Origin of the sequence: Flavobacterium flevense (assembly GCF_900142775.1) — a bacterium.
GTDB lineage: Bacteria > Bacteroidota > Bacteroidia > Flavobacteriales > Flavobacteriaceae > Flavobacterium > Flavobacterium flevense.
On sequence record NZ_FRCC01000009.1, the window covers coordinates 115,343 to 173,013 of the forward strand.

A 57,671-nucleotide genomic window follows, 5' to 3' on the forward strand; every position below is an offset into this window, starting at 1 on the left:
ATTCTGTAACCACTCATTAAAAAAGCTTTTTCTGAATAAGAAGAAGCTTTTTGTTTTTTTGGACATTAATAATGCATTCTGGGTGTCTTTTTTAAAACAATAAAATCAATTATTTTTGCTTATACCCCTATTTTTTTAACTCAAAAACGAATTTAGTGATTAAAAATTGCGTTTTAATCCTTTAAAATGTGTTTAAAATGTAAATAACCCTTCTTTTTTATGGGTATTGGTTTAAAATGAATTATGAATAAATCAAAATTTGCAAGTTCAAATTAAATATTATCTATTATTTTGATTTGATTTTCGGTAATTGATAATTCTTTCGGATTTTGAGCAAAAAATATCAATTCTTTGACTTTTTTAAGCCAAAAGTTAATAAATTCGCCATTATCAACAACAAAACAACAAAATATTAACAATTTTCGAAAAAGAGCCAAAGCAGAAAATTGAAAAACACTTAAGCTTTTTATTAACCAAAACCCAATTAGAAATGAGACAACGAGCTAAACCCGCAAACAAGTAAAAAATCAAAAGGTCTTTTCTAAACCAAATTTCTAATTGAAAAGCCTTTCTAAAAAAAAATAACAACAAATAACTTTTACCATAAATCAATTTAAAATCCACTTATTATGAAAAAAATCGAAGCAGTGATACGAAAATCAAAATTTGATGAAGTTAAAAAAGCTTTACACCAAATTGAGGTTAACTTTTTTACCTACTGGGATGTTACCGGTGTGGGTAATGAAAAAGAAGGACACGTATACAGAGGGATTACTTACAGTACTTCCGATATCCAAAGAAGATACATTTCTATTGTTGTTTCTGATCCTTTTTTAGAAAGAACGGTTGATGCTATTTTAAATGCTGCCGGAACAGGAATGGTAGGAGACGGAAAAATATTCGTTTCTGATGTTATTGAGACCTACCGAATCAGAACAAAAGAAAAAGGAACAGACGCTGTTAACTAAATCATTTTTTAAAATTAACTAATAAAATATATATTATGGATACGAATGCTGTATTAGACTTAATGTGGGTATTGATCTGCGGAATTTTAGTGTTTTTCATGCAAGCTGGTTTTACTCTGGTAGAAGCTGGTTTTACAAGATCAAAAAACACAGGAAACATTATAATGAAAAACTTAATGGATTTCTGTATCGGGAGTGTTGCTTTCTGGGCAATAGGTTACTCTTTGATGTATGGAGAATCCATTAGCGGTTTTATAGGAACACCAAGTTTGTTTTTTGATACTGCTGCTGATATGCACAGTTTGTTCTTCCAAACTGTATTTGCTGCAACTGCTGCAACTATCGTTTCTGGAGCAATTGCTGAAAGAACAAAATTTACAACTTATTTATTCTTCTCTCTATTGATGACTTTAGTTATCTATCCAATTTCAGGAAGCTGGGTTTGGAACGGAGGCGGATGGTTAGCCGGAATGGGCTTTACTGATTTTGCCGGATCAACTGTAGTGCACTCTGTTGGTGGATGGGCTTCATTAGTAGCTGCTGCGATGGTAGGACCAAGAATTGGTAAATACAATGCTGACGGAACTTCAAATGCAATTCCAGGACACAACATTATGTTAGGTGCTTTAGGGGTGTTTATTTTATGGATGGGCTGGTTCGGATTTAACCCTGGTTCTCAATTAGCTATCTCTGGAGATAATGCAATTGCTGTAGCAGGTATCTTTATTACAACAAACTTAGCCGGAGCTGCCGGAGCATTAGCGGCAATGTTTTTAACATGGGTTATCTACAAAAAGCCGGATATCTCAATGACATTAAATGGTGTTTTAGCAGGTCTTGTAGGTGTAACTGCCGGTTGTGCTGCTGTAAGCCCGATGGGAGCTTTCTGGATAGGATTAATTTGTGGTATCGCTGTAGTATTCTCTATTGAGTTCATCGACAAAAAACTTAAAATTGACGATCCGGTTGGAGCTGTTTCTGTACACGGTGTATGTGGTGCTTTAGGTACTATATTAGTAGGTGTATTTGCTACTGACGGAGGTTTACTTTACGGAGGTGGATTTGCAAAATTAGGAGTACAGTTAACGGGAGTAGTTGCAATAGGTGCATGGGCTATGATTACTACTTTTATTGTTCTTTTTATTCTTAAAAAGACATTGGGACTTAGAGTTACTAAAGAAGAAGAAATTGACGGATTAGATATTCATGAGCATGGTTCAAATGTTTACAATGACTAATAAGTAATTTATTTTAAACTATCAAAAGCCACAACATTCCTTATGTTGTGGCTTTTGTAATTTATATAAAGAGGCAATAAAATCGGAAGGAAATGTTAATAGGGCTCAAAAAATTCACAAAAATTTGAGACTTCATTTAAAAGTTAATAGCTGATAAATGATTAAATTTAACAATACAAACTATATCAGTATGATAGTAGTATTAATTTAAATATACAAAATCATGAGTTTATTGACAGATAATGTTATTCCGGGTGACCACGGTAAAATTTTTGGTACTAATGCTAAAGAAGATAGTGAATTGACAGCAATTAAGGAAAGCCTTTTAAAAATGGATGGGGTTACTGAAGTGCACATCAATAATGCTGTTTTTCCAAGAGAGTTTACGGTTTTAACTAACAAAGTTATAAGTGTGGAAGAAATAGAAAGACAAGTAAAATCCATAGGTTTTCATGCCATTCCTAAACAAGTAATCTAGAATATAAACTCCTTTAAAAGCATATTTATTTTAAAGGAGTTTTTTTTATCCAATAATTTAACATTGTTATTTAATTTATTATCGTAATATTGCAATATAAAAATATAACGATGGGAATTACTAAAACCGAAAGTTTTACAGAAGAGCAAAATCAGTTGGCTACGTTAGCTAAAGCCATTGGGCATCCTGCACGGATAGCCATCATACAACATTTAATAAAAGTAAATAGTTGTATTTGCGGAGATATTGTAAACGAACTTCCGCTGGCACAGCCTACTGTTTCCCAACACCTGAAAGAATTAAAAAATGCAGGCCTGATCAAGGGGAGTCTTGAGGGTAATGCGGTTTGTTATTGTCTGGACGAAAAAGGTTTTGGTAAAATAAAATCATTTTTTGAAAACATAGACAGCTATTTTAATAGAACTAATCAATGTTGTTAATTTTAAAAAGAATACAATCATGAAATTATCAGAAATCAAAACAATTTTAGAAAGTGCAGACCATGTCACTTTTCAATTATCGGATGGAACATTAGTGCCGGAACATTTTCATGTAACCGAAGTGGGATTAATCACTAAAAAGTTTATTGACTGTGGCGGTACAGTCAGAAATGAGAAAATTGTCAATTTCCAGTTGTGGGATGCCAATGATTTTGAACATCGTTTAAAACCTGAGAAGCTCCTGAATATTATTTCTTTATCTGAAAAAGTATTGGGAATTGAAGATTCAGAAATAGAAGTGGAATACCAATCAACCACAATCGGTAAGTACGATTTAGATTTTGATGGGAAAAACTTTATTCTGTTAAACAAGAAAACAGCTTGTCTGGCCGAAGATCAATGTGGAATTCCGCAAGAAAAGCAAAAAATAAAATTAAGCGAAATTAAAAATCAAACTCAGAGTTGTACTCCCGGAGGCAGCTGCTGCTAAGAAATTCAATTTATAAACTCAAAATACTAAAAATGACTGCAACTCAAACGGAGCTCTTTTCGAAAATTGAAAAAGTAATTCAGGATTTTAATTTCGAAAATATAACTGAAGATCGAAAATTGGTATTACAGCCTTTGGTAGATTTTATCCAGAATAAAGTAAATAACAATCAGGAAATAAGACTTAATTTAATATGTACCCATAATTCCAGAAGAAGTCATTTGTCGCAAGTCTGGGCACAAACAGCAGCGGCTTATTATGCTGTTCCAAATGTATTTTGCTATTCCGGCGGAACCGAAGCTACTGCTTTGTTCCCAATGGCGGCTCAAACCTTGACTAACCAAGGATTCCAAATTACAACGCTTGCCGAAGGAACGAATCCTGTTTACAGTATTAAATTTTCAGAAAATGCGCATCCGGTTATAGGATTTTCTAAAACCTATGATGATAGCTTTAATCCGCAATCTCAATTTGCTGCAATTATGACTTGTTCGCAGGCTGATGGAGGCTGTCCTTTTATTGCCGGTGCCGAAAAACGCATTCCGATAACTTTTGAAGATCCCAAAGCTTTTGATAATACGCCGCAACAGGCTGAGAAGTACGAAGAAAGAAGCATTCAGATTGGAACTGAACTCTTTTATGTTTTTTCACAAATAAAAAAATAATATGTCAGTTACAAATTGTGCTCCGGCATTTAAAAGAAAAAAACTAAGCTTTTTAGACCGTTACCTGACTCTTTGGATTTTCCTGGCGATGGCTTTGGGAATTGCTATTGGTAATTTTGTTCCTTCCAGCGGATCATTTATCAACTCTTTTTCCAGCGGAACAACTAATATTCCATTGGCTATCGGATTGATTCTTATGATGTATCCTCCGTTAGCCAAAGTAAAATATGAAGAAATGGGAGCTGTCTTTAAAAATATCAAAATATTGACTGCATCGCTGTTTCTTAATTGGATTATAGGTCCTGTTTTAATGTTTGTACTGGCGCTTGTTTTTCTAAACGCTTATCCGGAATACATGATTGGCGTAATCTTAATTGGTTTGGCAAGATGCATCGCCATGGTGGTGGTTTGGAACGACCTTGCTGATGGAAACCGGGAATATGCAGCAGGTCTTATTGCTTTAAACAGTATTTTTCAGGTAGTGCTGTATAGCGTTTATGCGTATATTTTTATCACTGTTTTGCCTCCTTATTTTGGTTTTACCGGATTTGAAGTTGCTATTAGTATCGCTCAGATTGCCGAAAGTGTTGCTATTTATTTAGGGATTCCGTTTGCCTTAGGAATCATTAGTCGTTATAGTCTGATTTACTTAAAGGGTATCGAATGGTTTCAGAATAAATTTATACCGGTAATTTCTCCAATCACATTAATTGCTTTGTTGTTTACTATTGTGATTATGTTTAGTTTAAAAGGAGCATTAATTGTTCAGATTCCGATGGATGTAGTTCGAATTGCAATTCCGTTACTGATTTATTTTACGGTTATGTTTCTAATCAGTTTTTTTGTTGGGAAATATTTTGGAGCCGATTATTCTAAAAGTACCGCCATTGCTTTCACGGCTACGGGAAATAATTTTGAATTAGCTATAGCAGTGGCTATTGGTGTCTTTGGGATCAATAGCGGACAGGCTTTTGCAGGTGTTATAGGACCTTTGGTAGAAGTTCCAGCATTAATTGCTTTAGTAAATGTGGCATTTTGGTTCCAAAAGAAATATTTTGCTGCCGCTTAAGTAATCTTACTTAATCAGTTTTTGTTTGTTATAATAAAGCATTCGTTAATAAGTAGTCGTAAGTAAGCTTATTTTCGAATGCTTTTTTTTGTGAAAGTGTTTTTTAAAAGCATTTTTAGATTTTTTTCTTTTGTAAATTCATGAAAACACTGATGTGTACAGAATAAAACAGCTTTAAAACATTAGAAAATTAAAAAAACAACCGCTCTTTTTTACACATTTTATATTTTAATACCTTCCTTTTCATAATATCTTAATTCAGAATAAAAAATAAAAATTAAGTATTTGTATTAAGTATTTATACGTATATTTGCTTCGTAATACTTAATAATGATATTATGATAAAAATAATTGTAGTCGGAAACGGCATGGTGGGTTTCAAATTTTGCGAAAAATTCGTTTCAAAATCTGGACAGGAAAAATATCAAATTACCGTATTTGGTGAAGAGCCTAGACGTGCTTATGACCGTGTTCACCTTAGTGAATACTTTGCAGGAAAGTCAGCTGATGATTTATCAATGTCAACTGCAACTTGGTACGAAGAAAATAATATCATATTAAACACCTCTGAATTAGTTACTGATATTCATAAAGAAAATAAAACAATTACCACACATCTGGAAAAAACACATTCTTATGATTATCTGGTTTTAGCTACTGGTTCAGGTGCTTTTGTTCCGCCTATTGAAGGTGTTGAAAAAGAAGGTGTTTTTGTTTACCGAACAATAGAAGATCTGGACGCTATTATGGCTTACGCCAAAAAAATAAAGCAAAACGGTGCAACAGAAGCTGCGGTATTAGGCGGTGGATTGCTTGGACTAGAAGCGGCAAAAGCAGTACGTGATTTAGGATTGAATCCTCATGTAGTTGAATTTGCTCCGCGACTAATGCCAAGACAATTAGATAAAGGAGCCAGTAACATGCTTCGTTCTAAAATTGAAGAACTTAATATTAAAATACATCTAAGTAAATCTACTCAGTTTATTGATGGTGATGACTGCATCACAGGAATGATGTTTGAAGAAGAGGAACTTTTAAAAGTAGATATGCTTGTAATCTCTGCAGGTATCAAACCTCGTGATGAACTGGGAAGAGGAGCAGGTCTTGAAGTAGGTGTACGCGGTGGTGTTGTGGTTAACAACCAAATGCAGACTTCAGATCCTAATATCTACGCTATTGGTGAGGTGGCATTATACAATCACATGATTTATGGGCTTGTGGCTCCGGGTTATGAAATGGCCGATGTTGCTGCTGAGCAAATTTTGCAAGGAGACAAAACCATGAGAGAAAGTATTGATATGTCAACTCAGTTAAAATTAATTGGGGTTGAGGTAGCAAGCTTTGGTGATCCATTTATAGAACATCAGGAAGGAACTCCTATTGTTTATGAAAATAAACTAAGCGGAATCTACAAAAGAATCAATATTTCTAAAGACGGAACGAAACTTTTAGGAGGTATTCTGGTAGGAGATTCAAGTGATTACAATACTTTATTCCAAATTTACAGCAACGGAATGGCGATTCCTAAAAACCCGGAAGATTTAATTCTAGGTGCCAGAGGAGGAGAATCTTCTTCTATGGGAAGTGCTATGGATTTGCCGGATACAGCCGTAATCTGTTCTTGCGAAAATGTGACTAAAGGAAGCATTTGCTGTTCTATTACTGATGGAAGTTGTGAAACTTTTGGTGATGTGGTAAAAGCAACTAAAGCAACTTCGGGTTGTGGTGGTTGTAAACCAATGGTAGCCGACTTAGTAAAAGAAGCTCAGAAATCTTTAGGAAAAGAAGTGAAAGATGTTGTTTGTGAGCATTTTGCTTACAGCCGTCAGGAATTATTTGATATTGTGAAAATCAATAAATTCACAAATCATAATGAAGTATTGGGAACCATTGGAAAAGGAGACGGTTGCGAAATTTGCCGACCTGTTTTATCTTCTATCTTCTCCAGTATTTACAATGACACTGCTAACAAACACGTAACATCTCAGGATTCAAACGATAGATTCTTAGCTAATATTCAAAGAAACGGAACCTATTCAGTAGTTCCAAGAATGGCTGGTGGTGAAGTTACTGCCGAGAAATTAATCGCAATTGGTGAAGTAGCTAAAGAATACAATTTATATACTAAAATAACCGGAGCACAACGTGTGGATTTATTTGGTGCTGAACTAAATGATTTACCTGCTATCTGGAAAAAATTAATTGACAAAGGTTTTGAAAGTGGTCATGCTTATGGTAAATCCTTAAGAGCCGTAAAAAGCTGTGTAGGTAATGCCTGGTGCCGTTACGGAATGGACGACAGTACCACATTAGCCATCGAACTGGAAAATCGTTACAGAGGAATTCGTTCTCCGCATAAATTAAAAGGAGGAGTTTCGGCTTGTATCAGAGAATGTGCTGAAGCAAGAGGGAAAGATTTTGGAGTGATTGCTGTTGAAGGTGGCTGGAATCTTTACATCTGTGGTAACGGTGGTGCAAACCCTAAACACGCCGTTCTTTTAGCAGAACAAATAGACAAAGAAACCGTATTCAAATACATGGATCGTTTCCTTATGTACTATATCCGTACTGCGGGACCATTGGTTAGAACCTCTACCTGGTTAGAAAAACTGGAAGGCGGACTTGATTATTTAAAAAATGTAATCATCAACGATAGTCTTGGAATCAACGAAACACTGGAAGCAGAAATGCAACAATTAGTAGACACTTTCGAATGTGAGTGGAAACAAGCCATTGAAGATCCGGAAATGATGAAACGTTTCAGACATTTTACAAACACTGATGATCGTGATGAAACGATTGAGTATATCCCGCTTAGAGAACAAAAAATGCCTGTAGCCTGGTAATATTTTTTAATAAAGTAGTTTATAATTTATGAATTTTTTGTTTTCCTGATTGCTGTTAAATCAGGAAAACAAACCCAAAAACAAAACAACATGGAAAACATACTAAAAAAATATGAATCAGTAACTCCAAGTGATGTAAAAGTATGGTTTAATGCCGGTAAAACTGCCGATTTTCCAGCTGATGGTGGAGGATGTGTGAAATACAAAGACAAACAAATTGCTGTTATTAATTTCGAAAGAAGAAACGAATGGTATGCCTGTCAGAATTTATGTCCGCACAAAATGGAAATGGTACTTTCCAGAGGGATGATAGGATCCGCTGATGAACTGCCTAAAATTGCCTGTCCTATCCACAAAAAAACATTTTCTTTAAAGGACGGAAGCAACTTAAGCGGTGATGATTTAAAAATTGCAACGTATCCGGTGAAGATTGTGGAAGACGAAGTATTGATTGGGTTTATGGATTAAATATGTATCTTTGATGTATCAAAAATGCACCAAATGACAACTACACCATTCCAACAGGCAAGCCAATGGATTGATGCCGAAAACGCACAAGATCCTAACATAGAAATACACGAATCCATAAGTTTTTCTAAAGAACTGTTGTATTCTAACAGGATGTATGAAAGGCTTATGGATTTTTATCCTGATGCTTCTGAAGAAGTTCAAATCGCTGCCAAAGCGCAACATATTTGCCGTTGGAAAATAGCCAGAGAATCTTACCCGATGGATCGCGTGGGCTATTTAAAATGGCGTGAGGATTTAAAAAAATTCCATGCTAAAACTACGGCAGGAATTCTGGAAAAAGCAGGATATAATGCTGAATTTATTGCCAGAGTTGCTTTCTTAATCGAAAAAAAATTACTTAAAAAAGACGAAGAAACACAGCTGCTGGAAGATGTGATCTGTTTGGTTTTCTTAGAATATTATCTGGAACCTTTTGTAGAGAAACACGATACTGAAAAACTCAAAAACATTATTCTGAAAACATGGAATAAAATGTCTGAAAAAGGACATCAGGCTGCTTTGCAAATTAATTACAGCCCAGCCAATCTACAGTTAATTAAAGATGCTCTGGGATTGTAACCGGATTCCATTATGACAAAAGAAGTTAAAGCCTTATCTGATAAACTTAATTTTAAAAAATTAAAGCAAATGTATCTGTTTGCTTTAGTCACGATTGCTGTTACCGTACTTTTAAGTCAGCTGCTTATTCAGCATAATATTAACAGCCAGATCAATGATTCCCGCCTGATTAATATTTCCGGAAAACAACGAATGCTAAGTCAGAAACTGGCAAAAGAAGTGTTGATATTAAATTCTTTTTCGAAAGATTCAGATATCAATGAACAAATTTCGAATATAAAGAATACACTGGAACTTTGGAAATTCACTCATTTAGCCTTAGAAAAAGGAAACGACACTCTTAATTTTCCAAAAGAAAAAAGCCCGGCGCTTTTAGGTTTATACAAAAATATAAAGTCTAATGTGGATCTTATAGACAGTGCCACAACCAAGTATCTCAACAATAAGAATAATCCGGATGCTCAGTTAGAGAATACTCAGGAAGTACAAACTATCCTTGACAATGTAGCTGTTTTTATTACTAAAATGCATCGCATTGTGGGGCAATATGAGCAGGAAGCTTTAGACAAAGTAACCCGCCAGCGGAACATAGAATACGGCATTTTAAGTTTTACGCTCTTCGTTTTATTTTTAGAATTTTTGTTCATTTTTAAACCTACGAATAAGAAAATTGAATTACTGATTTCTAAATTACTGATCTCTGAAAGGAGAGCCATTAAGCTGGCACGCGATACTGAAGCGATTAGTATCATCAAAGAAAACTCGGTAAAAGAATTGAAGTCGCTCAATTTTGCAATGGAGAATACCTTGCTTTATTGCCGCATAAGTCCTCAGGGAAAAATTATTCACATGGGAGAAAAATTTGCAAAACTATTGCAATACAACCCTTCTTTTGATGTCGATAAAAGTTTTTCTAAAGCCATTACCACAGTAGAAAAAGAGCAGTTGGCGATCGATCAGATTATCGCTGATAAGCAAAGAGGAGGCTGGCAGGGCGAGTTGAATACAACCGATAGAAATGGGGACACCTTATGGCTGGATATGTCGATGATTCCGGTTAGAATTAGAAAAGACGAATCGGAATTACTGGTTATTTGTTTTAATATTACCATTCGAAAAAATGCCGAATTAGAAGTAGAGCGACTCAATCGGGAAAATATTGTAGAGCGAATCAATCAGCAAAAAATCATTTCGAGCAAGATTGTTGAAAATCAGGAAAACGAGCAAAACCGTATTGCCAGAGAGATTCATGACGGAATAGGGCAGATGCTTACCGGATTAAAATTCAGTTTAGAAAGTATTAATTTAGAGGATAAAGAAAAATCAGCTCAAAAAATAGAATACCTTAAAAAACTATCTCTGGATATTATCAAAGGAGTCCGTACGGCTACTTTTAACCTGATGCCGCCGGAACTGAGTGATCACGGAATTGTGCCATCGATTACTAAACTTACATTAGAACTCACCAAACTCACCGGAAAAAACATTCAGTTTTACAATAAAAGCGAGTTTGATCAGCGTTTAGATTCTTTAATCGAAATCAACATTTACCGTTTAACACAGGAAGCCATCAATAATGCTATCAAGTATGCCGATTCTTCTCATATTATTGTTCAGCTTTCGCACAGTAATAAAATACTAAGTATTACGGTTGATGATAACGGCAAAGGATTTGATTTAGCAACAGTAGAAAAAAAGCGAAACAGTGAGTCGGGAATGGGCTTATTGTTTATGAAAGAACGCGTAAGATACATCAACGGAAGGGTGTTTATCAATTCCATTCCGGGAGAAGGAACCCGAATCACCTTTAACATTCCCATATAATTTTAAAATAAAATACGTAAAAAACACGTATATTGCACTACTTTAAACTAAGTAGCTAATTTATTTATTAAACGCAATAAGTTATGAACGATACAATTCGAGTGGTACTGGCAGATGATCATTTTTTTGTGAGAGATGGTATTAAATCACTTTTAGAAAGCGAAAAAAATATTGTAGTTGTAGGAGAAGCGACCGATGGATTAGAAGCTTTAGAGGTAGTAACCACTACTAAACCTGACTTATTAATTGTGGATATCCGAATGCCGCATCATACCGGTATTGAGGTAGTTGAAAAACTGCGCAATCAGAATAACACCGTAAAAATCATCGTGCTTTCGATGCACGAATCAGAAGAATATGTATTAAAATCCATCAAGGCAGGTGCCGATGGTTATTTGCTTAAAGGTTCGAGCAAAGAGGAGTTTTTAAAGGCTTTGCACGCTGTAGCTAATGGAGGAAAGTATTTCACAGGGGATATTTCGTCTATATTAATCAATCAGTTAACCAGTGCCACCAGCACATTAGAACCAAAACCTGCTCTTGCCGAGGATTTAACGATTACCAAAAGAGAAAAAGAAATCCTGACGCTTTTATTATCCGGAAAAGGAAATAAAGAAATAGCCGAAGCCCTGGAAATCAGTAAACGTACTGCCGAAGTACATCGTTTTAACCTTATGAAAAAACTAAAAGTCAAAAACCTAATGGAATTGTCTAACAAAGCCACCGAATATTCATTGATATAAAAATCTAAATAATAAGGATAATTTATCCTTCTGTTTTGAATCCTGTTTTTAGTTACGGCTAAGAACAGGATTTTTTATTACGGTCTTTATTTAACCGCAAAGGGCACAAAGTTTAACGCAAAGTTCACAAAGAGAAATCCTTTTAAATCTGTGAAAATCTGTGGCTAAAATTTTTCACCACAAAAGACACAAAGCTTCCGCAAAGGATTAAAAACTTATATGAACTTAATTCTTTACTTGTTCATAAAGCATTTCAAAAAAAACTTATATGACTTATATGTTTTTTAAAAAATGTCATACCAATAGCAATGTCAAAAATCAATTTTAATGAAATGTTTGCAAAGAACAAACCTAATCCGCGGTCAATCAAAACCATAAGTACTAAATACGTATTTAAATAAGTATTTTTACTTAATTATTTTGCAAAACCTGCGTTTTCGCAACTTTTTAAACGTTTCAAGTACTTAAATTTGTCAAAAAATATAAGTAGTTATGGAAAACGCAAAATCATTATCCAAATCGCACCGAATGTTATTTCTCAATACATTAGCCTTTACAGTATGTTTTGCCTGCTGGACGCTAAACGGTGTATTAGTAACCTATCTGGTAGACAAAGGTATTTTTAACTGGGATGTAATTCAGGTAGGATGGCTTTTAGGAATTCCTATTTTAACAGGAGCCGTAATGCGTTTACCACTCGGAATATTAACCGACAAATACGGCGGAAAATACGTGTTTTCATTATTATTGCTATTGTGTTCCATTCCGTTGTTTTTACTTCCGTTAGCTAATAGTTTTACCATGTTTGCCCTTTTAAGCTTTTTATTTGGGATGGTAGGAACCAGTTTTGCAGTAGGAGTAGGTTACACCTCCATTCTGTACCCCAAGGAATGGCAGGGCAGGGCACTTGGGATTTTCGGAATGGGAAATGCCGGTGCAGCAATTACAACATTTATAGCACCGTCATTACTCAATCAGTTCTCTGCTAATGATCCTGAAAACGGTTGGAAATTATTACCCGTGATTTACGGAGCAGCGTTATTAATTATCGGAGTATTGTTTTTGATTTTTGCAGAAAATAAAAAGATGGAAAAAAGCACTAAAACCATTCCGCAAATGCTGAGCACCCTGACAAATGTTCGTGTGTGGCGTTTTGGAGCATACTATTTCTTAGTATTTGGTTGTTTTGTAGCTTATTCCCAATGGTTGTTGCCTAATTTCATGAATGTGTACCAAACCAGCTTAGTCATGGGCGGAATGTTTGCTACGTTGTTCAGTTTACCATCAGGAGTTATTCGTGCCTTTGGCGGTTATTTATCAGATAAATACGGAGCCCGAAAAGTAATGTACTGGGTATTGGGATCCTCTGTAATCCTTAGTGCTTTATTGATGGTGCCTAAAATGGAAGTTACCACAGCAGGTTCAGGAATTATGGCTAAAAATGCCGGAATCGTTACTAATGTTTCGCCTACCCATATTAAAGTGGGAGAGACCGATATAGCTGTAATGGCCAAAAAAGAAAATGTTACCGATGGCGCTACGATTTTACCAACCAAAACCTCCTGGCAGGAAGTAATAGTGTCCGAAAATCAAAGCGTGGCTAAAAAAGAATTGCTGGCTAAAGGAATAACCAAAATCAAGTTTGACGCTAACATGTGGGTGTATCTTGTCTTAGTTATTTTGATAGGGATTTCCTGGGGAATAGGGAAAGCGGCAGTTTACAAACACATCCCCGAATATTTCCCTACCGAAGTAGGCGTTGTAGGCGGAATGGTAGGATTACTGGGCGGTCTGGGCGGATTCTTTTGTCCTATCATCTTTAGTTACCTGCTTAATTTCACCGGACTCTGGTCCAGCTCATGGATGTTTGTATTGTTGTTCTCCATCATTTGTCTGGTATGGATGCACATCACCATCACTAAAATGATGAATAAAAACGAACCCAATTTATCCAAACAAATAGAAACTAAAAACTAAATTCTAATTACTATACACAACTGGAAACCATCCTTTTCAATAAAGGGTGGTTTTTTTATGGAGCTGATCCCGCTGTCCGCTATATCTTTTTATTTTTTTCCCCTTTTATAGTTTTTAAACTCTAAAAGGGGAAAAAAATAAAAAGGATGCCGCTACCATCAGGGCTAAGGCATCGGTTACCAAAAGAAAAATAAACTCCAAATCCAGCGCAAATCCTTAATGAAATAATTGACAAATAAAAAGGGTTGCGGAAATTTTTGTAAGATTTATTTATATATTAGCTAAAAAAGTAAATTCTGATGATGTCAGATAAAGCAACCCGATTTAAGGATGATAGGTCTGGTTTTATCAGACCTATATACTAGTTGGGCACAATACGCAAAAAAACGAAATAAAATGGAAAAATTCTTACTGTCAACCTATTTAATTAAAATTCAGAACAAGTCAAAAAATGACCAAATATTAAGTAGATTTAATGAAACTGAAGATTTTTTTAATTATTTTCAAACTTATCTAAACGATATTTTTCAAAATATTGTAAAGACAAGTGATTCTAAAAATAGCGTACCATTACATTTAACGTTAGATACTTTACCAACTATTGACGATGAAAATCGTTCTATTTACGGTTACTTTTCGGCAGGTATTAGCGGTGAAGAATATAATGTATTGGATCCAGAAACTAGAGAAAGAGTTGCCGAAATTAAAAGAAATCATGCAGCTTTTAGAGAATTATTTTTCTATGTCAAAATATCAAAAAACAAGGATTATGCATCATTGATTTTACAAAGAAAATCAAAGTTTGGTATTAAAATGGTTTTGTTAAAAACTTTAAATAATCATTTTAAGCAAAAAGGATATTTAGATAATTACATCTTCATCAATAATATTATTCACGGAAGAGTATATAGAAAAATGATGGATAATGGAAAATTAAAAAAAGTTGATTTAATAAAAAGAAGATTACCAAACTCGATAGAAGAATATTTTGAAAATGGAAATATTGATCAACAAATACCTGGAGTTCTGAAAACCTCAATGGTTTCTAGTACTGGTTTACCGCAGAATTACAAAAATTTTGTAGATTATCTTTTTACACATCAAGACAAAGAACGAATTGAAATAGTTGATAATGAGTTTGATGAAGTTGAGTTTGAATTAGAATTGAATGGAAAGAAAAAAACTTTCTATGTAATGAATAAAAGCAGAATACAACCAGATATTGACGTAAGTTCAGAATTAGAATATAATGAAAATGGAAGTGTGAAAATTGAATCACTAATCTCACAATCAGAGGAATTAATAAGAGATTTAATAGAATTGAGAATTAGCAATGATACAACGAATTAATATATACAGAATCGTAAAAGATCATTTAAAAACTTTACGAAGTTTAAACCAATCTTATAATTTTATAAATATTGGTGATTTTTTATTGTTTTTTATAATTCCAAGCGTAATCTCATTAACTCTAACTTTACTAAATTACAATTTCATTAATCAACTTGACAATTTAATTGCTTCAATCTCAATTTTGGGAGGATTCTTATTTAATTTATTAGCTATTATTTATAGTCAAATTGAAAACATAAAAATTGACGTTCAGAAACTAGGAGATAGTGATAAAAATAAAATTGAGAAACAAATTAAAAATAAATTCATAAATGAAATACATTCAAATATTTCATTTGCAATAATTTTATCAATCTTTTTAATATTATCACTTTTATCAATTACAATTGATATTCCTGAATATAAATATAAAACAATCATAGAACACATATTTATATTCATAAATTATTTTCTTATGCAATTATTTACTCTAACACTATTAATGATAATAAATAGAATATATATATTGTTTAAAAAGACAGCTGAATAAGTACTATGCATAACACACGCTACAAGCAATTTGGGCATTAGGCTTAATGGAAAAATTAGTTTGTATTTGAAAGATTTAGCAAACCGGAAAAATAACGCTGATTTAATCCCAAACCCGCTGTAGTACAAGAACATTATGCGTCATTTAACCGGAAAACGAAATGAAAAAAGGACTTTACATAATAATTTCAATTTTGTTTTTGAATTGTGATGGAATTTCAAAATCAGATAAACAGGATTTTGGAAAAGTAAAGATCAGTAATGAAATGTTTACTCAAAATTCTCCATTTGAAAACTTATTTATTTGTAAAGATAGTATCGAAGATTTTGATAATGGATATTCAAAAATTGAAATAAATCAAGAGAATCTAAAAATATTAAACTCTAAAAATGATGGTTACGAATCCACGCAAATTGCAATTGAAATTGACAAAAACTTAAAAATTAATAATGTTGAATATTCGTATGGCGATGATGTGGAAGATGGATTAAAAACAGAATATGAAGTAATTGACGCTAAAATCAACATGGACAAAAATCCATTTGAACAAAATTCAAAACAAATTACTGCGTGTTATTTATTAAGAATTAGAGAAACAAATATTCCAAGCGAATTTTGGAAACCCAAAAAAGTAACGGAATATTATTTCAAAGGCAAAATTGAATGTAAATAACAGCCAGTAACATAAATGTTATAATGGATGATTTGCAAATTTGAAGAAGTACCAAACCCGCTGTAGTTCCAAGACATCCGTTTTACTCAGAACACTAGAAATGAAAACCTTTAAAAGAAATGAAAAAACTCATTTTATTACCATTATTACTGATTTGTGTAAATACATTTTCACAAACTAAAAGTAAAAAAGATACTTTCACTTTATTGGTTACTAAAGTACTCGGAGATTTAAACAAAGACAATTTAGAAGATAAGGTTGTAGTTACTCAGGATACTATTAATGAAAATGCTCCTTATAAACTTCAGATATTTTTTGCTCAACCCAACGGTCAATTTAAATTAATTGCAACTTCTACTAAAATAATTGCACCACAATACCCCAATGGAAGAGATGGTTATCGCACGGGTGATGGATTTCTGGATGTTACAATTATTAAAGGAATAGTTAGTGTGAATTTTGGTTTACTAAGAGGGCATTTTGAACATAAATTCAGATTCCAAAACGGAAACTTTGAATTAATTGGGTTTTCATCTGTATCATCTGATGGACAAGGGAAAATGTACACTACTGATTTTAATCTTTCTACCGGAATAAGAATTGAAAAAATAGAAAATTATGGTGAAGATGACGATGGAGTTTCAAGTAATATAAAAAAGAAAATACTCCTAAGACCTTTACCGAAAATTCAAGACGTTGAACCTTATGAAAACGAACTATACTAAAAAGAGCGAATTGCCAAACACATTCGAGCAAGAAGAAACTAAAAAGAAGTCTCTAATTAATGAACTTAAAGATGGTGAAAAAAGTGGTAAAATAAGCAACTTTGACCTTAATAAAAATCTTGAAATGGTAAAAGCTAATTTTGAAAAATAATACGTAATTGTATCGCAAAACGGACAAGTTTACTTCCATTCAATCTATTAAAAATACATTTAAAGTTAAATCGGTATTACATATTATGTTATTATTGTATATTCGGTTAATTAACGTAATTTTGTAAAAAATAATCATGGCTACACTACAAAATATATTAGCACCTGCGAATTGGGAACTTACTTCTCCCACTGAACGCTTATATACATCAGACCATGTTATTGACGCCTACTTAACAGGTAAAAACGAGGCATTAGAACAAACAGAAAAATTAATTATTGATAAATTAAAAACCAATATAAATAACTCTGGTTCTCATACCAATGAAATATTAAAATATTTAAAAAAACAAAAGTTTAATCCAATTGGAGCTTATTTAAAAATAAACTCATGGGATGATTTTTCTATTTTATTAATTTTACCTGAAAATGAATTTCTAAGTGATAAAATTTTTTCTGTTTACGATTATCTTACAAATTTGGAGGACAGTGTAAGTTCCGAATTTTATAAACTAAATATTAGTATCTACGATACTAATGGAGAGATTGATGATAATTGTATTAAAGCAGACGGTTTTAATTTGAAACACAAATCTTCAAAGTAAAACATGAGTAAGGAACATGCGAAACATAATGAAGATGTTTGTGATTTTCTTATTTCCAATGGGAAATTTACTGATTGGATTGTTACTACTTCTTTTTATTCTGCGTTGCATTATGTACAACATGAAATTTTTCCTTTAACAGAAAACGGAACTACTTATCCACATTTTAATACTTATTATAATTCAGTATTAAAAAGTAGAAGAATCTCTAAACATGAAGGCACAAAGCAACTTGTTAGAGTTCATATTCCAACTTGTTTTTCCTATTATAGATGGCTTTTGGATGCTTGTATGAATGCAAGATATTCAAATTACATAGTGTCTCCCGCTAAAGCAAATCTTGCAAAAACAAATTTAGAAGAAATAAAAAAACATCTTAAAAAATAGATTTAAAAAACATCTTTGTTCATAATTGCGTATACTGCTAACTGCCACTACAACGGATTTAGGTATTTGACTTGATGGAAAGATTTTTTTGAATTTTAAAAATTAGTTTCTAGCCAAAATATACACTACAATCCTACTCTTCATGCTGAAAACTTTTTAATTACCTTTGCCGCATGAATAAGAAACAACATTCCAACAATATACTTTTAAATTTAGGCATCGAAAGCCTGAATGAAATGCAGCAGGCAGCACAGGAAACCATCTTAAATGATAGTAATGTTTTGCTTTTATCGCCTACAGGTTCGGGGAAAACGCTCGCTTTTTTACTACCCGTTTTAGAAATGCTACAGCCGGAATTTCTTTCGGTGCAATGTTTAATCTTAGTTCCTTCGCGTGAATTAGGATTGCAAATTGAACAGGTTTGGAAAAAAATGGGAACTGATTACAAAGTAAATGTATGCTACGGTGGACATTCCCTTGAGACCGAAATTAAGAACTTAAGCAATCCGCCTGCCGTTTTAATAGGAACACCGGGAAGAATCGCAGATCATATCGAAAGAGGAACTTTCAGAGTAGATAAAATCCAGACATTGGTTTTAGATGAATTTGATAAATCGTTGCAACTGGGTTTCCACGAGCAAATGTCTTTTATTATTGGGAAATTATCTAAAGTAAACAAGCGTGTGCTGGTTTCAGCAACTTCAGATATTGATATTCCAAAATACACCCGTGTGGTGAACCCAACGATATTAGATTTTATTCCGGAGAATGAAGAAGCATCGAATCTTTCGACCCAATTAGTTATTTCTAAAGAAAAAGATAAACTCAATACGTTGTTTCAGTTGCTTTGTTCGTTGCAATCGGAATCGGCAATTGTTTTTTGCAACCACCGTGACGCTGCCGAACGCATTAGCGATACTTTGAACGAAAAAGGAATTTATTCTACGTATTACCACGGCGGAATGGATCAGGAGGAACGTGAACGCGCCCTGATTCAGTTTCGAAACGGAAGTGTCAGCTATTTAATCACGACTGATTTAGCCGCCCGCGGACTCGATATTCCTGAAATGAATCACGTAATTCATTACCATTTACCGTTAAAAGAAGACGAATTCACCCATAGAAACGGACGTACAGCACGTATGACGGCTACGGGAACGGCTTATTTGATAGTACATGAATCGGAGAAAAAAATGGATTATGTAGATTATGAAAATACTCCGGTTCTTTCGGTAGAAAACGCTAAATCGTTGCCAAAAGCGCCTCAATTCCAAACGATTTATATCAGTGGCGGAAAGAAAAATAAACTCAATAAAATTGACATTGTAGGTTTCTTTTCCCAAAAAGGAAAACTGGAAAAAGGCGATTTAGGTTTGATAGAAGTAAAAGATTTTATTTCGTTTGCCGCAGTGAAATTCAGCAAAGTAAAAGATTTATTGCACAACATTCAGGACGAAAAAATGAAAGGCAAGAAATATAAAATCCAGGTCGCCCGAAATGTGATTAAAAAAGTAGAGGAGTAGTTTTTTAGTACTTAGTCAATAGTCCTAAGTCCTTAGTTTTCTTTAGTACGGGAAACTCTTAATACAGTAATAAAAAAACGTTAGCAGAAATAATGATGCTAACGTTTTTTTTAAAATACTTTTTAATTAAGTACTAATGACTAAGTACTAAACTAGATTTTCTTCACATATTGTGTAATGATAACAATCTGCTGACCATCTACTTTTCCTTCAATATATTCGGCATTTTCGTGGTCTAAACGAATGTTTCTAACAGCAGTTCCCTGTTTAGCCACCATGCTGGAACCTTTTACTTTTAAGTCTTTGATTAAAACGACAGAATCTCCGTGTTCTAAAATTACGCCATTACTGTCGCGGTGAACAATTTTGTTTTCGTCATCTTCACCTTCGCCAGTTGCTTTTGCCCATTCCAGAACATCTTCGTCCAGATACATCATATCCAGTAATTCCTGAGGCCAGCCAGCACTACGCAAACGGCTCAACATTCTCCACGCTACCACTTGCACCGGAGTGTGTTCGCTCCACATGCTGTCATTCAAACATCGCCAGTGGTTTAAATCTTCGTTACCCGGATTTTCTATTTGGTCCACGCAAACAGAACAAGACATAATAGCTTCGTCAATTCCGCCTTTTTTAACAGGAAGCACTTCGTACACTTTTAGGTTTTCCGTTGCTCCGCAAAGTTCACATTTTGCACCACTGCGTTTGTTTAATTCTCTGTCTATGCTCATTTTATAATTGTTGTTTTTTTTTGGCGAAAGTACGGTTTTTAGTTATTAGTACCTAGTTTTTAGTATCTAGTCCTTAGTTCTTAGTCCTTAGTTCTTAGTGCCTAGTCCATAGTGCCTAGTCCATAGTGCCTGGTCAGTAGTTTTAAAGTAGTTTAGCAACTTCCCACTTCCCACTTCCCACTTCTGCCTTCTAACCTCTAACCTCACTTCACTCTTACCGCTTTCGGAACCAGCATTTCATATTCGCCACCATTTCTAAGCACATCCCTTACAATACTCGAACTAATGTACGAAGTGCTGGCTGCAGTTAATAAAAATACGGTTTCTATTTTAGATAAATGTCGGTTAGTGTGTGCAATGGCTTTTTCGAATTCAAAATCGGCAGGATTACGCAAACCACGCAGAATGAAATTAGCACCAATTTTTTTACAAAGGTCAATCGTTAAGCCTTCGTAAGTAATCACCGAAATTTTAGGTTCATTTTTGAAGGTTTCTTCGATAAATCGTTTTCTTTCTTCCAGAGGAAACATGTATTTTTTCTCGGCATTCACCCCAATGGCAATTACGATTTCGTCAAATAAAGGAATTCCTCTTTTGATAATATCTTCGTGACCTAAGGTTATCGGGTCAAAAGATCCCGGAAATATGGCTTTTTTCATTTTTTTTGATATTCAGTTTTTAAAATAAAAGGAATTTACCGCTATAAAGCTAAGCTCTTCGGATAGTTTTTATGGCAGTAACCCATTCTTTTTTATGACAGTTTTCACAACAGGCATTTTTATTACTTAATTCTTGTATGTTGCCACAAAAAGCACACGCATAAATTCCTGGTTTAGATATAGTATCCGATTTTTCATGATATAAGTCGGGTAAAATAGGCAGGCCATATTTCACTTCATTATCTTCATAATAAAAAACACTTATTTCTCCGCTGGGTTCTATAAAAGCCTTTTTAATCTGTCCTAAATGTTCCACAGATTTAACGCGAAGTTCAGAGAAAAACTCATCCTGAGCCAGACTTTCTTTTTTAAAACGATGAATCGAGAATTTTCCTTCGCTAATCAGACATACCGTTTTTCCTTCAATAAATTCTTCAAATTTTTTGCTTTTTGCAGTAAAAAAGGTAACCAAACGGTAGAGAGCAATTATTACCACAAAAACCAGAGCGGCAGGCACAATACCTACATCCTCATAAAACATGGGGTCGCCGGCTGCTGAACCCAAAGCGATGATAATCACGGTTTCAAAAATAGATAATTGTTTTACCCCTCGTTTTCCTGCTAATTTTAAAGTGATTAATAAAATTATAAACATTACAGTGGAGCGAAACAGTACTTCCCAAAGAAAACTTAGCGGTAAATCGTTAAATAATACTCTGTTCCATTCAAAAATTTCTTTCATGATTTTAAAGTTTTTTCGAAGATGCTAAGTTACAAAGTTTTTTAACAGCGAAAGGATGTTTTACAGGAGCCTTTTCCTGTTCCCGAAAGTTTCGGGCTAAACAGCTTGAATACTTTGTTGAGTTACTGGATGAGATTCCTCCTTCGTCGGAAAGACAAAAATGAGGGTAAATAGTATCGAATAAAAAAAGTCTTAAGAAGCAAAAACACGAAAATCTTCGTGGTTTTTGCGTCATTTATTTCTTTTTATAGATGAAATGATATCTTTCTCATATAAATCCAGTATTTCCTTTTTTGAATAAATAGCTTTACTTTCGGTGTAATTTTCAGGAATATCTATTTCGTCAACATCAAAAGGTAGGTTGGTCTGGTAGTCGTTTTGAGTGGTATAAATACTATCATTCGATATTTTGTCAATCCTAATTGTTGAATAATAACCGGTATCCAATTTTAAATTATAAACGTCACCACTTATCGGGGTTTTAATTCGTTCTTCTATTAGGTGGTTGTTCTCAATGTAATAATTAATTCCATACATTAAAAAACCAATTGCTAATGCAATTCCTGAATAAGTCCAAAAAGGAGTTTCAGTATTTTTTATTTCTTTTTGGTTGATTATTTTATGTTTGTCATTTTCTGAAAAGTCCTCATAATCCAAATCTACATTGCAATTGCTGCATTCCGATTCGAAAATTTTCCCAACTGGAAATAAAGGAATCATAGTTAAATGAACATATTTTGAATAAATTCTATAGGTTAATGAGTTGTTACCGGAGCATTTTGGGCAATCAACATCTTTAATTTGTCCTTCTTGGATTAGATGAGTTTTAGTTCCAATAAGTATAATCATATCGGTTTTGATTGGTGAAACAAATTTTAATAGTTCGGTTGTCAATAATAAGTCTTTTTTCTGACTAAAGTCAAAGATTTTTTAAAAGAATATTATGCTCTAATCTTTTAAATCTGAGGCAAGTAAATTTTGGATGTTTTATTAGCTAAACTGGTTACCGCAGACTTGTAAGCTGCCTACAAAGAAGAGTAAACAGCTTGAATACTTTGTCGAGCTACTGTATGAGATTCCTCCTTCGTCGGAAAGACAAGATTGAGGGTAAATAGTATCGAATAAAAAAAAGTCTTAAAACACAAAAACCACGAAAATCTTCGTGGTTTTTACTTCTTAAGTATGATTCTAAGAAATATTTTGATCGAATAATAATTTCACGATGCAATTTGGATTTTGTGTTCTCTATCGGCAGCATAGGAAAGACAAGCTCTGATTTGGGTTTCATTAAGTTCAGGGAAATCTTCTAAAATCTCATCAAAAGACATTCCGTTTGCTAACCAATTTAAAACATCAAAAACAGTAATTCGTGTTCCAATGATTGTTGGTTTTCCAAATCGGGTTTCAGAATCGATTGTGATATAGTGTTTGTAATCAATCATATTGTTTCGCTTTTTACAAAGTTAATGAAATAATTAGTTAGTTAGCCACATTTGATGATTCCTTACCGAAACTCAAAATAAAACCACAGCTTTAAAAGAATAAGCTGTGTTACTCTTTTAAAGCTGTAGCAAAAATAATTATGTATGTTTTAATTAGCTAAAGCCAATTCAATCGCATTGGTAAATAAATCGGTTAATGAAATTCCTGCTGCAGCGGCTTGTTGTGGTATCAAACTTTCGGTGGTTAATCCCGGAATGGTGTTCATTTCCAGCATGTGTGGTTCGCCGTTTACAATGATAAATTCTGAACGGGAGAAACCTTTCATTTTCAATACTTCATAAGCGCGTTTAGCAATGGCTCCCACTTTTTGAGTCATTTCGTCTGAAAGTCGGGCAGGGGTGATTTCCTGAGATTTCCCCTGATATTTAGCTTCGTAATCAAAGAAATCATTTTCAGAAACGATTTCGGTAATAGGCAAGACAATAATTTCACCTTTGTAATTGATGACACCTACAGAAACTTCAGTTCCGTCAAGGAAACTTTCTATGATAATTTCGTTATCTTCTTTGTATGCTGTTTCGATAGCTACAGGCAATTCGGCTTCGGTTTTTACTTTTGAAATTCCAAAACTGGAACCTGCTTTATTGGGTTTTACAAAACAAGGCAATCCTACTTTATTGATAATTTCGGTAGTGTTGATAGCATCTCCTTTGTTTAAATAATAAGAAATAGCGGTTTTGATTCCGTATGGTTTTAAAACGGATAATAAATCTCTTTTATTGAAAGTTAAAGCGGCCTGGTAATAATCGCAGGAAGTTTGCGGAATACCTAATAATTCAAAATAAGCCTGCATTAAACCATCTTCTCCCGGAGTTCCGTGAATGGCATTGAACACGCCGTCAAAGGTGATTTTGCTTCCATTGGCCGTTACTGAAAAATCGTTTTTATCGATAGGGAATTCATTATCAGCATCATCTACATACACCCATTTTTCTTTGAAAATATGGATGCGAAATCCGTTGTATTTATTTTGGTCTAAGAATTTGTAAACTACGTTACCGCTAATAAGTGAAATTTTGTACTCACTGGAATAGCCGCCCATGATGATGGCAATGTTTTTCATTTAGTTTCGTTTGTATGATAAAAAATCGATTTTTTTAGCCCCGATAGTAGTGGAAATCCTTTTTATTTTTTCTTTAAAAATAAAAAGATTGCAACGGATAGCGGGAAAAGCTCCTTAATCTTAGCAATGCCTGAAGCCTAAGTAGCATTAAACAAAATTATCATTTTTTTTGAAACGAAATAGCTTTATCTTTGTCACCTTTGAAAATATTATATATATGAGTTTACGTAAATACCTTACTAGTCGTACGTTTTTCGCACAGCTTTTTATTGCTGCTTTGATTATTGCTGTTTTGGGTTATCTTTTTATGCACTGGCTTACTTTTACCACAGATCATGGAAAAGTAATTACGGTTCCTGATTTGAGTAAACTAACCGAAGAGCAGGTAGAAGAAAAGTTAGATGAACTGGATTTAGCTTACGTTTTGCTGGACAGTGTAGATTATAGAAAAGGCTATCCAAAATACAGTGTAGTGCAACAGGATCCATTGCCGGGAGCTAAGGTTAAAGAAGGCAGAAAGGTATATATTAAGATTAACAGTTCCGGTTTTTCATCGGTTAGAGTACCGGATCTGATTGAGAAAACCTATCGTGAAGCCGCGCCAACATTAAGAGCACTGGGATTGCAAGAAGGAACAATTACTTATATTCCTAATCTGGGAAAAGATATGGTTCTGGAAATGCGTTACAAAGGAAGAAATATAAAACCGGGTGATAAAGTGTTGAAATCCTCTAAAATTGATTTGGTTTTAGGAGATGGAAAAGCGAGTTATGAAGAAGGTATTATAACAGATACAATAGCAACACCAACAGAAGAAGAATTGCCAAATGAACAATAATATTGAGCAGATTGAATTAGACGAAGAGGAATTATTTGAACATTTTAAATTTGAAGTTCCTAAAGGGCAGGCCTTCTTGCGAATAGACAAATATTTGATGGGTTTGATTCCCAATGCCACCCGAAATAAAATACAAAATGCCGCTACCGAAGGCAACATTTTTGTCAATAATGCTACGGTAAAATCCAATTATAAGGTAAAACCTTTTGATATTGTAACGGTGATGTTGTCGCATCCTCCGTTTGAAAATCATGTGCTTCCGGAGAATATTCCGTTGAATATTGTCTATGAAGACGAGGCTTTATTGTTAGTAAACAAAGAGCCGGGATTAGTGGTGCATCCGGGACATGGAAACTATACCGGGACTTTAGTGAATGCCCTGGCTTTTCATTTTGAGAATTTACCCATGAACAGCAGCGAGCGTCCGGGATTAGTACATCGTATTGATAAGGATACTTCAGGTTTGTTAGTTATTGCTAAAACCGAAGCTGCTATGACACATTTAGCCAAACAATTTGAAGCTAAAACTACTGAAAGGGAATATGTGGCTTTAGTGTGGGGAAATGTAGCTGAAGAAAGCGGAACGATTAATGGAAATCTTGCCCGTCACCTGAAAGACCGCATGCAAATGGCTGTTTTTGCTGATCCGGAAATTGGTAAGCCTGCTATTACGCATTATAAGGTTTTGGAGCGTTTTGGGTATGTAACTTTGGTTTCCTGCGTATTAGAAACCGGAAGAACGCACCAGATTAGAGCGCACATGAAACACATAGGCCATCCTTTGTTTAATGATGAGCGTTATGGAGGTCATTTGATTTTAAAAGGTACTACGTTTACTAAATACAAGCAGTTTATCGAAAACTGTTTTAAAGTATTGCCACGACAGGCTTTGCACGCAAAAACACTGGGTTTTATACATCCTAATACCGGAGAGTACATGCGTTTTGATACGGAATTGCCACAGGATTTTAAGGATTGTATTGAAAAATGGCGTAATTATTCGAAATCGCACGCTACGGACGAAGAAGAATGATCATTTTTACAGATATAAAAAAATCGGAATAGTATTGAATGCTGTTCCGATTTTTTGTTTTAATTAGTTATTTGAAGATTACTTTATCTAAAGCAACAAAATTTCCGGTACTTCCAAATCCGGTTCCGTCTTTTTTGTACCAGTTTCCGTGTTCTCCCACTACAGTAACCGTAAGAGTATAGTTTGCTTTTGGTAAAACCGGACTTAAGAATTTTAAGGAGTTTTCAGTGTATTTGCAATACATATCAATCGTTGATGATAGGACTGTTTTTCCTTTTTTGTTTTTGATAATAATGGTTGCATAACCGCCATCCACTTTTGAAGTCCCATAAAAACCAACTTGGCTTCCCTTAAAATCAACAGAAAAAGAAGCTCCTTTAGCATCAGATTGACTTATTATTGACGAATTATCATTCGACCAAATTCCGGAATATTGAATCGCTTTAGTATCGGTATTTTCAATTTCCGTATAGTTCATTTTGTGCGAAGTCCAGCTTCCTGTAGCCAAATCAATTTGCCAGCTTTGCTTATAATTCGGAAGTGAAATAGTGGTTCCTGAAATTAAAAGCGGTTGCCAGACATAAGTTGCCGCCGAATTTTGTCGGGGAAAAGCCCAACGATCTCCCATGAATAGATAGGTTGTGTCTTTTGAACCTGTTATGGGAAGTACAAATGTTGCTTGTGAGTTCCAGGTTAAGGAATCCTTTGGCGCAAAAATACCCTGTTCTTTCCAAGGTCCTTTTAACGAAGGAGCACTAAAATAGTAATTATCATTTCGTTCCCAGGATGTCAAACCGGAACCCAGCCAAAAATAAGTATTGTCTTTTTTAATAATTACCGGTGCTTCGCAGTGCGGGGTCATGTCTTTTACAATTTGTTCTGTCACACTTTTGTAATCATCGCTCAGTTTATAAAGGTTTCCTGAATGCGTAATAATATAACCACTGCCATCTGTATCCTGATAAGTGCCCATATCCCATTTTTTTATGGGTTTGTCGTCAAAAAGTATTGGTCCCCGGAAAACATATTCACCATTGATGGTTTTTGAGGTAGCATAGCCTATATATTGATCTTTGTACTTAAGGTCATCAACGTGCATGTACATGATGTATTCCCCGGTTTTTGGGCATTTCATTACTTTAGGTCTTTCGCCAATGCGATTGGAACTCAAATCCCCTGATTTTTGTACAGGCAATACCATTTTTTCAAATGTCCAGTTGTATAAATCTTTCGAAGAATAACAGCTAAAACCATTAAAAGCGTTGCTGATATCTGATTTAAATTCTCCAAAAAGATAATATTTTCCATTGTCTTTTACCATATTAGCTCCATGAGCACTAACTGTTTTTCCGTTATTATCAAACCATGGAATTCCGGAATAAATAGCATCTATTTTTCCTTTTTGGGCTGTAGCCAAGGAATAAATGGCAAAAAAAGCTAAGGTTAAAAAGGTTTTTTTATTGTTTTTTTGAAGCATGAAATTGATGTTTGATCAAGCTATTCACTTTAAAAAAGTTGGACACGAATTACACGAATTATCACTAATTCTAATCAAATTAAAATCGAATGACACAAATTTCTATCTGCCTTTGGCAGATTTGTGTAATTTATGGTGAAAATTTTTAAATGCGAATGCCTTTTGATTATTTAACTTTAAAGTTTACTACGTTTTCACTAATGTGTTTTTCTTCACCCTGAATAGTTTCGGCAGTAACGTTTTTGAGAGAAATATTTTTTATAGGTAATTCTTTTTCTCCTTTAATTCTGGAAATAAATTTCACGTTTTTAGCAGTAACATTTTCCAGAAATACATTAGAAATAGGAGTCAATCTGCGTTCGACTGTTGGAACTAAATTCTTCCATTGGTATAACACATCGGTTTCTATGCCAAGTACACCAAAATCCATTTTGCTTCCTTTAATGTTTTGAACATAAATATTCTTTACATAGCCGCCCATGCGTTCATTGGTTTTAATGAATACCAAATTGAACATTTTTGCTCCGTCTAAAACTTCGCAATTGTCAATGAAAACATTTTCTATTCCGCCAGAAAGTTCACTTCCCACGGCTAATAATTGGTGTCCGTTTTTAATGATGCAATTTCGAATAATTAAGTTTTTTGTTGGTGTTTTTGAGCGCCATCCTTCCGGATTTCTTCCGGATTTCGCTGCAATAGCATCGTCACCCTGATCGAAAGTTACGTTTTCTACTAAGATATTCTGACTCATTTCAGGATCAAAACCATCGTTGTTATGACCATGTGCATAGATGTTTAGATTTCGAACAATAATATCTTTAGAAAGATACATGTGAACAGTCCAAAACGGACTATTAGTTATCGAAATTCCATCTAATACTATATTTTCACTTCTGTTAAACTGAATAAATTGCGGACGAAGATTTGCGGTGTCATTTACCATTATTCGTTGTTCAACAGGAACATTTTGACCCGATAAATTGTAAAGTCTTTTTAAGCTGTTCATGTGACCTGAGGGACGGCCAGCCCATTTTTTCCAAAAATCCATTTTTGCTTTAATTCCACCTTCGCCAGTAATAGCAATGTTTTTACACTCGTAAGCATAGATTAATGGCGAATAATTGTAGCATTCTAAGCCTTCCCAGCTAGAATGTACTGCTGGCAGATAATCATTTGGATTATCTGAGAAAAGAAGTAAAGCACCTTTGTTTAAATGTAAATTGACATTGCTTTTAAAGTGGATTTTCCCAGTAAGCCATTCTCCTTCAGGAACAACAACAATTCCGCCTCCCGCTTTGTTAGCTTCGTCAATGGCTTTTGCAATGGCCTGAGTAGTTTTGTCTTTGTCTCCTTTGATAGCACCAAAATCAGTAATTAAGAATGTGGCACATTTATTAAAATCAGGGGTTTTAATCTTAGTGGTTCCAAAGGGAGCTTTAACTTTTGTTGTTTTTTGAGTCACCTTTGGCGGATCAATTTGAAAAGCATGAATAGAAAGTGAAAGAATTAAAGCCGCACAGAGAATAAATTTTTTCATTAAAAAACAATTTTTGGTTAATTATATAAAACGGAAATAATCCATTTTGATTTTTATTATTATTCCATTTTTTAATGGAATAAGCAAATATATAAATGCCTTTAAAAAAAACTATCCTGATTTTAATGCAGACAGCTCGCTTAAATTACTTCAAGCAAGCTGTTTTTGTTTTTTTTAATCGAATTTAAGAAGCAGGTTCTAATTGTGTACTTACTGCAATTCTGTTCCAGGCATTGATGGTAACTACCGCCATAATAATTTGAGCAATTTGGTTTCTGTCGAAAAATTGTTCTGCTTTTGCGTATGTTTCATCCGATAATCCTTTGTTAGCGATTAGTGTGATTTCTTCGGTAATGGCTAAAATTGCTTTTTCTTCTTCAGTAAATAATTGGGTTTCGTGCCAGGCATTTAATAAAAAAATACGTTGTGTGGTTTCGCCATATTTTAATGCATCTTTAGTGTGCATGTCTATACAAAAAGCGCATCCGTTAATTTGTGAAGCACGAATTTTAATAAGTTCTTTTTGGATTTTAGACAATTGAACAGTGGCTAAATAACCTTCTAAGGCATACATGGCTTTAAAAGCCTGTGGTTCTGTTTCGTTGATGTTTACTCTCATTTTTTATAGTTTTATATATTAACAGAGCAAAGTTCAGCAATAAGAAACAGTAAAAACTTAAACTGGTTTAAGAACGCTTTTTTTTCCTGATTTCGCTTAAATATTCGGGTGAGAAACCCAGGAAAGAAGCGATGAGGTATTGTGGGATGCGTTGCACAAATTCAGGTTGTTTTTTGCAAAGCTGTTCATAAAATTCTTCTTTTGTAAAATCATATAAATATTTGATTCTCATTTGCGAAGCGGCATAAGCCCGCTGATAGATAAATCTAAAATAACGCTCCATTTTAGGGAATTGCTCCAGTAGTTTTTCCTGATTTTCGCGGTCTATAATCAGAATTTTTGATTTCTCAACTGCCTGAATGTAAAAGGAAGTGGGTAAGCCGTGTTCATAGGCAATGTTATCCGTAATCCACCAGTTTTCTATAGCAAATTCAGTGGTGTTTTCGACTCCTTTATCATTAATGAAAAATTTCCTCAAACAACCTTCCAAAACAAAAAAATGTTGTCGGCAAATACTGCCTTCTAAGAGTAGGTTTTCTTTTTTAGAAACTGTTTTCATTTTAAAAAAAGTACTTATTTCCAGAAACTCTTCTTCACTTATTTGGATAAACTTCTCTAAATGCTTTTTAAGTATTTCAGACATGCGATGGGAGTGACGTTTTAAAAAAATGAATATTTCTTCAAAATTAAAATAGCTGATACAATAAACAAGCCCGTTAATTAATAATTTACGAGCTTGTTTGTGATTTTAATGGCTGAGTCTCTTTTTATTGGTGCTAATTCCCCAAGGCGTATACATGGGGCAAAAATTGATAGCAACAGTAATTAATAATACTACCGCAACAGCTAATAAAAAGATACCTAAATTTCCGGTAACAGCATTTGTAAAATACAATGTTGCCAGGGTGAAAGCAATGATTACACGGATTGTTTTGTCTGTTTTTCCCATATTGTGTTTCATGATTTCTAAAATTTTAGGGTTATAAACGAATTACTTAATCCCTATAAATTTACGAATTAATACGCTTTTAATCAACTAATTACGTATTTAATGTTTTGCTTTGACATACAAAATTGGTTTTTGGAACCGTTGTTTTTGCAATAGCATTAAAACCTCCTTCAATTTCGGCAAAATTCCTGAATCCTCTGGCTTGCAAAATGGAAGCTGCAATCATACTGCGATAACCGCCTGCACAATGCAAATAGAATTTTTCTTTAGGGTTGATGTCCTTTATCCAATCATTTATATACGCCAGCGGTTTAGAAAAAGCCTCTTCCACATGTTCGGCTGCATACTCTGTTTCTTTTCGAACATCGATTATTTTGCTTTCGCCAATTTTTACTTCGTTGGTAAATGTTTCAGCAGAAATTCGATTAATGGTATCGATTTCTTTTCCAGCCTTTTTCCAGGCTTCAAAACCGCCGTCTAAATGTCCCAGAATATTGTCAAAGCCCACACGGCTTAAACGCGTTACCGATTCTTCTTCCTGATCGGTTTCAGTAACTAAAAGGATCGGTTGTTTGACATCAGCAATCAAAGCACCAACCCAAGGGGCAAAATCGCCTTCAATCCCAATATTTATGGATTGCGGAATAAAACCTTTGGCGAACTCCGAATTTTTGCGGGTATCTAAGATTAAAGCTCCCGAATCTTCGGCAACATCTTCAAAATCAATTGCTTTGATCGCTTTCATACCATGATTTAAAACACTTTCAAAACTTTCGGAACCTTGCTTGTTCATGGCTACATTCATCCCAAAATAAGCAGGCGGAGGCAATAAACCATCTGTAACTTCTTTGATGAATTCGGCTTCGGTCATGTTAGCTCTTAAGGCATAATTAGTTGCTTTTTGGTTGCCAATTGTCGAAATGGTTTCTTTACTCATGTTTTTTCCACAGGCACTGCCGGCACCGTGAGCAGGATAAACAATTACATCATCGGGCAAAGTCATAATTTTATCTCTTAACGAATGGAATAGGGTTGCTGCCAATTGTTCCTGAGTCATGTGAGCCGCTTTTTGAGCGAGATCAGGTCTTCCTACATCGCCAATGAACAGCGTATCTCCGGAAAATATAGCATGTTCTTTGCCGTTTTCATCCAGTAGTAAATAAGTGGTGCTTTCCATGGTATGTCCCGGAGTATGAAGCGCTTTTATTTTTATATTTCCAAGCGTAAACTCCTGACCATCGGTAGCTATAATGGCATCAAATTCCGGTTTAGCCGTTGGACCATACACAATATCGGCAGAAGTTTCTTTGCTTAAATCCACATGTCCGGAAACAAAATCGGCATGAAAATGGGTTTCAAAAATATATTTTAGTTTCACTTTATCGCGTTCCAGACGATCAAGGTAAGGTTGTACTTCGCGCAATGGGTCAATAATTGCTGCTTCGCCATTAGCAGTTATATAATAAGCTCCCTGAGCAAGACATCCGGTATATATTTGTTCAATTTTCATAATTACTGTTTTTAAATTATATAACAAAGATAAAATATGTTTGAGCGGGATATAGTGACTAAAGTTACAGAAAGATTTTCATTTTTTAAATTATGACTATCCGTTATATCGGTTATTGAGTATAGCACACAGATGAAACTGATTTTAACGGATTTTCGCAGATTGTAATTTACAAAAAACTAAAAAAATCCGTTTTTATCTGTTCAATCAGTATTATCTGTGACCTGTTTTTTATTTGGTTCGCTTAGCGGACAGCCATATTTAAATTATTAAAAAATGTAGAAAAAACATAAATTTAAGTGTTGTTTTAAGTAGTGTTTTAAAGGCATTTGAGTTAAATTTGCACTATCAAAAAAACGCCTCTCCAATGGAAGAAATGCTCTTTTATGATCGCATGCAATTCGCATTTACGATTACTTTTCACTACTTATTTCCGCAATTAACAATGGGACTTTCGTTAATCATTGTTTATTTTAAATGGAAATTCTTAAAGACAAACGATCCTCATTACAACAAAGCGACTCATTTTTGGATGCGGATTTTTGCACTCAATTTTGCCATGGGAGTGGTGACAGGAATCCCAATGGAATTTCAGTTTGGTACCAATTGGGCTAAGTTTTCAGAATTAACAGGTGGCATTATTGGGCAAACGCTGGCTATGGAAGGGATGTTTTCTTTCTTTTTAGAATCCTCTTTTTTAGGGATGTTTTTATTTGGTGAAAAAATTCTTGGACACCGATGGCATTTTGTAACCGGATTACTGATTTGTCTGGGTTCCTGGGCCAGCGGATATTTGATTATCGCTACCCATTCCTGGATGCAGCATCCGGTGGGTTATGAAGTATTGGAAAACGGAAAATTTGTATTGACTAATTTCTCGGCTTTGTTTACTAATGTGTGGTTGTGGCCTTCTTATTTGCACAATCAGGCGGCTTCTATGGTAACCAGTGCTTTTGTAGTAGCAGGAATTGGTGCTTTTTATATTTTGTTAAATAAAAATGTTTCTTACGGAAAATTGTTTCTGAAAACAGGCGTTGTTTTTGGATTGATTTCCAGTATTATTGTGGCCATGCCTACAGGCGATTTATTGGCTAAAAACGTTGTAAAATACCAGCCGGTAACTTTTGCAGCCATGGAAGGAATTTTTCATACCGAGGAAAAAGGAGCTGAAATTGTACTCATTGGTCAACCGGATGTAAAAGACAAAAAACTGGATAATAAAATTGCCGTGCCTAATGTATTGAGCTTTTTGACCTATGGTAATTGGGATACTGAGGTGAAAGGTTTAGATCAGTTTCCGGAAGACACACATCCCACTAATATTTCCGGATTGTATTATTCTTATCATATCATGGTGGGTCTAGGAACGCTTTTTATAGGAGTGATGGTATTAGCGACTTTCCAACTCATCAGAAAACAATTGTTTCAGACCAAATGGCTTTTATGGGCCTTTTTATTCCTGATGCCGTTTCCTTATATCGCTAACATAACGGGCTGGTACACGGCAGAATTAGGTCGTCAACCATGGTTAGTGTACGATTTACTACGGACTGCAGATGGTGCTTCGCCTACAGTTTCCTCCGGAAATACCTTATTTACCCTGTTGGGATTTGTAGGATTGTATGCTTTGTTAGGAATGTTGTTTGCTATTTTAGTTGGAAAAATTATTTATCACGGTCCGGAACCAGTAAAAAAATAAACTATGGAATTCTTTTGGTATGTTGTATTAATTGGCATTTTAGCTACTTATTTAGTGTTGGATGGCTACGATTTTGGAGCGGGAATTATTCATTTGTTTTTTGCCAAAACTGAAAAAGATAAAAAAGCCATTACGAATGCTATTGGTCCTTTTTGGGATGCCAATGAAGTTTGGCTCATTGCCGCAGGAGGCATTTTATTTTATGCGTTTCCTACTTTGTATGCTTCCTCTTTTAGTGGATTTTATTTGCCTTTGATGATGATTTTGTGGTTGCTTATTTTTAGAGCAGTAGGATTAGAATTACGGGGGCAAATTCACAATCACATGTGGGAAGTAGTTTGGGATAAAGCCTTCGGAATAGCGAGTTTGTTATTGGCTTTGTTTTTTGGGATGGCTTTGGGAAATGTAGTTCGGGGGGTAAATCTGGGGATGGTTGAGAATGGCATTTCTACTCAGGAACCTCATTTTTTCTTTCTGCCATTGTGGAACTCCACTTTTAGTCCTGTTGACAGCCAACTAGGAATTATAGATTGGTTTACGCTTTTTCTGGGTGTGGTAAGTGTGGTGGCTTTGATGATTCATGGTGCTAACTGGATTATTTATAAAACCAACTCGGAATTGAATGCACAATTGAAACAAATCATTTTCAAAATGAATTTTATTTTGTTAGCACTGGTAATTGTTTCGTTATCGGTTTGGCATATTATCGAAAAAGAACCTTTTCATAACTTCATTAATAATCCGATACTTTTTATCTTCCCGTTAATTACGTTTGTGGGTTTGTTAGGACTTTTTAAAGTGCGAACATTTAAGAAAGACGGAACAGGATTTTTGTTTTCGAGCCTTTTCCTCGTAGGCGGATTTACTTCGACAACTGCTTCCATCTTCCCCGAAGTTTTGCCATCAACCAACAAAGTGAATCCATCTTTGACTATTTATAATGTTGCCAATGGTGAATATGCTCTATCTGTTGGTGTGTATTGGTTTGCTATTGCATTGGCTTTGGTAATTGGGTATTTTATCATTCAATACAAAGTGTTTAATGGAAAAATGGATGATGTAGGATATGGGGAGCATTAGGAAGTATTAAGTTTTATGACAGATAGACAGAAGAAATTATTGTTAGAGTTAAAATCTAAAAAAGAAGATTGTATTCAAAAGGAAGCAGTTGATTTTTGGGATGAGTTAAGCTTGTCACAGCAAAAGAAAATAGAAAAAGGGATTGAAGAATTAAATAAAGGCAAAAGAATTGAATTCAATGAGCTTTTGAAAAAGATTTCTTAAATCAAAGTGTTTTATCAGAACTAACTGAAACCAAACTACTTTCTATTACAGGATAATCAAAGTTAAAAATGAAATCGAGATTATTACTGTTTTTGATACAAGACAAAATCCAGACAACTTAGAAAAAGATATAGGATAAATAAGTTTAAGAGTATCTCGACTAAGATAAGTATAACAATGCAAAAATAATTTGCGTTAATCTGCGAAATTTGCGGTTAAAACTTTTTCTTAGTGACCTTTGCGAAACCTTAGTGTTCTTTGTGGTAAAAAAAGATTTGTGGTTAAAACATCACAATAAAACTTCTTTCACAATAATATAAATCCCCATTACCAGTACAAACCACCCAAAAACAGGTTTCAGTTTGTTTCCGTCTATTTTTTTAGAAAGCAGGATTCCAATAAACATTCCCACAAATGCCATTGCTGAAATCAATAACAGAAAACCATAATCAATAGGAGTGTTGAGGTACAAATCGCCAGCAAAACCTATTGCCGAGTTGATGAAAATAATCAATAACGAAGTTCCCACGGCTTGCTTCATGGGTAAATTGGCAAAAAACAATAAGGCAGGAATAATCAAGAATCCGCCACCGGCACCCAGAAATCCAGTTACAATTCCGACTAAAAAGCCAATAAATGCCAGTTGGGTATAATTGGTTCTATGGTTTTTAATTTCCGTTTTATTCTTTTTTATCATCGATATCGAAGCAGAAATCATCAGGATAGCAAAGACAATCATGATTAATAAATCCTTAGAAACCGCATAAGAAGCAATGGTAAAAAGAGTGTTGGCAATTTTTGGAAAAATAACTTCTCTGATAATCAATATAGAAATCACCGATGGGATAGCAAAATACAAGGCAGTTTTGAGTTGTAAATTACCCAGTTTGTAATGGCTGTAACCGCCGTATAAAGCCGTTGTGCCAACAATAAACAACGAATAACTGGTAGCCAGTTCCGGATCTACTTTGAATAAATACACTAAAATAGGAATGGTAAGAATCGAACCGCCACCACCAATTAATCCTAAAGAAAGCCCAATAATTATTGAAGCAAAATAACCGATATATTCCATGTTGTAATTTTTTTACAAAGGTTGGAACTATTCAGGCTAGTCACAGTAACATTTGTCACATGGACTTGTTTTACATCAATAACTCAATTTGGTTTCGGTGTAAATTCACTAATCCACGCTGCTCCATTTTTTTTAAGAGTCTTGAAACCACTTCTCTGGAAGTATTTAATTCGAGAGCTATTTCCTGATGTGATAAATTGATTTCTTTACAGCCACATGCTTTAGCATGACGTTTTAAATAGAATTCCAGTCGTTCATCCATGGCTCTAAAAGCAATATTATCGATAACTTCCAGTACTTCTTCAAATCGGGTTCGATAGGTATAAATTACAAATTCGTACCAGGAACGATGGTTCATCATCCATTTATCCATCAAGGCCAGCGGAATGGTTACGGCCTCCACATCTTCTACTACTTTAGCGGTAATTTGGCTCGTTTGGTTTTTTGCTGCACAAATTAACGAAATAGCACAGGCTTGTCCCGGTTGCAGATAATACATTAGAAACTCTTCGCCATCTTCGCCTTCCCGATAAATTTTTATTTGTCCTTTGAGGATTAAAATCGTGCTTTTGATGTATTGTCCGGTTCGCATAATCACATCACCGGCTTTAAAGGACTGAAAATTAGAATTGGATTCTATTTCCTGAATCAGTTCATTAGAGAAATTAGGAAAGACTTTTTTTAGTGTGATTTCTGCTTCTGACATGGCTGCTGTGTTAAAAAGGAAACTTATTAATATGATGGTATTTTGGGTAAAAATATAAGACTTTAGTAAAAGTAATTAAAAATTTATGATAGAAATAACTAATCTAATAGTAATAATTTGACAGAATAAGAAATGCTGAATTACAGATATTGCATTAATCCTGACTAAAAACAACTAATCTTTAACAAAATATTAAGGGATTGGAAGTTTTGGTGATTATTGTAATTTCACTAAAACGTTTTCTTTAAAATATTTGCTAAAACAAATTTAGAGTACCCGTTTTTTACAAAAACATCGTAATTTTACAAAAAACACAATATTGATTATGAATTTAACACAAGAAGATTGGATTGCTCAGCTCGAAGCAGATGAGAATGCAGTAATTTTAGACGTAAGAACGGAAGACGAATGTGACGAAGGGATTATTCCTAATGCTATAAACATTGATATTCATAAAGGTCAGGGTTTTATTTCTGAATTAGAAGAATTAGATAAAAGTAAAAATTACTATGTCTATTGCCGCTCTGGAGCCAGAAGTGCAAAGGCATGCGAAATTATGAATGAATTAGGATTTGATAATGCCTATAACTTACTGGGAGGTATGTTAGACTGGGATGGAGAAGTAGTTGCTCCCTAATCACTAAATACATTTTTTAACACTAACTAAAATATTATAATTAGATGAATTCAATACCGGAAGAGTTTAAGATAAAAACATTATTACACCAGGATACTTATTTAGTTGATGGCGAGTTGAAAAAATGGACAGGAAAAACCACTGAGGTTTATTCTACAATTTCTTCTACTGAAGAATATGCTCCTACTTTATTAGGGACTATTCCGTTTATGGGAGAAGCAGAAGCGGCAGAAGTTGTTAATTCAGCTAGTTTAGCATACAATAACGGGCAAGGTTTATGGCCTACCATGAAAGTGGTGGACAGAATCAAATGTATGGAGAATTTTGTTTCTCAAATGAAAACTACCCGTACTGAAGTTGTGAAATTATTGATGTGGGAAATTGGGAAAACCTTAGGGGATTCTGAAAAAGAATTTGACAGAACCGTTGATTATATTTATGACACCATAGAACATTATAAGCAATTAGACAGAAGTAATGCCCGTTTTACTAAAAGTCAGGGGATTAATGCTATGGTTAGAAGAGGACCTATTGGAGTTGTTTTATGTTTAGGACCTTACAATTATCCTTTGAATGAGACATTTTCATTATTGATTCCAGCTTTGATTATGGGAAATCCGGTGATTTTTAAACCGGCTAAAAATGGAGTATTATTAATTTCTCCATTATTAGAAGCTTTTAGAAGTAGTTTTCCAAAAGGTGCTATCAATATCGTTTACGGTAGAGGTAGAGAAATTGCTTCTCCTATAATGAAATCCGGAAAAGTAGATATTCTGGCTTTAATTGGAAACAGTAAATCGGCAATCGCATTACAGGATCAGCATCCTAACAAAAACAGACTGCGTTTAGTTTTAGGATTAGAAGCTAAAAACCCTGCTATTATTTTACCGGATGCCGATTTAGATTTGGCTATTTCTGAATGTATTACAGGAACTTTGTCATTTAACGGACAACGTTGTACGGCATTGAAAGTGTTGTATGTTCACGAATCGATTGCTGAAGAATTCAATAAAAGATTTTCTCAAAAAGTAGATGAACTTATTTTTGGAAATCCTTGGGAAAAATCAGTTTCATTGACTCCGCTTCCGGAAACTGAAAAACCGGCTTATATTCAAGGATTGATTGATGATGCTACTGCTAAAGGAGCTAAAATAATAAACCAAAAAGGAGGACAACACTCTGAAAATTATATTTTTCCGGCGGTTTTATTCCCTGTGAATAAAGAAATGCGTGTGTATCATGAAGAGCAATTTGGACCAGTAGTTCCAGTTATGACTTTCAAAGATATTCAGGAACCATTGAACGATATGGCGGAATCTAATTATGGTCAGCAAGTAAGTTTATTTGGTAAAAATATCAAAACTATTGCACCACTTATCGATGCATTAGTCAACTTAGTATGCAGAGTAAACCTGAACAGTTCTTGCCAGCGTGGACCGGATGTGTATCCGTTTACAGGTCGTAAAGATTCTGCAGTAGGAACTTTAAGTGTTTTTGATGCCTTACGTTCATTTTCTATCAGAACTTTTGTAGCTTCTAAGGATAATGATTACAATAACGAAATATTACAGGAATTATTGAATAGTAAAGAATCTAACTTTATTAATACCGATTACATCTTGTAGTACTATACTAAAAACAAACTAAAAACGGGAAAACCGTCTCAATTGAGGCGGTTTTTTTATTTTTATTTTCGAAAAAAAGAAAAACTATTACAAGTTTAATACAAAGTGATTGAGCAGTTTAGCGTCATATTTATCTTTGTCAAACATATAAAGATAAGAGCCTTTTCGGGAAGACAACATGTCTTTTTCATTGAGTTTTACCAGAATATCCAAAGAATTTATTTTGCTGATAAAATTCCTTTTATCTAATTCTTTATCCAGTATGGCTTCATATAATTCTAATAGTTGACGCATAGTAAATTTTTCAGGCAGCAGTTCAAATCCTACTGGTTTTGTGGAGGTTCGGTATCGCAATCTCCTTACTGCGTGAGCCACCATCTCATCATGATCAAAAATTAATTTTGGCATTTTGGAAATATTAAACCATTCCGCATGATAGCTTCTAATGAGTTCTGTATTATGGTTTTCTATGTTAATTAGTGCATAATAGGCTACCGAAATGGTTCTTTCTTCGGGATCTCTGTCTACTTCACTATAAGCATAAAATTGCTCCATGTAGATGTTTTGCAATCCGGTATAATGATTTAAAACCCTTATAGCAGCATCATTTAAAGACTCACTTTTCTTTAAAAATCCTCCCATTAAAGACCATTTTCCTTTTTCGGGAGCAAAATCTCTCTTGATTAATAGTATTTTTAAACCTTCATTATCAAAGCCAAAAATGATACAATCGACAGATAGTAAGACTTTGTCTTCGGCGCTATAATTATTTAACATCTTCGTTATTTATTTTTGGAGTAAATATAATCACTTCCGAAAAAGTATCATAATTAATCTTGGGTGAATACTTAATGAACTTTTTTAACCAAATCTGCTATCTGAAAATTTATGATTTAAGATAAATCCAAATCAATTTTGACCGCAATTATCGAAACAGCAGAAACAAATAAATATTAGTATTTTCTCCAAGAGAATCACGTAATATAGAATACGCTTTGGTTATATGTGCTTCAACGGATTTAATGGAGAGATTCTTATATTCTGCAATTTCTATATTAGTGAGCCCTTCTTCCTTACTTAGTAAAAATATCTCTTTACATTTAGGCGGAAGATTTTGAATTTCACGTTTTACCAGTTTGATAATCCGCTCCAGTGAATGTTCATCTTCATTTTCTACAATATCATTCAGGGCATCAATATATTTTTTTTCCAATGGATAAACCGTTTTCTGACTACGATACTGATCGATAAATTCATTATAAACTGATTTGTACAAAAGACTGGTAATTGAAAAATCTTCTTTTAAATTTTTTCGCTTGTTCCAGATACGCATAAAAACATTTTGAACAATATCTTCAGATAAACTATGATCATGAGTAAAACTATAAGCATAAACACATAATTTATGATGGTAAGTGTTGACCAAAAAAGTATATGCTTTAGGATCTCCGGATTTTAAAGCATGAATAAGTTGAGTATTGTCAGAATAAAGCTCTAGCATTGTGTGAAATGGAAATAATTTGCTTAATTTTTACGCAATGTATAAAAAAAAACATAAAAAAGTTAGGGTAGTGTAAATTCAACACGTATTAATAAAAAGCAGTATCGAAATGATAAGTAATAAAATTGAAAATATAATAGTTAAGTTTTTAACAAATCAGGCTTCGGCATCTGAGTTGACTGCATTAGAACTATGGATTCAGGATTCAGAAAACAAAGCATTATTTGATGAGTTTGTTAAAATTAATTATGCAATCGAATATAATATGAAAGAATTTGATTCTCATAAAATAATAAGTAAGCTCTCAGAGGCTTTTGCCAGAGAAAAGAAAGAGAGGAAGCTTAAAAAGTTACGTAAAGTTATTTATTATTCAGCTGCAGCAGTTGTTTTAGGAATTCTAACCATGGGTTATTTTTACAGAACAAGTTTTTTCCAGCAGCCTGCAGTAGTTCCTGTAATAGTAAACAACACTATTAATAAAGGAACTGACAAAGCGATATTGACACTTGAAGACGGATCAGTTGTAACATTAGAAAAAGACAAAGTTTATAAGAAAGACAATGTAGTTAGTAATGGAAAAGAATTAGTTTATAATAAGAATCAGGGAAAATCAGAATTAGTATATAATTATTTAACAATACCAAGAGGAGGGCAGTTTCAGATAAAATTAGCTGACGGAACTAAAGTATGGTTGAATTCTGAGTCTAAACTAAAATTCCCGGTCGCTTTTGCAGAAGGAAGTGTGCGTGAAGTAGAATTAATTTACGGAGAAGCCTTTTTTGATGTGTCTCCAAGTTCAGAACATAAAGGAGCAAAGTTTAAAGTTTTAAACAAAAATCAGGAAGTAGAGGTTTTAGGAACGGAGTTTAATATAAAAGCTTATAAAGATGAAGATAAAATTTACACCACATTAGTAGAAGGAAAAGTAGCCGTAAGTGGTTTTAATTCGAAAAAATACATGGTTCCTAATCAACAAACCATTATTAATCTTAAAAACGGAGCTATGACCATTAATCCCATTGATGCTTACAATGAAGTGTTATGGACAAAAGGAATTTTTAGTTTTAAGAGTAAAAATTTAAAAGAAATTATGACGGTTATGTCCCGCTGGTATGACGTTCAGGTGGTGTTTCAAAACGCTGAACTTGAAAAAGTTAAATTCAATGGGGTACTTAGTAAAAATGATAATATAAAAGAAATCCTAACTATAATTAAGAAAACTAACTTTATAAATGACTATGAGATAAAAGACCAGAAAATTATAATAAAATAAAAAAAAAGGGAACAAAGTAATACCTGGACAGTACGATACTTTATCCCCTAATGAGATTATTAATTAACATGTAACCAATAAACACAAATATATGAAAATTGAATTTACTAACCATTTTTTCTTTTTAAGGAGAAAATTTTTACTAACCAGTATGAAAGCTTTTATATTGTTTTTTTGTACGACCGCTTTTAGTTTTTCTTCAAGTAAAGTTTTTACGCAGAATGTAAACATTGTTGTTGATAAAAATAAGCTTGTAACCATTGATGAGGTTTTTGACCTTTTAAGGGAGCAAACTGATTTTACATTTATTTATCAGGAAGATATGTTTAAGAATGTTCCAAAAATAAAACTTAAAAAAGGAACCATAAATGCTAATAAGTTGCTAAATGAAAACCTTGCCGATGAAGGTTTTAATTTTGAACTTATTGGAAAAAATAAAATTGTAATAACTAAAGTTAAGCCAGAAGCTAAGGCACAACAGCAAATAAAGGTTTCGGGGATTATAAAGGATTCTAATGGAGCGCCTATTCCGGGAGTAAATGTTGTTGTTAAAGGTACTTCAAATGGTGTTCAGACTGATTTTGAAGGGAAATTTTCCATAGATGTAGCCGGATCCAATACAGCTCTTATCGTTTCATACATTGGTTTTATCAGTCAGGAAGTTAAAGTAGGCAATCAAACTAATATTGCCGTTACACTTTTAGAGGATTACGCTAAGTTAGACGAAGTAGTTGTAATAGGTTACGGAACACAAAAAAAATCAGACTTAACCGGATCTGTTTCTGTTGTAAATGTCGAAAGTGCTAAAAAAGCAGTGACGTATGATGTTGCTAAAATGCTGCAAGGTCAGGCACCTGGTGTTAGTGTACAATCATCAGGAGAACCGGGAGGATTTGTAAATATTAAAATTAGAGGGGTAAATTCCTTTAGTAATAACAACCCATTATTTGTTATTGATGGAGTGATTGTAGATTCGCCATTTGATTTTGCACCAGGAGATATTGAATCGATGCAGGTATTGAAAGATGCATCATCAGCAGCTATTTATGGAGTGCGTGGAGCCAATGGAGTGGTAATTATTACTACTAAAAAAGGAAAAGTAGGTGCAATGGAAATTAAGTACAAATCACTTTACGGAGTACAGAATGTAGCAAAAAACTGGTCAGTAACTGATAGAGTAGGTTATCAAACCATTACCACTGCAGCTGAGCAAAATGATAATTTGCCTGTGGCTCCGGGAAATGATCCTACAAGTCCTTTTTACATCAATAATGTAAATACCAATTGGCAAAAAGAAGCTTATGGAACGGGTACGGTTCAAAATCATTCCCTTACATTTAATGGTGGAGCAGAATCTCTTGGGTACAATTTGAATGTTGATTATTTCAAAAACACTTCTTATTTAGAGACACCACAGGATTACGAAAGATATTCTATGAATTTGAATTTGCATGGAAAAAAAGGAAAATTCAAATACGGTTCAAAAATTGCCTATACCGAATCAGACAAAGAATCTTTTAATAGCTGGGTGGGAGAATCGGCTATTCAGGCATTAGTGACTGCTATTCCTACAATGCCGGTTTATGATGATAATTGGCTAGGTGGATATGGAGGAACATACAGCGATACTCAAAAAGCAATTTCGCTGAATGTTATTGGGTATAATAATTTAATTTCTAATACAGGAAAAAGAAACCATTTTATTGGTGATATCTGGGGAGAATTGGAAATAGTTAAAGGATTAAAATACAAATTAGATGTAAGCTATGATAAAGTACACTGGTTTGACAAACGATATACTCCTGAATTTGAATTGGGATGGTATTATAGAGTTCCAAGTGACAGAGCAACTCTTAACATTGCTACCGGAAATCAAATCAAAACTTTTGTAAATAGCATTCTTACTTATAATGTAAGTTTAGGAAAACACAATATTGATGCTTTAGTGGGTTCTATCGACGAAAGAAATAATCATTACAACCATTTTTCATCAGGTGTAGGATATGATGCTACCGATATTAAAAAATTACAATTTGCAGAGAATACGAATACTAATGAATACGAATATACCATTACCGGAAAATCGTATATCAGCAGATTGAATTATGGTTACGACGATCGTTATTTACTTACGGCAAACTTTAGACAGGACAAAACTTCTTTGTTCAGTAAAAAATTCAATTCGGCTAATTTCTACTCTTTTTCAGGAGCCTGGAAATTGAGTAATGAAAAATTCATTCATTTACCGGAATGGATTAGCAATGTGAAGTTAAGAGGAGGATACGGAATTATTGGAAACAACACCATTCCGCAATATTTCTTTGCGACTACGATGAACAGTTTTGCCAGCTATACTTTTAATAACGAATTAGCTCCTGGTGCAACAGTAGTAAACGCTTTAGATCCAAATGTACATTGGGAAGAAACTAAAACAACCAATGTAGCTCTTGAATTAGGAATGTTTGACAATGATTTGCAGTTTACAGCAGAGTATTTTCTTAAAAAATCAAATGATTTATTGATTAGAGTACCATTACCATTTTCTTCCGGAGCTTTTCCATCAGATGTTACAACAAATGCCGGAGCAGTAGAAAACTCAGGACTGGAATTCTCAATGGTTTATAATAACAATAAAAACGAATTCAAGTACAGCATTGCAGCTAATATTGGTACTTTAAAAAATAAAGTAACTCAAATTGGTTTTTCTGAAAGTGGAAATCCTATACCGGGTCTTGCTGCCATGACAGAAGTAGGAAGATCTATAGGCGAAATTTATGCATACGAAACAGATGGTATTTTCCAATCTCAGGAAGAAATCAATGCAGCACCTTCACAAACAAATGTTCAGGTAGGAGATATCAAATTCAAAGATCAATTAACAGTAGATACTGATGGTGATGGCGTTTTTGACGAAGCTGATGGAGTTATAACTGATAGAGACAGAGTATTTCAGGGAGTTACGATACCTAAATACAATTATGGTATCAATCTAAGTGCTTCTTATAAAAACTGGAATGCTACTATGTTTTGGCAAGGAAGCGGTGGAAACAAAGTATTTAATGGTTTGTACCGTGACTTAATGGTTGGTAAATATGGCAACCATCATACGGATATGTTAGATTATTGGACTCCAACAAATATTGATACTAATATTCCAAGACCATCAATCCAGGATGCTAACGGAAACACCCGTGATTCGAATCGTTTTATAGAAAGTGGCAACTACATTAAATTACAAACAGCCGAAATCAGTTATAATATTCCGGTTAATAAAACCAGTTTTATTCAAAACGCAAGAATATATGCTAATGGTCAAAACTTATGGATTATATCTAAATACAGAGGTTATGATCCTGACTTTATTAGTGATGGATTGTTCTCAAGAGGATATGACGGAGGTTCTTTCCCTAATCCAAGAACCATCTCTTTAGGTATTGAAGTGAATTTTTAATCAGGAATCAATTTAAAACGAATCAAAATGAAATATAAAATATATAATTATTTAGCTGGTTTCTTTTCACTGGCAATAATAACAACAAGTTGTGTTAACGATGAAGATTTAATTCAGGTTGACCCTAATAATAATGCTGTAGACTCTTTTTGGAAAACTGATTCAGATGCTTTACAAGGTGTCAATGCAGTCTACGGAAGTTTACTTACTGATGGAACTTACATGCGTAGTACTCCTTTGTTATTAGACTTAAAAGGAGATGATACCCGTAGTAATAGCCCTTGGCCGGCTATGGCTAATGTGGGAAGATTCAATTCTAATGTTAGTGACGCCGCCATTTACGGCTGGGCTTATGAGACTTACTATCAGGGGATTTTCAGAGCAAATCAGGTTTTGACCAATGTACCCGCTATTGATTTTGCCGATGCAGCACTTAAAAACAGAATTTTAGGACAGGCCTATTTTTTAAGAGGATTGTATTTGTTTCATGCCGTTAACATGTTTAAGAATGTACCTGTTCCAACAGAGATAGCTGCCATTTATCCGCAAAAAACAGAAGCCGAAGGTTGGGCTCAGGTTATTGCTGACTTTAAAATGGCAGCCGAATTGTTACCAATATCATATACTGATGTTTCAGGTTTAGATGCTGGAGAAAAAGGACGTGCCACTAAAGGGGCTGCTTTAGGATATTTAGGAAAAGCCTATTTGTTTACTAAAGATTTTACAAATGCAAGAGACGCTTTTAAGGCTGTTATTGATTTAGGGGTTTACGCATTGGTATCTAATTACCGTGATAATTTTACGGAAACCAATGAAAACAATTCCGAATCTTTATTTGAAGTGCAATTTAGCAGAGAAGCCGGAGGAGTGGACTTAGGTTGGGGAGGTGCTCCCGCTTCCGGATGGGGGAAAACTTCAGCCAGAGCTATTACTTATGGACCAAGAGGTTTTGGATTTACCGATGTTCAGCCTACATGGGCTTTATATAATGACTATCAGCTGGAAAAAACAATTGCAAATACAACAGATCCTCGTTTAGATGCTACCATGTTTTATAATAAACCAGGCGGTATGCAATTATACGGGCAAGATTTTGCCACTAGATATGCTTCAAATACGGGAGATTTAAACGATTTGTTTTGTAGAAAATATCAAAACTCTGATGGTCAAAGAGCAGACGAATTTGACTGGAGATCCGGAATCAATGAACGTTTATTGCGTTATGCAGACATTCTGTTAATGTATGCCGAAACTTTGAATGAAACAGGCAATACCCCAGATGCTTATACCTATATCCAAATGGTGAGAGACCGTGTTAATTTACCAATTTTAAGTGTTGTGAAACCAAACATGACAAAGGAGCAAATGCGTGAGCAAATAGGGCACGAAAGATTCTTAGAATTCCCGCTTGAAGGACACCGTTTTGATGATATTCGTCGTTGGGGATGGTTACAGGATCCGGCAAAATTAGCCTGGTTGAAATCCAGAGATGCTGAATTTAATTCGTATGCACCCGGCAGAGAATTTTTCCCAATACCTCAATTAGAAAGGGATAATAATCCGGGAACGATTCCAAACGATAGTTATTAATGTTTAATGAATCCGTTTTCTATTAAAAAATAAAATTCTAAATAATCATGTGGTAAATTTTAAAGGGTTTACCACATGAGTTTTATATCTGAATAAAAGATGAAAAATTCAAAATCCATTTTAAAAAAAGCGTCTTTTGTTGGCTTTCTTTTGTTTGTACTTGCTGCAGTAAGTTGTTCCAAAGACGATCCTACAACTGAAGAAACAGTTCCTCCAATTGTAGTTGTACCACCAGTGGTTACCCCTACATTTAATGGACCTAAATATGCGGATAATTATACCTCGATTGCTTCGTGGAGTAGCAGATCACAATGGAATTTAGCTAACGTTCATGATCCCACTGTTGAAAAATCTGGAGAGTATTATTATATGTATCAAACGGATGCTTCTTATGGTAATGCACATGATGGACATGGACATTTCCCTTACCGACGTTCTAAAGATTTGATCACTTGGGAATTTATGGGGACAGCTATGGCGCTAGCTCCGGCCTGGGTAAAAGATTCTTTGAACAATAAAAGAGCCAGAATGGTTCCTGCTTTACCGCCTATAGCTAATCCAAGATATGGATATTGGGCTCCTTTTGTAAAAAAAGTAGGCAATAAATACCGAATGTATTACAGTATTGTAGTAGATGAACCTATTACAGGAACAAGTTTTGACACTTCATGGTCAGAAAGAGCTTTTATTGGACTAGCTGAATCCGATGATTTAGCATCGAATGTATGGGTGGATAAAGGAATGGTTGTTTGCTCTGAACCGGATGGTTTAAAACCGTATTCTTATACGGGAGCAAGAAATTGGGAAGATGCATATTTCAAATTCAATGCGATCGACCCTACTTTTACCATTACTCCGGAAGGCGAACATTATTTAATTTATGGTTCCTGGCATTCTGGAATTGCAGCTTTGAAACTCAATCCTACTACCGGAAAACCGGATCAGTTAAAAACCCTGAGCGATTACGGAACCCGGATTGCTTCGCGTCATCCTACCAGCCGTTGGCAAGCTTCTGAAGGGCCTGAAATAATCTATAATCCGGATACACAATATTATTATCTGTTTTTAGCTTATGACGAACTTTCGGTTGCTTACAATACCCGTGTGGCACGTTCCAGAAGTATAACCGGACCCTTTTTAGGTATTAACGGTGCTAATATTACTAATGGAGCCGATTGCTGGCCTATGCTTACACATCCGTATTCCTTCAATAATCACACTGGATGGGTAGGTTTTTCTCATTGTTCCGTATTTCAAAATCCAGATACTAAGGAGTGGTTTTATGCTTCTCAGGCTCGTTTGCCTGAAGGTGTTCCGGGAATTAATGCCTCTAATGCCGTTATGATGGGACATGTTCGTGCTATTCAGTGGACTGAAGATGGCTGGCCTGTAGTGGATGCTGAACGCTATGCCGGAGTACCTAAAACCACTATTACCGAAGCTTCTTTTGTAGGTCAATGGGAACAGATTACCATGAATTACCAATACAAAACGATTCAAAAATCAGTTACCATCAATTTAACTGCCGATAAAAAAGTAAGTGGAGCCCTAACAGGAACCTGGTCTTATGATAGTGGAAACAAGACCTTAATTGTAAATGGTATAAAATGTAAAGTTAGTGATGCCTGGGATTGGGAAGCTTCAACCCGAAAAGTAACGCTGAGTTATTCCGGACTAACAGCTGATGGAAGACCTGTTTGGGGTAAGAAAAAATAAATTGAAATAAATGACCCTTTAATCAGGACAAACGCATGAGTTTTATTTTTAGCCACGAGCCGAGCAATAGCGAATAGACAAAGCAATTACACCAATTTTTTATCTGCTTTTGGAAAATTCGTGTAATTAATGACGTCTCAATTGGTGTTGTTTCGTGTATTCGTGGCTGTTTTTTTTATTTTTGAAATAAGATGTGTTTATCCTGACTTTTACCTATTAGAGAGGGTTTTTGTTAAAATATAATCTGAGTGTATTTATAGCTTGCTTTTATCTTTTTATTTTACCTATATTTACAAATGTTAAACGTACACTTATAACCAATAAAAAATGTAATCAGAATGAAAAAAAATCTGTTGTTATTGTTGATTTTTACTTTTTGTAATCAACTTGCTTTTTCACAAAAAGAAACCACAATTCTTAGTATTAAAAAAGCGGAGAAACCTGTTGTTATTGATAAAAATATTTATGGTCACTTTGCAGAACATTTGGGGAGATGTATCTACGGAGGTTTTTTTGTAGGCGACACTTCTAAAATCCCTAATACAAGAGGGGTTAGGAATGATATTATTGCGGCTTTAAAAGAATTAAAAATTCCAAATTTAAGATGGCCGGGAGGTTGTTTTGCGGATACCTATCACTGGAAAGATGGTGTAGGTCCACAAGAAAAAAGACCCACAATTGTAAACACCTGGTGGGGTGGAGTAACTGAGGATAATAGTTTTGGGACACACGACTTTTTGAATTTATGTGAGGAATTGGGAGCTCAGCCTTATTTATCAGGAAATGTAGGAAGCGGAACCGTTCAGGAACTAGCTGATTGGGTTCAATACACTAATTTTTCAGGTAAAAGTCCAATGAGTGATTTGCGTAAAGCAAACGGAAGAACGGAACCTTGGAAAGTGAAATTTTGGGGTATTGGTAACGAAGCCTGGGGTTGTGGAGGAAATATGACTCCGGAATATTATGCCGGTGAATATAGAAAATTTGCAACGTTCATGTCCGATTGGGAAAATACTGGTGGATTAACACGCATTGCTTCTGGAGCAAATGGAAGTGATTATAATTGGACAGAAGTTTTGATGAAAAACATTCCATTAAATATGTTGGGCGGAGTTGGAGTGCATCATTATGCAGTAATCAACTGGTCTAAAAAAGGAGATGCTGTTGATTTTAATGAGGATGGTTATTTCAAAACAATGACTTCCGCTTTAAAAATGGAAGAATATGTTACTAAACATGCTGCTATTATGGACAAATACGATCCTGAGAAAAAAGTAGCTATGATGGTGGACGAATGGGGAGCCTGGTATGAAGTACAACAAGGAACTAACCCTGGCTTTTTATACCAACAAAATACCATGAGAGATGCTGTTTTAGCAGGTTCAACTTTGAATATCTTTAACAATCATGCTGACAGAGTACGTATGGCTAACTTAGCACAATGTGTAAATGTATTGCAAGCGGTAATTTTGACTGATAAGGCTAAAATGATTTTGACTCCTACTTACCATATCATGAAAATGTACCGTGTACATCAGGATGCTGAATTATTGCCTATCGATTTCAAATCTCCGGAATATACTTTTGAAGGTAAAACACTTCCTGCAATCTCGGCTTCGGCTTCAAAAGATAAAAGCGGATTGGTACATATTTCATTAGTAAATATTGATGCTAAGAAAGAAAACAAAATCGAAATCGATTTGGCTGAATTAGGATTAAAAAATGTTACAGCTACAATTTTGACGTCTAAAAAATTACAAGACTATAACTCATTTGATAAACCTAATGCAATTGAGCCTAAAGAATTCAAAGGGTTTAAAAATGCTAAAGGAAAATTAGAAGTAAGTATTCCGGCATTTTCTGTTGTAGTACTAGAAGGAAAATAAAATAGTACCATGAAAATCACCACTTTATTATTTAGTGTGAGTCTTTTATCAGCAGTTGTTTCTTGTAAAACAACTGCTGTAAAAGAAACAACTGCTACCGTAAATCAGCCTTCGCTGAAAATGAATAATCCTATTATTACTGATAAATATACTGCTGATCCGGCTGCTATAGTTTATAAAGACAAAGTGTATCTGTATGCGGGACATGATACACCGCCAAAAGAGGTGAATTCGTATCGAATGAACGAATGGCTGGTGTATTCTTCTTCGGATATGGTCAATTGGCAAGAACATGCAGTGCCTTTAAAACCTACCGATTTTGCTTGGGCAAAAGGAGATGCCTGGGCTGGACAAGTTATTGAAAGAAACGGAAAATTCTACTGGTATGTAACGGTTTCTCACGGAACAATTCATGGAAAATCGATAGGAATTGCAGTTTCGGATAGCCCTACCGGTCCTTTTAAAGATGCTTTAGGAAAAGCATTAATTACTAATGATATGACTACCAAAACGAATATCAGTTGGGATGATATTGACCCAACGGTGATTGTAGATGATGACGGTCAGGCGTATCTTTTTTGGGGAAATACCGTTTGTAATTATGTGAAATTAAAAGAAAACATGATTGAAATGGACGGCCCAATGCAAACGATAGATTTACCTAATTTTACCGAAGCACCCTGGATTCACAAGCGTAAGGACTGGTATTATTTGTCTTATGCCTACCAATTTCCTGAAAAAATCGCCTATGCTATGAGTAAATCAATTACTGGTCCTTGGGAATACAAAGGGATTTTAAACGAAGTGGCCGGGAATTCAAATACAAATCATCAGGCAATCATAGATTTTAAAGGTAACTCGTATTTTATTTATCACAACGGTTCTATTCCTACAGATGGAGGAAGTTTTAGAAGATCAGTTTGTGTAGACCGTTTGTATTACAATCCGGATGGTACTATGAAACGTGTGATTATGACCTCAGAAGGAATAACAAACTAGTTATTTCAAACTTACAGAAAGTGAGTAAATCCTATTTTTAGGTAAAATCTAATAATTTTCATTTTAAAGCAACAAAATATGAAATTGTACACAAGAATACAGTCATTAATTTTATTGTTAAGTGTTTTGATTGGTACATCAATATTAGCTCAGGACATCTCCGTTCACGACCCGGTGATGATCAAACAAAAAGATACCTATTATTTGTATTGTACCGGACGCGGAATCAGTGTTTTTAGTTCCAAAGATTTAAAAAAATGGAACCCTGAACCTGCTGTATTCAAAGAAAAACCTGTTTGGGCTGATGCTGTTGCGGCTGATTTTAAAAATCATATTTGGGCACCGGATATTTCCTTTCACAACAATACTTATTATTTGTATTATTCCGTTTCCGCTTTCGCAAAAAATACTTCGGCGATTGGGGTTACAACTAATACGACTTTAGATCCGAGAGATCCTGCTTATAAATGGGTAGATCACGGAATTGTAATTCAGTCTGTTCCTAATCGTGATTTATGGAATGCTATAGATCCTAATTTGACTTTCGATGATAATAATACACCATGGTTAGCTTTTGGTTCTTTTTGGGAAGGATTAAAAATGGTAAAATTAAACGCTGATTTATTGTCTATTGCTCAGCCTCAGGAGTGGTACACTATTTCAAAACGGGAAAGAGGTACTGGATTTGCAGATGCTCATCCGGGAGATGCAGCTTTAGAAGCTCCTTTTATATTCAAAAAGAATGGCTATTATTATCAGTTTCTTTCCTGGGATTTTTGTTGTCAAGGAGAAAAAAGCACTTATAAAGTAGTAGTGGGGAGATCTAAAGTAATTACCGGTCCCTATTTAGACAAAGAGGGTAAATCTTTAAACGACGGTGGTGGTACTATCTTGATACAACCAAATGAAAATTGGTACGGAGCGGGACATAATAGTGCCTATACTTTTGATGGGAAGGATTATATTATTTTTCATGCTTATGAAAAAAAGAATAATGGAAAACCAAAATTAGAAATCAAAGAGTTGAAATGGGATGCCGATTTGTGGCCAAGTCTGTAATAGTTAAAATTTAATATCCTGTTTTAATGAATTCTTTATCACAGATTAATATAGATTAATTTGTTATTGAATCAAAAATCTTTCTAATCATTCTATTCTGTGACAAAAAAAGGCTTTTTAATAATTTCGAAATTAAGTAATAAGAATAATTTATTGTCATTTAAAAACACCGCCTACCTTATATGATCTTATTTGTTATTAAGTGAGATACTAGAATAAGATAAAAAAAACTTATATGACTTATATGGTTAAAAAAAACGACATTATTTTATTCCCATTACTTATATCTTTCTTTTACTTAAAACGATTATAAAAAAAACGGCTTATTATTTTTAATAGTTTGGTTTATTCCAATGTACTATGGGAAAACGATATTGAGAATAGCTGGTGATAACCATGTCAAAATCCATCTCTGAAATTAATTTAATTCAAGTATAACATGCAAACAAACAAATTAAAAAACCTGGCATTATCAGCTATTGTTTTGGTAAGTGTCGCTTCCTGTACAGATAAAAAAGTGCAAAACGATAAGTCTAAAGATGAAGTGACTACTAATGCAAAAACCTTATCTAATAAACCTATTGTGTTGCAAAGAGCAGATCCGTTTATCTATAAGCATACAGATGGGTATTACTATTTTACAGGATCAGTACCCACCTATGACGCTATAGAGCTAAGACGTGCAAAATCTATTGATGAACTTCAAAATGCTGAAACTTTTAGAGTATGGGAAAAACATAAAAGCGGACCAATGAGCCGTCATGTATGGGCTCCGGAAATTCATTATTTAGATGGAAAATGGTACGTGTATTTTGCAGCAAGCGAAGAAAGCGATATTTGGAAATTAAGACCTTATGTTTTGCAGTGTAGCGGTCAGGATCCTTTACATGACAAGTGGGTTGAGCTGGGACAAATGCAGGCAGCTGATGCAGATCCAAAAAGTTTTACTGATTTTTCTCTGGACGGAACCGTATTTGAGCATAAAAGCAAGCGCTATTTCTGTTGGGCAGAAAAAACGGGAGGACAGTTCGCAGCTTCTAATTTGTATTTAGCCGAAATGGAATCACCTGTAAAACTAAAAACAGTTCAATTTATGCTAACAACTCCGGATTATGATTGGGAACGCATCGGTTTTTGGGTAAATGAAGGTCCGGCAGTTATTAAAAACAAAGGAAAAATTTACATTACTTTTTCGGCAAGTGCTACAGGTGCATGTTACAGTATGGGTATGATGGAAGCAGACGAAAAAGCTGATTTACTAGATAGAAATTCGTGGAAAAAATCCCGATATCCAGTATTAAAAACCAATGAAGCAAAAAATATTTATGGTCCGGGACACAACTCTTTCACAGTTGATGAAAACGGAGAGCCCTTAGTAATATATCATGCAAGGGATTACGAAAAAGCGGTTGGTGATCCAAAAGTAGTGCCTGCGACAGATAAAAGACCGTTGAAAGAAATTATTGCAGACCCGTTATACGATCCTAATCGTCATGCGAGAATGATGAAATTAAAATTTGATGAGAACGGTAAACCAGTATTCGAATTTAATTAAAATGCCTGTCCACTAATCGGACTAAAAAAAACAGACCACAGATGACGCTGATTTTAACAGATAAAAAACGGATTTTTCAAACTCTTTATAAATCACAATCTGCGATAATCAGTTAAAATCAGTTTCATCCGTGTGCCATTTTCAATGATTCGTATAAGAAATAGATAGTCATATTAATTAAAAGTGTAAAATCAAGCTTGTCGAAAGAATTTGGTTGACCGACAAATAAAAAGAAAAATTAAAATATGAAATTAAATTTAATTACAAAAAGTACTGTTTGTGGTTTATTACTGAGTAGTTTTTTGGCAACAGCCCAAAAAACGAATTTAGAAGTAGATTTGACCCAATCAATTACTAAAATCCAGCCAACAATGTATGGTGTCTTTTTTGAAGATATCAATTTTGCTGCCGATGGAGGTTTGTATGCAGAAATGGTTAAGAACAGAACTTTTGGATTTGATGCACCATTGATGGGATGGTTGCAACCCAATAGTAATACGCATTCTTTCAATAAAGATTCCGGGATGGCAACGCCTATGCATACTTCTGAAAAGCCTAATAATCCTGATTTTTGCAGAGTTATCATCAATAATGATAAAGGCTACCAGATTATCAATGAAGGTTTTAGGGGAATGGGAATCAAGAAAGATGCAAAATACAATCTTTCTTTAAAAGCGGCGAATCATGATAATGCCATTAAAAAAATAATTATCCAATTTATTGATGCGGATAAAAAGGTTTTGGGAGAAACAACTATTGTCCCTTCATCAGCAAACTGGAAAGATTATTCAACCCAAATTGTAGCGACTGCAACGGAAGCAAAAGCGCAACTCAAAATAACTTTTGAAGGAACAGGAACGATTGATTTAGATATGATTTCGTTATTTCCGCAAGAAACCTGGAATAACAGGAAAAATGGTTTGCGTAAAGATATCGTTCAGTGGTTATATGATTTAAAACCAGGATTTATACGTTTCCCTGGTGGATGTATCGTTGAAGGAAGGACATTGGAAAACAGATACCAATGGAAAAAAACGGTTGGAGCTGTTGAAGACAGAGAAACCATGATTAACAGATGGAATGTGGAGTTTAAGAACAAGCAAGCACCGGATTATTTTCAGTCTTTTGGTTTAGGATTTTTCGAATATTTCCAACTTTCGGAAGATGTAGGAGCAGAGCCGTTGCCTATTTTAAGCTGTGGAATTGCTTGTCAGTACAATACAGGAGAATTGGTTCCAATGGAAGAATTAGATCCTTATGTTCAGGATGCATTGGATTTAATCGAATTTGCAAATGGTGCTGTGACCACTAAATGGGGAAAATTAAGAGCCGATATGGGACATCCAAAACCATTTAATCTTAAGTTTATTGGTGTTGGAAACGAGCAATGGGGACCACAATATATTGAAAGATATAAAGTTTTTGCAAAAGCAATAAAAGAAAAATATCCTGCTATGACTATTGTTTCCGGTTCAGGACCTTCGCCGGATGGAGCAATGTTTGAGTACGGATGGGAGGAATTGAAGAAAATAAATGCCGAGATTGTTGATGAGCATTATTATAAAAACCCGGAATGGTTTAAAGAAAATGCTGCTCGATATGATAATTATGACCGAAACGGACCTAAGATTTTTGCCGGAGAATATGCTGCTCATCCTAAAGGAGTAGAAGATGGTTTGAAAGAGAATAATTGGTTGTCGGCACTTTCTGAATCGGCTTTTATGACAGGTTTGGAGCGTAATGCCGATGTAGTTCATTTAACCTCTTATGCTCCTTTAATGGCTCACGTAGATGCTTTTCAATGGGCTCCGGATATGATTTGGTTTGATAATTTGAATTCGTATGGAACGGCTAATTATTATGTCCAAAAAATGTACTCCAATAATAGAGGAACGGATGTTTTAGCAATTACAAAAGAGGGTAAACCATTGACAGGGCAAAATGAACTGTATGCAACTGCTGCAAAAGATGTTACTACCAAAGAACTGATTTTAAAACTGGTTAATACATCAGCTAAAGCGCAGGATCTTGAAGTGAATCTATCAGGAAAAGGTGTTGAGTCTAAAGGAAAAATGACTCTTTTGACAAGTCAGAATCTGGAAGAATACAATACATTGGCTGAGCCAACTAAAATTGTGCCTGTTGAAAAAGAATATAAAGTAAGTGGAAAGAAAGCCTCAGTAACTTTACCGGCTTATTCTTTTGTAGTGTTGAAATTAAAGATGAAATAATATCTTTTTCAGATAAATATTTTTATAACTAAATAAATCAAATTTTAATAAAATAATATGAAGTGTGAGTGTTACACTTCATGTTATTTTATGCTATATTTGTAGCCATATTTTAAATAATGAAGATGAAAAATTATGTAATAGGTTTAGATTACGGATCGGATTCAGTTCGTGCCGTATTAATTGATACCGATAACGGGCAGGAATTAGCCTCAGATGTTTGCCATTACAAAAGATGGAAAAACAAACAATATTGTAATCCGTCAATCAATCAATTCCGTCAACATCCTTTGGATCACATTGAAGGATTGGAATCGACCATTAAAAATATTGTAACAGCAAGTAAGGTGGATCCTTCTTTGATAAAAAGTATCTGTATTGATACAACAGGTTCTTCGCCTGTACCAGTTACTGAAGATGGAACTCCGCTAGCTTTAACAGTAGAATTTGCTGAAAACCCAAATGCCATGATGGTTTTGTGGAAAGATCACACTGCTATCAATGAAGCCAATGAAATCAACGAACTTGCCGCTAGCTGGGGAGGAGAAGATTTTACAAAATACGAAGGAGGAATTTATTCTTCGGAGTGGTTTTGGGCCAAAATTTTACACATTGCTCGTGAGGACGAAGCCGTTAGAAATGCAGCTTACACCTGGTTAGAGCATTGCGATTTAATGACTTATTTGTTAATTGACAATAAAGATTTAAAAACATTCAAAAGAAGCCGTTGTGCAGCAGGTCATAAAGCAATGTGGCACGAAGACTGGAATGGTTTACCACCAGAGGAATTCTTAGGGAAATTACACCCGTATTTAGCTCAGCTAAGAGGGAAATTATACGACGAAACTTATACTTCAGATATTGTTGCCGGAACTTTAAATCAGGAATGGGCAACTAAATTAGGTTTGACTACCGATACAATTATTGCTGTTGGAACTTTTGATGCACATT

Annotated in this window: 53 protein-coding genes (1 of these 53 cut by a window edge); 37 read left to right on the plus strand and 16 right to left on the minus strand. The window is 34.5% G+C overall.

From position 1 onward, the window contains the following. The first annotated feature begins 629 nt into the window (after positions 1–629). The 20 genes from BUB89_RS14740 to BUB89_RS14835 all read left to right on the plus strand — a co-directional run bounded on the left by BUB89_RS14740 (position 630) and on the right by BUB89_RS14835 (position 19,772). Positions 630–968, plus strand: a complete 339-nt coding sequence (locus tag BUB89_RS14740) for a P-II family nitrogen regulator (RefSeq protein WP_073246346.1) — start codon at positions 630–632, stop codon at positions 966–968. Positions 969–1,003: 35 nt separating this feature from the next. Continuing rightward, complete coding sequence (locus tag BUB89_RS14745) at positions 1,004–2,206, plus strand: ammonium transporter (protein WP_073246348.1); 1,203 nt, start codon at positions 1,004–1,006, stop codon at positions 2,204–2,206. Between the two features lie 223 nt (positions 2,207–2,429). After that, positions 2,430–2,684: a heavy-metal-associated domain-containing protein gene (locus tag BUB89_RS14750; protein ID WP_073246350.1), complete on the plus strand. Its 255-nt coding sequence runs from the start codon at positions 2,430–2,432 to the stop codon at positions 2,682–2,684. 110 nt (positions 2,685–2,794) lie between these two features. Then, on the plus strand, positions 2,795–3,124 hold the full coding sequence (locus BUB89_RS14755) for an ArsR/SmtB family transcription factor (RefSeq protein ID WP_073246352.1): 330 nt from the start codon (positions 2,795–2,797) through the stop codon (positions 3,122–3,124). A 19-nt stretch (positions 3,125–3,143) separates the two neighbouring features. Beyond that, the gene (locus BUB89_RS14760; RefSeq protein WP_073246354.1) at positions 3,144–3,614 is read left to right on the plus strand and encodes a DUF6428 family protein; all 471 of its coding nucleotides are present in this window, start codon (positions 3,144–3,146) and stop codon (positions 3,612–3,614) included. Positions 3,615–3,646: 32 nt separating this feature from the next. After that, positions 3,647–4,279, plus strand: a complete 633-nt coding sequence (locus tag BUB89_RS14765; RefSeq protein ID WP_073246356.1) for an arsenate-mycothiol transferase ArsC — start codon at positions 3,647–3,649, stop codon at positions 4,277–4,279. 1 nt (position 4,280) lies between these two features. Further along, the gene (gene arsB, locus BUB89_RS14770; RefSeq protein ID WP_073246358.1) at positions 4,281–5,348 is read left to right on the plus strand and encodes an ACR3 family arsenite efflux transporter; all 1,068 of its coding nucleotides are present in this window, start codon (positions 4,281–4,283) and stop codon (positions 5,346–5,348) included. Positions 5,349–5,686: 338 nt separating this feature from the next. Continuing rightward, entirely contained in the window at positions 5,687–8,194 is a 2,508-nt protein-coding gene (gene nirB / locus BUB89_RS14775; protein ID WP_073246360.1) for a nitrite reductase large subunit NirB, read from the plus strand. A gap of 90 nt (positions 8,195–8,284) precedes the next feature. After that, positions 8,285–8,662 (plus strand): nitrite reductase small subunit NirD, encoded by a 378-nt coding sequence (gene nirD / locus BUB89_RS14780; RefSeq protein ID WP_073246362.1) that lies wholly within the window; start codon positions 8,285–8,287, stop codon positions 8,660–8,662. A 33-nt stretch (positions 8,663–8,695) separates the two neighbouring features. Next, positions 8,696–9,283 (plus strand): DUF4202 domain-containing protein, encoded by a 588-nt coding sequence (locus BUB89_RS14785; RefSeq protein ID WP_073246364.1) that lies wholly within the window; start codon positions 8,696–8,698, stop codon positions 9,281–9,283. 12 nt (positions 9,284–9,295) lie between these two features. After that, on the plus strand, positions 9,296–11,107 hold the full coding sequence (locus BUB89_RS14790; RefSeq protein WP_073246366.1) for an ATP-binding protein: 1,812 nt from the start codon (positions 9,296–9,298) through the stop codon (positions 11,105–11,107). Between the two features lie 83 nt (positions 11,108–11,190). Next, positions 11,191–11,850 (plus strand): response regulator transcription factor, encoded by a 660-nt coding sequence (locus BUB89_RS14795; protein ID WP_073246368.1) that lies wholly within the window; start codon positions 11,191–11,193, stop codon positions 11,848–11,850. A gap of 492 nt (positions 11,851–12,342) precedes the next feature. Then, on the plus strand, positions 12,343–13,827 hold the full coding sequence (locus BUB89_RS14800) for an MFS transporter (protein ID WP_073246370.1): 1,485 nt from the start codon (positions 12,343–12,345) through the stop codon (positions 13,825–13,827). Between the two features lie 396 nt (positions 13,828–14,223). Further along, positions 14,224–15,177: a hypothetical protein gene (locus tag BUB89_RS14805; protein WP_141384392.1), complete on the plus strand. Its 954-nt coding sequence runs from the start codon at positions 14,224–14,226 to the stop codon at positions 15,175–15,177. A 692-nt stretch (positions 15,178–15,869) separates the two neighbouring features. After that, complete coding sequence (locus BUB89_RS14815) at positions 15,870–16,382, plus strand: hypothetical protein (RefSeq protein ID WP_073246376.1); 513 nt, start codon at positions 15,870–15,872, stop codon at positions 16,380–16,382. Positions 16,383–16,501: 119 nt separating this feature from the next. After that, entirely contained in the window at positions 16,502–17,107 is a 606-nt protein-coding gene (locus tag BUB89_RS14820) for a hypothetical protein (RefSeq protein WP_073246378.1), read from the plus strand. Beyond that, positions 17,088–17,258, plus strand: a complete 171-nt coding sequence (locus tag BUB89_RS17895; RefSeq protein WP_083552825.1) for a type II toxin-antitoxin system ParD family antitoxin — start codon at positions 17,088–17,090, stop codon at positions 17,256–17,258. Before BUB89_RS14820 ends, BUB89_RS17895 begins: the two co-directional genes overlap by 20 nt. A 136-nt stretch (positions 17,259–17,394) precedes the next feature. Next, positions 17,395–17,862 (plus strand): hypothetical protein, encoded by a 468-nt coding sequence (locus tag BUB89_RS14825; protein WP_073246380.1) that lies wholly within the window; start codon positions 17,395–17,397, stop codon positions 17,860–17,862. 3 nt (positions 17,863–17,865) lie between these two features. After that, positions 17,866–18,249 (plus strand): hypothetical protein, encoded by a 384-nt coding sequence (locus BUB89_RS14830; protein ID WP_073246382.1) that lies wholly within the window; start codon positions 17,866–17,868, stop codon positions 18,247–18,249. Between the two features lie 173 nt (positions 18,250–18,422). Next, positions 18,423–19,772: a DEAD/DEAH box helicase gene (locus BUB89_RS14835; protein ID WP_073246384.1), complete on the plus strand. Its 1,350-nt coding sequence runs from the start codon at positions 18,423–18,425 to the stop codon at positions 19,770–19,772. A 152-nt stretch (positions 19,773–19,924) separates the two neighbouring features. Here BUB89_RS14835 and BUB89_RS14840 read toward each other — a convergent pair whose 3' ends face one another. From BUB89_RS14840 to BUB89_RS14865, 6 genes are all read right to left on the minus strand, one after another. Further along, the gene (locus tag BUB89_RS14840) at positions 19,925–20,503 is read right to left on the minus strand and encodes a PhnA domain-containing protein (protein WP_073246386.1); all 579 of its coding nucleotides are present in this window, start codon (positions 20,501–20,503) and stop codon (positions 19,925–19,927) included. A 203-nt stretch (positions 20,504–20,706) separates the two neighbouring features. Continuing rightward, entirely contained in the window at positions 20,707–21,162 is a 456-nt protein-coding gene (coaD, locus tag BUB89_RS14845) for a pantetheine-phosphate adenylyltransferase (protein WP_073246388.1), read from the minus strand. A gap of 49 nt (positions 21,163–21,211) precedes the next feature. Next, positions 21,212–21,904 (minus strand): DUF421 domain-containing protein, encoded by a 693-nt coding sequence (locus tag BUB89_RS14850; protein WP_073246390.1) that lies wholly within the window; start codon positions 21,902–21,904, stop codon positions 21,212–21,214. 231 nt (positions 21,905–22,135) lie between these two features. Next, a complete protein-coding gene (locus tag BUB89_RS14855; RefSeq protein ID WP_073246392.1) occupies positions 22,136–22,753 on the minus strand; it encodes a zinc ribbon domain-containing protein in 618 nt (205 codons plus the stop codon). A 368-nt stretch (positions 22,754–23,121) separates the two neighbouring features. Then, complete coding sequence (locus BUB89_RS14860; protein WP_200806836.1) at positions 23,122–23,346, minus strand: DUF433 domain-containing protein; 225 nt, start codon at positions 23,344–23,346, stop codon at positions 23,122–23,124. Positions 23,347–23,495: 149 nt separating this feature from the next. Continuing rightward, the gene (locus tag BUB89_RS14865; RefSeq protein ID WP_073246394.1) at positions 23,496–24,470 is read right to left on the minus strand and encodes a D-alanine--D-alanine ligase; all 975 of its coding nucleotides are present in this window, start codon (positions 24,468–24,470) and stop codon (positions 23,496–23,498) included. A 217-nt stretch (positions 24,471–24,687) separates the two neighbouring features. Here BUB89_RS14865 and BUB89_RS14870 point away from each other — a divergent pair, with 217 nt between their 5' ends. Continuing rightward, positions 24,688–25,308 (plus strand): PASTA domain-containing protein, encoded by a 621-nt coding sequence (locus tag BUB89_RS14870; protein WP_073246396.1) that lies wholly within the window; start codon positions 24,688–24,690, stop codon positions 25,306–25,308. Then, the gene (locus BUB89_RS14875) at positions 25,298–26,341 is read left to right on the plus strand and encodes an RluA family pseudouridine synthase (RefSeq protein ID WP_073246398.1); all 1,044 of its coding nucleotides are present in this window, start codon (positions 25,298–25,300) and stop codon (positions 26,339–26,341) included. The genes BUB89_RS14870 and BUB89_RS14875 overlap by 11 nt, the downstream gene beginning before the upstream one ends. Before the next feature lie 67 nt (positions 26,342–26,408). Here the strand turns inward: BUB89_RS14875 and BUB89_RS14880 are convergent, their stop codons facing one another. The 6 genes from BUB89_RS14880 to BUB89_RS14905 all read right to left on the minus strand — a co-directional run bounded on the left by BUB89_RS14880 (position 26,409) and on the right by BUB89_RS14905 (position 32,433). After that, positions 26,409–27,818, minus strand: a complete 1,410-nt coding sequence (locus BUB89_RS14880; RefSeq protein WP_073246400.1) for a family 43 glycosylhydrolase — start codon at positions 27,816–27,818, stop codon at positions 26,409–26,411. A 166-nt stretch (positions 27,819–27,984) separates the two neighbouring features. Then, positions 27,985–29,355: a glycoside hydrolase family 28 protein gene (locus BUB89_RS14885; RefSeq protein ID WP_073246402.1), complete on the minus strand. Its 1,371-nt coding sequence runs from the start codon at positions 29,353–29,355 to the stop codon at positions 27,985–27,987. A 184-nt stretch (positions 29,356–29,539) separates the two neighbouring features. Further along, positions 29,540–29,974: a carboxymuconolactone decarboxylase family protein gene (locus tag BUB89_RS14890; RefSeq protein WP_073246404.1), complete on the minus strand. Its 435-nt coding sequence runs from the start codon at positions 29,972–29,974 to the stop codon at positions 29,540–29,542. Between the two features lie 67 nt (positions 29,975–30,041). Then, positions 30,042–30,617 carry a Crp/Fnr family transcriptional regulator gene (locus BUB89_RS14895; RefSeq protein ID WP_073246406.1) on the minus strand — a complete coding sequence of 192 codons (576 nt, stop codon included), beginning with the start codon at positions 30,615–30,617 and terminating at the stop codon, positions 30,042–30,044. Between the two features lie 105 nt (positions 30,618–30,722). Beyond that, entirely contained in the window at positions 30,723–30,935 is a 213-nt protein-coding gene (locus tag BUB89_RS14900) for a YgaP family membrane protein (protein WP_073246409.1), read from the minus strand. Positions 30,936–31,014: 79 nt separating this feature from the next. After that, positions 31,015–32,433 (minus strand): MBL fold metallo-hydrolase, encoded by a 1,419-nt coding sequence (locus tag BUB89_RS14905; protein ID WP_073246411.1) that lies wholly within the window; start codon positions 32,431–32,433, stop codon positions 31,015–31,017. 367 nt (positions 32,434–32,800) lie between these two features. On the opposite strand from BUB89_RS14905, the gene BUB89_RS14910 reads away from it, so the two are divergent. The 3 genes from BUB89_RS14910 to BUB89_RS14920 are packed head-to-tail and all read left to right on the plus strand — an operon-like array spanning position 32,801 to position 35,416. Then, on the plus strand, positions 32,801–34,132 hold the full coding sequence (locus BUB89_RS14910) for a cytochrome ubiquinol oxidase subunit I (RefSeq protein WP_073246412.1): 1,332 nt from the start codon (positions 32,801–32,803) through the stop codon (positions 34,130–34,132). A 3-nt stretch (positions 34,133–34,135) separates the two neighbouring features. After that, complete coding sequence (gene cydB / locus BUB89_RS14915) at positions 34,136–35,212, plus strand: cytochrome d ubiquinol oxidase subunit II (protein WP_073246414.1); 1,077 nt, start codon at positions 34,136–34,138, stop codon at positions 35,210–35,212. 15 nt (positions 35,213–35,227) lie between these two features. Next, the gene (locus BUB89_RS14920) at positions 35,228–35,416 is read left to right on the plus strand and encodes a hypothetical protein (RefSeq protein ID WP_073246416.1); all 189 of its coding nucleotides are present in this window, start codon (positions 35,228–35,230) and stop codon (positions 35,414–35,416) included. A gap of 289 nt (positions 35,417–35,705) precedes the next feature. On the opposite strand, the gene BUB89_RS14930 is transcribed toward BUB89_RS14920, so the two are convergent. Both BUB89_RS14930 and BUB89_RS14935 read right to left on the minus strand, forming a co-directional pair. Beyond that, positions 35,706–36,491, minus strand: a complete 786-nt coding sequence (locus tag BUB89_RS14930; protein ID WP_073246418.1) for a sulfite exporter TauE/SafE family protein — start codon at positions 36,489–36,491, stop codon at positions 35,706–35,708. 70 nt (positions 36,492–36,561) lie between these two features. Next, positions 36,562–37,197 (minus strand): Crp/Fnr family transcriptional regulator, encoded by a 636-nt coding sequence (locus BUB89_RS14935; RefSeq protein WP_073246420.1) that lies wholly within the window; start codon positions 37,195–37,197, stop codon positions 36,562–36,564. 325 nt (positions 37,198–37,522) lie between these two features. On the opposite strand from BUB89_RS14935, the gene BUB89_RS14940 reads away from it, so the two are divergent. Both BUB89_RS14940 and BUB89_RS14945 read left to right on the plus strand, forming a co-directional pair. Continuing rightward, complete coding sequence (locus BUB89_RS14940) at positions 37,523–37,834, plus strand: rhodanese-like domain-containing protein (protein WP_073246422.1); 312 nt, start codon at positions 37,523–37,525, stop codon at positions 37,832–37,834. A gap of 44 nt (positions 37,835–37,878) precedes the next feature. Beyond that, positions 37,879–39,459 carry an NADP-dependent glyceraldehyde-3-phosphate dehydrogenase gene (locus BUB89_RS14945; RefSeq protein ID WP_073246424.1) on the plus strand — a complete coding sequence of 527 codons (1,581 nt, stop codon included), beginning with the start codon at positions 37,879–37,881 and terminating at the stop codon, positions 39,457–39,459. Between the two features lie 87 nt (positions 39,460–39,546). Here the strand turns inward: BUB89_RS14945 and BUB89_RS14950 are convergent, their stop codons facing one another. Both BUB89_RS14950 and BUB89_RS14955 read right to left on the minus strand, forming a co-directional pair. Then, positions 39,547–40,236, minus strand: a complete 690-nt coding sequence (locus BUB89_RS14950) for an NUDIX hydrolase (RefSeq protein WP_073246426.1) — start codon at positions 40,234–40,236, stop codon at positions 39,547–39,549. Positions 40,237–40,384: 148 nt separating this feature from the next. Next, positions 40,385–40,960, minus strand: a complete 576-nt coding sequence (locus BUB89_RS14955) for an RNA polymerase sigma factor (RefSeq protein ID WP_073246428.1) — start codon at positions 40,958–40,960, stop codon at positions 40,385–40,387. A gap of 109 nt (positions 40,961–41,069) precedes the next feature. Between BUB89_RS14955 and BUB89_RS14960 the strand changes: the two genes are divergently transcribed. From BUB89_RS14960 to BUB89_RS15005, 10 genes are all read left to right on the plus strand, one after another. After that, on the plus strand, positions 41,070–42,233 hold the full coding sequence (locus BUB89_RS14960; RefSeq protein ID WP_073246430.1) for a FecR family protein: 1,164 nt from the start codon (positions 41,070–41,072) through the stop codon (positions 42,231–42,233). A 151-nt stretch (positions 42,234–42,384) separates the two neighbouring features. Beyond that, complete coding sequence (locus BUB89_RS14965) at positions 42,385–45,684, plus strand: SusC/RagA family TonB-linked outer membrane protein (RefSeq protein WP_073246432.1); 3,300 nt, start codon at positions 42,385–42,387, stop codon at positions 45,682–45,684. A 27-nt stretch (positions 45,685–45,711) separates the two neighbouring features. After that, entirely contained in the window at positions 45,712–47,274 is a 1,563-nt protein-coding gene (locus BUB89_RS14970; protein WP_073246434.1) for a RagB/SusD family nutrient uptake outer membrane protein, read from the plus strand. A 99-nt stretch (positions 47,275–47,373) separates the two neighbouring features. Further along, a complete protein-coding gene (locus tag BUB89_RS14975) occupies positions 47,374–48,990 on the plus strand; it encodes an arabinan endo-1,5-alpha-L-arabinosidase (protein ID WP_073246436.1) in 1,617 nt (538 codons plus the stop codon). A 338-nt stretch (positions 48,991–49,328) separates the two neighbouring features. After that, the gene (locus tag BUB89_RS14980) at positions 49,329–50,876 is read left to right on the plus strand and encodes an alpha-N-arabinofuranosidase (protein WP_073246438.1); all 1,548 of its coding nucleotides are present in this window, start codon (positions 49,329–49,331) and stop codon (positions 50,874–50,876) included. Positions 50,877–50,885: 9 nt separating this feature from the next. Next, positions 50,886–51,875 (plus strand): glycoside hydrolase family 43 protein, encoded by a 990-nt coding sequence (locus tag BUB89_RS14985; protein ID WP_073246439.1) that lies wholly within the window; start codon positions 50,886–50,888, stop codon positions 51,873–51,875. 78 nt (positions 51,876–51,953) lie between these two features. Continuing rightward, positions 51,954–52,934 (plus strand): arabinan endo-1,5-alpha-L-arabinosidase, encoded by a 981-nt coding sequence (locus tag BUB89_RS14990; protein ID WP_073246441.1) that lies wholly within the window; start codon positions 51,954–51,956, stop codon positions 52,932–52,934. A 439-nt stretch (positions 52,935–53,373) separates the two neighbouring features. Beyond that, positions 53,374–54,489 (plus strand): family 43 glycosylhydrolase, encoded by a 1,116-nt coding sequence (locus BUB89_RS14995; protein ID WP_083552832.1) that lies wholly within the window; start codon positions 53,374–53,376, stop codon positions 54,487–54,489. 245 nt (positions 54,490–54,734) lie between these two features. After that, complete coding sequence (locus BUB89_RS15000) at positions 54,735–56,720, plus strand: alpha-L-arabinofuranosidase C-terminal domain-containing protein (RefSeq protein ID WP_073246442.1); 1,986 nt, start codon at positions 54,735–54,737, stop codon at positions 56,718–56,720. A gap of 125 nt (positions 56,721–56,845) precedes the next feature. Further along, positions 56,846–57,671, plus strand: partial view of a ribulokinase gene (locus tag BUB89_RS15005; RefSeq protein WP_073246444.1) — the 5' portion only. 845 nt of this gene lie beyond the right edge of the window; only the first 826 of its 1,671 coding nucleotides appear in the window; its start codon is at positions 56,846–56,848; its stop codon lies beyond the right edge, outside the window.

Coding starts and splice junctions, on each gene's coding strand:
- BUB89_RS14905 (WP_073246411.1), bottom strand. CDS start 32,433: ATGAAAATTGAACAAATATATACCGGATGTCTTGCTCAGGGAGCTTAT.
- BUB89_RS14835 (WP_073246384.1), top strand. CDS start 18,423: ATGAATAAGAAACAACATTCCAACAATATACTTTTAAATTTAGGCATC.
- BUB89_RS14800 (WP_073246370.1), top strand. CDS start 12,343: ATGGAAAACGCAAAATCATTATCCAAATCGCACCGAATGTTATTTCTC.
- BUB89_RS14990 (WP_073246441.1), top strand. CDS start 51,954: ATGAAATTGTACACAAGAATACAGTCATTAATTTTATTGTTAAGTGTT.
- BUB89_RS14875 (WP_073246398.1), top strand. CDS start 25,298: ATGAACAATAATATTGAGCAGATTGAATTAGACGAAGAGGAATTATTT.
- BUB89_RS14975 (WP_073246436.1), top strand. CDS start 47,374: ATGAAAAATTCAAAATCCATTTTAAAAAAAGCGTCTTTTGTTGGCTTT.
- arsB (WP_073246358.1), top strand. CDS start 4,281: ATGTCAGTTACAAATTGTGCTCCGGCATTTAAAAGAAAAAAACTAAGC.
- BUB89_RS14985 (WP_073246439.1), top strand. CDS start 50,886: ATGAAAATCACCACTTTATTATTTAGTGTGAGTCTTTTATCAGCAGTT.
- BUB89_RS14750 (WP_073246350.1), top strand. CDS start 2,430: ATGAGTTTATTGACAGATAATGTTATTCCGGGTGACCACGGTAAAATT.
- BUB89_RS14830 (WP_073246382.1), top strand. CDS start 17,866: ATGAGTAAGGAACATGCGAAACATAATGAAGATGTTTGTGATTTTCTT.
- BUB89_RS14890 (WP_073246404.1), bottom strand. CDS start 29,974: ATGAGAGTAAACATCAACGAAACAGAACCACAGGCTTTTAAAGCCATG.
- BUB89_RS14940 (WP_073246422.1), top strand. CDS start 37,523: ATGAATTTAACACAAGAAGATTGGATTGCTCAGCTCGAAGCAGATGAG.
- BUB89_RS14840 (WP_073246386.1), bottom strand. CDS start 20,503: ATGAGCATAGACAGAGAATTAAACAAACGCAGTGGTGCAAAATGTGAA.
- BUB89_RS14965 (WP_073246432.1), top strand. CDS start 42,385: ATGAAAGCTTTTATATTGTTTTTTTGTACGACCGCTTTTAGTTTTTCT.
- BUB89_RS14850 (WP_073246390.1), bottom strand. CDS start 21,904: ATGAAAGAAATTTTTGAATGGAACAGAGTATTATTTAACGATTTACCG.
- BUB89_RS14930 (WP_073246418.1), bottom strand. CDS start 36,491: ATGGAATATATCGGTTATTTTGCTTCAATAATTATTGGGCTTTCTTTA.
- BUB89_RS14820 (WP_073246378.1), top strand. CDS start 16,502: ATGAAAAAACTCATTTTATTACCATTATTACTGATTTGTGTAAATACA.
- nirD (WP_073246362.1), top strand. CDS start 8,285: ATGGAAAACATACTAAAAAAATATGAATCAGTAACTCCAAGTGATGTA.
- BUB89_RS14955 (WP_073246428.1), bottom strand. CDS start 40,960: ATGCTAGAGCTTTATTCTGACAATACTCAACTTATTCATGCTTTAAAA.
- BUB89_RS14980 (WP_073246438.1), top strand. CDS start 49,329: ATGAAAAAAAATCTGTTGTTATTGTTGATTTTTACTTTTTGTAATCAA.
- BUB89_RS15000 (WP_073246442.1), top strand. CDS start 54,735: ATGAAATTAAATTTAATTACAAAAAGTACTGTTTGTGGTTTATTACTG.
- BUB89_RS14805 (WP_141384392.1), top strand. CDS start 14,224: ATGGAAAAATTCTTACTGTCAACCTATTTAATTAAAATTCAGAACAAG.
- BUB89_RS14885 (WP_073246402.1), bottom strand. CDS start 29,355: ATGAAAAAATTTATTCTCTGTGCGGCTTTAATTCTTTCACTTTCTATT.
- nirB (WP_073246360.1), top strand. CDS start 5,687: ATGATAAAAATAATTGTAGTCGGAAACGGCATGGTGGGTTTCAAATTT.
- BUB89_RS14895 (WP_073246406.1), bottom strand. CDS start 30,617: ATGTCTGAAATACTTAAAAAGCATTTAGAGAAGTTTATCCAAATAAGT.
- cydB (WP_073246414.1), top strand. CDS start 34,136: ATGGAATTCTTTTGGTATGTTGTATTAATTGGCATTTTAGCTACTTAT.
- BUB89_RS14785 (WP_073246364.1), top strand. CDS start 8,696: ATGACAACTACACCATTCCAACAGGCAAGCCAATGGATTGATGCCGAA.
- BUB89_RS14855 (WP_073246392.1), bottom strand. CDS start 22,753: ATGATTATACTTATTGGAACTAAAACTCATCTAATCCAAGAAGGACAA.
- BUB89_RS14795 (WP_073246368.1), top strand. CDS start 11,191: ATGAACGATACAATTCGAGTGGTACTGGCAGATGATCATTTTTTTGTG.
- BUB89_RS14950 (WP_073246426.1), bottom strand. CDS start 40,236: ATGTTAAATAATTATAGCGCCGAAGACAAAGTCTTACTATCTGTCGAT.
- BUB89_RS14825 (WP_073246380.1), top strand. CDS start 17,395: ATGGCTACACTACAAAATATATTAGCACCTGCGAATTGGGAACTTACT.
- BUB89_RS17895 (WP_083552825.1), top strand. CDS start 17,088: ATGAAAACGAACTATACTAAAAAGAGCGAATTGCCAAACACATTCGAG.
- BUB89_RS14880 (WP_073246400.1), bottom strand. CDS start 27,818: ATGCTTCAAAAAAACAATAAAAAAACCTTTTTAACCTTAGCTTTTTTT.
- BUB89_RS14935 (WP_073246420.1), bottom strand. CDS start 37,197: ATGTCAGAAGCAGAAATCACACTAAAAAAAGTCTTTCCTAATTTCTCT.
- BUB89_RS14910 (WP_073246412.1), top strand. CDS start 32,801: ATGGAAGAAATGCTCTTTTATGATCGCATGCAATTCGCATTTACGATT.
- BUB89_RS14745 (WP_073246348.1), top strand. CDS start 1,004: ATGGATACGAATGCTGTATTAGACTTAATGTGGGTATTGATCTGCGGA.
- BUB89_RS14755 (WP_073246352.1), top strand. CDS start 2,795: ATGGGAATTACTAAAACCGAAAGTTTTACAGAAGAGCAAAATCAGTTG.
- BUB89_RS14900 (WP_073246409.1), bottom strand. CDS start 30,935: ATGAAACACAATATGGGAAAAACAGACAAAACAATCCGTGTAATCATT.
- BUB89_RS14920 (WP_073246416.1), top strand. CDS start 35,228: ATGACAGATAGACAGAAGAAATTATTGTTAGAGTTAAAATCTAAAAAA.
- BUB89_RS14790 (WP_073246366.1), top strand. CDS start 9,296: ATGACAAAAGAAGTTAAAGCCTTATCTGATAAACTTAATTTTAAAAAA.
- BUB89_RS14960 (WP_073246430.1), top strand. CDS start 41,070: ATGATAAGTAATAAAATTGAAAATATAATAGTTAAGTTTTTAACAAAT.
- BUB89_RS14765 (WP_073246356.1), top strand. CDS start 3,647: ATGACTGCAACTCAAACGGAGCTCTTTTCGAAAATTGAAAAAGTAATT.
- BUB89_RS14970 (WP_073246434.1), top strand. CDS start 45,712: ATGAAATATAAAATATATAATTATTTAGCTGGTTTCTTTTCACTGGCA.
- BUB89_RS14860 (WP_200806836.1), bottom strand. CDS start 23,346: ATGATTGATTACAAACACTATATCACAATCGATTCTGAAACCCGATTT.
- BUB89_RS14760 (WP_073246354.1), top strand. CDS start 3,144: ATGAAATTATCAGAAATCAAAACAATTTTAGAAAGTGCAGACCATGTC.
- BUB89_RS14815 (WP_073246376.1), top strand. CDS start 15,870: ATGAAAAAAGGACTTTACATAATAATTTCAATTTTGTTTTTGAATTGT.
- BUB89_RS14870 (WP_073246396.1), top strand. CDS start 24,688: ATGAGTTTACGTAAATACCTTACTAGTCGTACGTTTTTCGCACAGCTT.
- BUB89_RS14945 (WP_073246424.1), top strand. CDS start 37,879: ATGAATTCAATACCGGAAGAGTTTAAGATAAAAACATTATTACACCAG.
- BUB89_RS14865 (WP_073246394.1), bottom strand. CDS start 24,470: ATGAAAAACATTGCCATCATCATGGGCGGCTATTCCAGTGAGTACAAA.
- BUB89_RS14995 (WP_083552832.1), top strand. CDS start 53,374: ATGCAAACAAACAAATTAAAAAACCTGGCATTATCAGCTATTGTTTTG.
- BUB89_RS14740 (WP_073246346.1), top strand. CDS start 630: ATGAAAAAAATCGAAGCAGTGATACGAAAATCAAAATTTGATGAAGTT.
- coaD (WP_073246388.1), bottom strand. CDS start 21,162: ATGAAAAAAGCCATATTTCCGGGATCTTTTGACCCGATAACCTTAGGT.